Raw genomic sequence first — 57671 nt, forward strand, 5'->3', positions numbered from 1 at the left:
TTAGGCACGCCGCCAGCGTTCGTCCTGAGCCAGGATCAAACTCTCCATAATAGATTGTTTATCTTGTGCTCTAAAACTAATAATTGACGTTTACTTCATGTTTTGTTTAGTTTTCAAAGTTCAAATGGAGCGGGTGAAGAGAATCGAACTCTCGACCAGAGCTTGGAAGGCTCTTGTTTTACCACTAAACTACACCCGCAAATGGTCGGGAAGACAGGATTTGAACCTGCGACCCCCTGGTCCCAAACCAGGTGCTCTACCAAGCTGAGCCACTTCCCGAAATATGGCGCGCCCGAGAGGACTCGAACCCCTAACCTTTTGATCCGTAGTCAAACGCTCTATCCAATTGAGCTACGGGCGCATTTTTTATGATGTCGTGTTAGCGACTTTAATAGTATATAATACCTATCAATCACTGTCAACACTTTTTTTATTTTATTTTTTTGGTGCGGCCGAGAGGACTTGAACCTCCACAGGGTTGCCCCCACTAGGCCCTCAACCTAGCGCGTCTGCCATTCCGCCACGACCGCAAATAAGTTAAAAAGTGAGCCATGAAGGATTCGAACCTTCGACCCTCTGATTAAAAGTCAGATGCTCTACCTACTGAGCTAATGGCTCATGATTATAACAAATCACTTAACGATCTTAATAAGTTAACCTATTGGTTTAACTTATTAGGTTTAAAAAGCTAAATTAAAGACATCGAAATCTTTGTTAGCTAGATCAATTTGGAACGACATCTTCACTGATGCACTTAAAAATAATATGGCTGGGCTAGCTGGATTCGAACCAACGAATGACGGAGTCAAAGTCCGTTGCCTTACCGCTTGGCTATAGCCCAATGATGAATTGTTTCAACATAAAATATTATGTCCTGAAAAAAAGAAAATTACTACATTGAGTAGTAAATAATGGCGGTCCCGACCGGGATCGAACCGGCGATCTCCTGCGTGACAGGCAGGCATGTTAACCGCTACACCACGGGACCATTTGGTTGCGGGGACAGGATTTGAACCTGCGACCTTCGGGTTATGAGCCCGACGAGCTACCAGACTGCTCCACCCCGCGATAATGTGGATAACCATAAGTATGGATCCATGAACTATAATAGTAGACCTTCCCAATCTCAGGATGTTTTTGCAAGTAGCGGCTCGATTGGTATGCTGTAGCTAAGCTTCGTAGCATATTCGATCGTGCTCCACCCCGCGATAATGTGATATCCGTAAATTTGGATTCAATAACAATATTTAAATTTTATATGGTGGAGGATGACGGGCTCGAACCGCCGACCCCCTGCTTGTAAGGCAGGTGCTCTCCCAGCTGAGCTAATCCTCCACTATGGTGACCCGTACGGGATTCGAACCCGTGTTACCGCCGTGAAAGGGCGGTGTCTTAACCGCTTGACCAACGGGCCGTATGTATGGCAGAGAAGATGGGATTCGAACCCACGCACCGCGTTAGCGATCTACACCCTTAGCAGGGGCGCCCCTTGAGCCACTTGGGTACTTCTCTATAATGGCTCCGCAGGTAGGATTCGAACCTACGACCACTCGGTTAACAGCCGAGTGCTCTACCACTGAGCTACTGCGGAATACTTAAAGTGTGATGAATTAATATCTGGATTAAATATAATTTTTCGTTGCTACGCTGCTGGTCGCAGTCGGTTATTCTTGGGAGATTATTCTGTCTCCTTGCAAAGCTACATCGAAGTTGATTCGAGATGTTTACGCTTTACTGCGGAATAATCGTTGCGCTGTTCACCCTATTAATATGGTGTTTATCTCAGTTGAATCTTTAACCGGTTTAACCGGTGACAAGTAATAATATAACCCATTTGAATTATGGATGTCAACAGTTTTTATGATTCTTTTAGTGGGTTTGCACATTTGCCGCAAACATAGCGTTTTAGGTCTACTTTTCGTTTCCTTAAGTAGATTTGTCCGCAGTTTGTACAGATGTATTTATATTTAATTTCTTGCGTTTTTTTCTTCTTTTTCAATTTCACAAGAGGTTTACAGTATCTTGGAGCTCCCACTTTTTTCATTAATTCTTTAAAATCTTTATCTTCATGTTTATATCCTTTTTTCATTAAGTGAAGATGATAGTGACATAGTTCATGAAGAATAATACCTTTCAGCTCTTCTATTCCGTGTTCTTCTAGGTAAAGTTTATTTAATTCGATGTTATGAGTACTTAATAGATATCGTCCACCAGTAGTGCGAAGTCTTGAGTTAAAGGTTGCATTGTGAAGAAAGGGACGTTGAAATTTCTCGATTGATAGTTCTTCTACTAATTTTTGTAATTGGTTATTTTCCATATTAAATCACCTTTTCCTCTAAAAAAAGTACAACCTTAATTCTTTTGTACAATACACTTTTATCCGGTGTCTTGCATAAACTATTTGTACAAATGAGAGTTCCTGAAACTCTTTTACTACTTCATATTAATAATAAAAATGCGCTTAATAGATTTCTCTACAACGGAATAGAGATTGTTTTTTAATCGGACAATGGCGTTAGGTTATTAAAAGTAGTTAGGTCTAGTGATTTTATTCGCTCATTTAATCATCTGCCCTTCCATATAGAAAAGAAGGGCAGATATTTTTAAGGAGGAGACCTAAATGGTAATGCCTAATTGGTTTCAAGCTCAAATTCAGAAAGCTTTCTTAGAGAAAAATCGTCACCAAATAAAGATATTGAATCAATGCTGGTTTTATTACCAAAAATTTAGGCTTTGATTAAATCTTCTTGTGTGATTGGTAGCATAGAAAGAGCGACACGTTGTTTTTTCAGGTCAACATCCGAAATCCACACTTTGACAACTTGCCCAACAGACACTACATCTAATGGATGCTTTATAAAACTACTGCTCATTTTTGAAATGTGTACAAGTCCATCATTCTTTAATCCAATATCAACAAAAGCCCCAAAATCAACTACATTACGGATTGTTCCCTCTAGTTCCATTCCAACTTTCAAATCTTCTATTTGTAAAATGTCTTGTCTTAAAAGTGGCGCTGGTAATTCGTCACGCAAATCACGCTCTGGCTGGCGTAACGAACTAATAATATCGTGTAAAGTTAATTCGCCTATGTTTAATTCCGCAGCAGTAGAAGATAAATTCAGTTTAAATAGCTCTTCCGTTAAATCATTTGTACCGATATCATTTGATGTTCTCTTTAATGATTTTAGAAGCTTTTTAACTTGAGTATAGTTTTCCGGATGAATACTAGTACGATCTAGTGGTTCTTCACCACCAATAATTCGTAAAAATCCAATACACTGCTCATATGTTTTTGCTCCAAGTCGAGGAATGCTCTTTAATTCTTTACGGTCTTTTATCATCCCATTTTCTTCACGATACTTAACAATATTTTTTGCGACTACTTTAGATAGCCCTGATACATATTGTAAAAGAGAAACAGATGCTGTATTTACATTCACACCTACTTGGTTTACTGCTGTTTCGACTACAAACGTTAATGAGTTGTTCAAGCTTTTTTGTGAAACATCGTGTTGATATAATCCAACTCCAACTGATTTAGGATCAATTTTAACAAGTTCAGCGAGTGGGTCCTGTAATCGTCGCGCAATGGAAACCGCACTACGTTCTTCAACTTGTAGGTCAGGAAATTCTTCTCGTGCAATTTCTGACGCAGAATAAACACTAGCCCCAGCTTCATTTACAATGACATAATATATTTTCTTTTTCATTTGTTTTAATACACTTGAAACAAATGTTTCAGTTTCTCTTGATGCTGTTCCATTCCCAATTGCAATTGTTTCAATGTTAAATGACGTTAAGATGTTTTCAATTTTAGCAACTGCCTGTTCCCTTTTACGAGCCTGAATCTCTTCTTTTTCACCTTTAAATGGATGAGGGTAGATCACATCAATTTTTAGTAATTTTCCTGTTGGATCTACAACGCCCAGTTTACAACCAGTTCTGAAGGCAGGATCAACTCCAAGTACCACTTTTCCTTTTAAAGTAGGTTGTAGCAACAGTGAGCGAAGATTTTCAGAAAAAATTTTAATGGCTTGTTCATCTGCTTTATCTGTTAATTCATTTCGTATTTCACGTTCAATTGAAGGCTGAATTAGGCGTTTATATGCATCATCAATCACTTCTGTTATTACTTGATTTACAATTGATTGTTTACTGATCACTTGTTTGTTTAAATAGTGAAGAATATTTTCGATCGGCGGTTGGATTGATACTCGTAAAATTTCCTCCGACTCTCCACGATTCATTGCTAAAATACGGTGAGGGACAATTTTTAAAATTGGCTCCTCATAAGCGTAATACATCTCGTAGACTTTTTTCTCGTCTTTCTCTTCGTTTTTTACGCTTGTTTGGATCTTTCCTTGTTTTGCTGTATATTCCCGAATCCATTTACGGTAAGTTGCATCATCTGATACCCATTCCGCAATAATATCCTTCGCGCCATTAACAGCATCTTCTATTGAAGCAACTTCCTTTTCTTCGTTTATGTATTGTTTAGCTTCATTTTCTAGGCTGCCAGCTTCCGGAAATGACATAATCCATTCTGCTAATGGTTCAAGCCCTTTTTCTTTTGCTACGGTCGCCCTAGTACGACGCTTTTCTTTGTATGGACGATATAAATCTTCTATTTCTTGTAGCTTAGTAGCTGATTGGATACTGTTTTGAAGCTCTTCAGTTAATTTCCCTTTTTCAGCAATTAATCGAATAACTTCTTCTTTACGGTTATGTAAATTTATTTCATACTCATATTTTTCAAGAATATCGTTAATTTGAACTTCATCTAGATTTCCTGTTTTTTCTTTACGATAACGTGCGATAAAAGGAATTGTATTGCCTTCCTCTTTTAAAGCAATGACATTTTTCACTTGCTGAGAAGTTACATTTAATTCTTTTGCAATCATTTTTTCTAATTTTTCACTGTTCAAATGAATACACCCTTTCATTTTCAAGCTATCTAAAACTTAGGCTCTGTAAAAGTTTGTTGAAATTCGATAGTATTAATTATCAACAATAAACTTTAACAGAGCCAAAACTTAAAAAATAACCCTTTCAAAGCGAAAGGGTTATATCATCAAGTATGTGTAATTTTCAAGTTATGTAGGAAAAGCTGCTAAAAAGCAACTTTTTAAAAATCAACCAATCCTAGACTAATTTGAAGCGCTTCGTCTACTAGTTCCATCATCTCATCATCAAGATGTGTAATTTTATCGGTTAACCTTTGTTTGTCAATCGTACGAATCTGTTCTAGTAAAATAACGGAATCACGTTCAAATCCATACTTTTTCGCGTCAATTTCAACATGTGTTGGGAGTTTCGCTTTTTGGATTTGCGCTGTAATCGCAGCGACAATAACAGTAGGACTAAAACGGTTACCGATGTCATTTTGGATAACAAGAACTGGACGAACTCCACCTTGTTCAGAACCAACGACAGGGGAAAGATCTGCAAAATAAACGTCGCCACGTTTTACAATCAAGTGATTACCCCCCGCTTACTAAGCGCTCCACTTTCGAATCAGCTTCAGACTCAGCATAAAATGACTCAGAAGATATTAGCAAGTTTATTTTCGCCATTTCCATATAACCACGTCTCATTTGTTCACGGCTTTGACGTCGTTTACGATCTTTTAAGAACATCTTTGTCGCTTGATATATATATTCGTTACGATTTCCGTTCTCCTGCTTTACTAATCCATCAAGTTCGCTTACGACATGTTTAGGTAAACGGATTGTTATTTCAGTTGTTGCATTTGCTTCAGACAAGTCTCAGCACCTCCAGAATCAACTATTACCCGTATATCTCCCTTTCCATATAATATCATTAATTTTAGGGAATGGAAAGTAAGTTTTCTCTTCGTTTATCTTTTCCAAACACATACGTTTCATACAATTTATATACATTATCTTTGGAATTAGTCTTTTAAAAGGAAATTATTTACAGAAACGACTTTGTTGTCCTCGATAAATTTTCTTGGCACTCGGTGACTAACTAAGCAAGTCACTTCGTAGTTGATCGTGTTCATATGAGCAGCAACATCTTCCGCTGTTACAGTCTGATCACCTTGCGTACCAATTAAGGTTACCTTAGTTCCAACCGGATAATAATCAGGTAATTTAATCATGCATTGGTCCATACAAACTCTTCCTACGATTGGAGCTTTTTTCCCGTCGACTAATACATTAAAATCTTGCATATCACGTAGCCAACCATCTGCGTAACCAATCGGAATTGTCCCAATCCATTCATTTGCTTTCGTTGAATAGGTCGCACCATAACTTATAAATTTATTCGGTTCTAATTGCTTTACATGAGAAATTTTTGTATGCAGGGAAAGTGCCGGCTGAAGTGTAAAAGGAATTTCCTTCTTCATTTCAACTGACGGAGTTAACCCATAGATAACTATCCCCATTCGAACAGTATTAAATAATCCTTTTTCTAATATAGTCGCAGCACTATTAGAACAATGAATTAACGGAGGAACTCGATCTGATTCTTCTAACCAAGTTAACTTTTCTTTAAAGTTCGAAAGTTGTTCGCTAAAATACGCACGGTTTAACTCATCCGCTGTTGCAAAGTGTGTAAACACCCCTTCAAAAATAATATTAGGATGCTGGCTTAAAATTTTTTCAGCTTTTAACCATTCTTCTTTCGTACGTAGACCGATTCTTCCCATGCCTGTATCAAATTTCAAATGAATTGTAATCGATTCATTACTTTTTAAGTTTTTTGCAATTCCCTCTAACCAATCCACATTATATGCAGCAAGTGTTAAATTATGCTTGATTGCCATTGAAACGTCCGTTGGTCTAGATGCCCCAAGGACTAAAATAGGCGCCTCTATACCTGCATTGCGCAAATAGATGCCTTCATCAATAAATGCCACTAAAATTCTAGTTACACCAGCTTTTAATGCTGCTTCAGCAACTTCTGCATAACCATGTCCATATGCATTCGCTTTTAGTGCAACATAAACTTCTTTATATTTTGGATATTGAGCAAGAGTTTGCTTAATATTTGATTTGATTGCATCTAAATTAATCTCTGCCCAAGTATCTCGATAATACATATTAGTTTCCATTTTTACACTTCCTTTTAATTACAATCCAGTTAGTGAATAGTATGACTAAAATTATTTGCTTCATTGAAGGAAATGTCAAGTTCCTCCGTTTCCAATTAAAAGATTTTAACAAAGAAGAAGACGTGCTATAAAAGACACGTCAACATTTTATAATTAAAACATATTATTTAGTAGCCTTTTGTCCAACTGATTTCGCTACTTTTATTAACTCATCTTGAGTAAGATTTGTTGAAACGATTGTAAAATCAGTTCCTTTATATGACCAAGAAATGGACTTATTAGATAACGCGCCAACTGTAAATCCAAGGTCAACTGGTTCTCCACTTACATCCATCATCGTGCTCGTTTCAGATACGACTGATTTTTGCTCCACTATAGTAAATGACTTTTTACCTTTATACGAAAGGAAGACTTGAACACCGTCTTTTGTTTTTAAATCTTGTTGATCAACAAGTGATACACCATCCATTAAATAATTCGGATATTGAGTAACTAGGAAATTCGATTGACCATCAGCAACAGTTGGTACACCTATTCCCGCACTTGTCATGTTTTTCTTTACATCAAAGGCATCATTATCAAAATTCGCATTGTATTTTACTGATTTAAATTTAACATCCAACACAACATTTTTATCAGTATCTAATAATTTTACAGATTGTGGTGTTAAACCTTTTTTATTAAATGTGATCTCTTGAGTAGGCAACAACTGTTTATTTTGATAATTGGTTTTTGTTTCAAAGATATATCCATTATTTGTCGTTTTAAATGTTGCATCTTTATCTTGCATTAAATCCTTTACTAAAGATTCCGGCAAGTATGGTTGACTACTGTTAGATGGCCAATCACTTTGAAAACGATAACTCTTATTCAGTGCAGGTGTTAAAACGAATACCCCTTGATTGTTTCGCAAAATGATCTGATTTTGCTCACTTTTAGCATTTTTTAATTGTACACGATAAAAAGATGGTTTTTTATGCCAAATCTCTACTTTATACTCCTGCGGATCATTACCATTCTTTATCGTTAATGTTGCATCCGCTTTGTACCCAGACATTTTTACAATTTGATCATTCAATGACTGAACAACATCATCTTTGCTTTTCGTTCCACATGCTGTTAGTGAAAAGATCAACGTAACAACAAAAAGCATCGCTACAAGCTTTTTTTTCATTTCCCCCAGCTCCTTCTTCCCCATAATCTCAAAGAAGATTCCACATGCAATGGCAAGGAATAAATGTCTGCGTGTAGCTAAGATGTCCAAACCTATTTATTCATGCACGTTGCGCCCTTGCTTCTTCTCCTATCCTCACAAAAATATATGTGACCAAGCTCTAGAATATGCAGACTAGCTTTAATAACAAGTTTATTTATTAAAAAAATAAATAAAACAATCCCTCGATATTGCAAGGAATTGTTTTATTTCAGTTGGCTATTAACGAATTTCTTCAAAAACTACTTGAGCAGCAGCGTAATGCTCAGTATGTGTAATGGAGATATGTGCTATGTATGGAAAATCTACTTTTAGGATTGGCTTTCCTTTTTCATCATTCAAAATCTCGATGTCTTGAAAGCTAATTTCTTTTCCAATACCTGTACCAAACGCTTTTGAACAAGCTTCTTTTGCAGCAAACCGTCCAGCTAAAAATTCAACCTGTCTTTTTTTACTCAAAGAATGAAAAACAGTCATTTCATTTTCCGTAAGAATTCTATCTAAAAACTTAGGCTGCTTTTCAATCATTTCTTTTATACGTTGCATTTCTACTAAATCAATCCCAATACCAACAATCATTTCCCTCACCCTTTTTTAATTTCTAAGGTTTAAAATAAAAGCTACTCCCATTTATGATTTCAACAGAGGACTCCATTTTAAGGTCCTTCATTAATCTAAACAATGCATCGTCTTTTTTCTTCGCTTCAATCATACAATCAATTTGATCAACTGATCCATTTATTCCATTCAAAAATTCAAGAAATTGTTTCGTATCTATATAGTCAGCATGTGCACGTATATCCTTCTCATCCCTCTGACTAGAAATATGCATTTTCATTGGTAGATTAGAGTGTCTCCATGTTTTAACAGCTCTTTCCCAATTGGAAGTCCAGCTCTCATTTGTATGATGAACAAGATGGTGGTGATAATCAAAAACAACGGGCACATCTAACTTCTCACATACAAAAAGTGTTTCATCAAATGTAAATGTTGTATCATCATTCTCAAATAATAGCATTTTTTGGAGTGAAGTTGGAATAACTGAAAAATTTTCAATCAATTGCTCAAGTGCTTTTTCCTTGTCATTGTAGCCACCACCAACATGGAGAACACATCGGTGTTCAGGATTTTGTTTCATCAATTTTAAAAGTTGATAATGCATTCGTAAAGTTTTTAATGATGCTTTTAATAAATCTTTGTCTTCCGAATTAAGAATCACAAAATGGTCTGGATGAAAATCGACACGCATTTGATTTTTGTTTACAAAGTCCCCTATTACACCGAGAGATTGTTTCAAAGGGGGTAAGTAATCCCAATCGAGTAACTCTTCGTGATTGGCAAGCGGAATTAATTTAGAGCTTAAACGAAAAAATGAAATATCATATGCTTTATTGTGTTTTAACAAGCGCAAACAATTTTCTAAATTTGATAAAGATATACGCTCTAACTTTCGTAAAGCCGCATTTCGATCCTCTGTACGCTTAAATTGAGCAAATGTCATTGTTTGAGATGGTGAAGCATTCTGTAGATGAACGCTCATCGCTACATACCCTAGCCGTACCAGCATGTTATTTCCAACCCTTCACTTTTTTTCTTTAGTTTGCTTCAAGTCATTCAAACCACACGAATTTTTTTAAAAAACAACAAAGTGAAGGAAAAAGAAAAAGACACTGGTTTCCCAATGTCTTTCTATTATTAATTATTTACTTTCTTGAGTTCTGCGTTGTCCGCCACGGTTTCCATCACGATTTCCTTCGTTACGTTTGCCACGGTAGTTTCCGCCGCCACCGTTTCCACCACGATTATCGCGATCTCCACGACGACTATCTCCACCACGACGGCTATCTCCGCCACGACGGTTATCTCCACCACGACGGTTATCTCCACCACCACGTTTGTTTTCACCGCGACGGTATCCACCGCCACCGTTTCCACGAGAACGATCACGTTTTCCAACCATTGGAGGCTCATCTGTTAATCTAATTGGTGTTTCATTTGGTTCTTTAGTAAGCATTTTTAACGCTGCTGCTACAACTTTTACAGAATCATGTTCTTCAAGTAATTCTTCTGCGATACGTTTGTAGAACGTTAAGTTATCGTTTTCCATTGTTGACGTTAATTTTTCAGCAATAATGCGTTGTTGGCTTTCAATTGCTTCGTCAAGTGTTGGAGGTGTCATACGCTCCATACGGCGTTTAGTTGTACGCTCAATATTTTTCAATTGACCAAACTCACGTGGTGTGATGAATAGCATTGCAATACCTGATTTACCTGCACGTCCTGTACGTCCAATACGGTGAACGTAACTTTCTGGATCTTGAGGAATATCAAAGTTATAAACATGTGTAACACCTGAGATATCTAAACCACGAGCCGCTACGTCTGTTGCAACTAATACATCAATAGAACCTGATTTGAATTTATTTAAAACAGACATACGTTTTGCTTGTGTTAAATCTCCATGAATACCTTCAGCAGCATATCCACGTAAGTTTAAAGCTTCAGAAAGCTCATCAACACGACGTTTTGTACGACCAAATACGATTGCTAATTCTGGAGATTGTATATCTAATAAGCGAGTTAATACATCAAACTTATTTTTTTCTTGAACTTCTACGAAGTGTTGTTCAATATTAGGCATTGTCACTTCTTTTGCTTGCACTTTCACGATTTGTGGATTTGTCATAAATCTTTCTGCAATGCGACGAATAGGATCTGGCATTGTTGCTGAGAAAAGAAGTGTTTGTTTATTTTCTGGTACATCTTTTAAGATTGATTCAATATCTTCAATGAAGCCCATGTTTAGCATTTCATCCGCTTCATCAAGGACAACTGTGTGTACGCCATGAAGTTTAAGTGTACGACGGTTGATGTGGTCAAGAATACGACCTGGTGTCCCAACAATAATGTGAGGATTTTTCTTTAATGAACGCATTTGACGGCTAATATCTTGTCCACCATAGATTGGAAGGATTTTAACGCCTTTGTGCATTCCAATTTTGTGTAGCTCTTCACCTACTTGGATTGCTAATTCTCTTGTTGGAGCAATAACAATTCCTTGTACGTTTTCGCCTTTAATGTCAATTTTTTCAAGTAGTGGAATACCAAACGCTGCTGTTTTCCCTGTACCTGTTTGCGCTTGACCAATTACATCATGGCCTTGTTTTGCTAATGGGATTGTTTGTGCTTGAATTGGAGTTGCTTCTTCAAATCCTAATTTTTCAATTGAGAAAAGGATTTTACTGTCTAAACCTAGTTCTTGAAATGTTGTCAATGTGTTTTCTCCTTTGTTTCTATATAAGTTGAATCGATCTTTTAGACGAAAATTTGCACGAAAACAATTATCGTAACATACTACTTCAAAAATAAATTACGCTCATACAATCATTTTTTCCTATTTTTCGTAAAGGTTAAATGGAAAATGTTTCATTCAGCTTATATATCTATCTTTTATATTTTATATTTAATATGTGTAACTTTGTTTCGTAACTTATCATAGGAAGGTTCATTTTTAGTGGATATCAATGTTCCGTAGCAAAATAAAAAGGAAACAATATCTACTCATTATACTTATAAATAGAATAAAAAGCAAACCACCTATAGTTTAATCGTTGGATTTTTAATTCCCTTCCTTAAACGCTCAATTGTACCAACAATTCGCTTGTTTCTAGTTTCTTCACGCTTAGCACTTGTGATCCAATTTACATATTCTTTACGGTGTGTATACGCTAAATTTGTAAAGAATAGTTCACACTCTGAATTCTCTTTTAAGACTTTTTGTAAATCTTCTGGTACTTCTACTACTTTATTAGTAGTAACTTTTTTAACCGTTTTTGTTGCGGAAGACGTTCTTCGTGCCGGTTTTGTAAGCTCCGCCCCACGAAAACGCATCGCAGACCAAGTATCATCAATTGAAATTAGCGAAACTCCAACATAGCCTAATTTCTCTAACGTTTCCCATCCTTGGTCTCGTGTAATATCTGTTTTTATTTTCGAGCTCTTTTTCGGATAGCAAAGCCACAGCATTGTGCTGTCATTACTTACAGAAACAGCCGTCGGTGCAATTTTATTAACATCATCTTTCGAAAATAAAAATGCTTGAACAAAAGAATACTCTCCTTGGACTTCTGTATGCAGATTTTCACCAAGAGATTCCTTTGCTGATAATAGATATTCTTCAGGGGCATTTAAAATAAGTGTTTTCTCATCAACATTTAACTTAAGTTTTTTAATTAATGCCTGATCCATTTCCGTTTCTCCTCAAACCTATTTTTCTAAAATCGCATTTACAACTTCTTCTAATTTCATCCCACGTGAAGCCTTAACTACTATTAGATCATTTTCTTTTGCAGTTTGTAATAAATCTTGGATTAATTTTTCTTTATCTTGATATGATTTAACGCGTGATTCACTCATCGCTTTTTTTGCTACCGCTGCACCATTTGAAGCTAGTTCCCCATATGTGTAAAGATAATCAATTCCTTTTGATGCAACTTCACTACCAATTTCCTCATGAAAAGCTACTTCTTGATCACCAAGTTCAAGCATATCTCCAAACACTACAAACTTACGTGCAAATCCTTTTAAATCCGAAACTAGATCAATTGCTGCTTTCATTGAAGTTGGGCTCGCATTGTATGCATCATTTATTAAAGTTACACCATTTGGTGCTTTTAATAATTCCATACGCATCTTTGTCAGCTGTAAATTCTCTAATCCCTTTTCAATTTCAGCAGAAGTTAAACCAAATTTCATTGCAACACCAATAGCGGCTAATGTGTTACTGATATTATGTTTTCCTAAAACAGATAAAGTAAATGTTTTGTTCTCTATTTTATTAACCTCGAAAGTACTACCATTTTCTGTTAATTCAAAGGTTGTTGGGTACAGGTTGTTACTTTGATTAAACCCAAACGTTTCAATAGTTCCTTTAAAAGATATATCTTTTACCCCTTCAATTAACAATGGTTCATCCCCATTAATTAATAAAGTACCGTTTTCTTTTAAACCCTCTGCAATTTCAAGCTTAGCCTTTGCAATACCCGCACGAGATCCAAGCTCCATCATATGGGATTCACCAATATTTGTAATAATTGCTGCATCTGGATTTGCTATTTTCGTAAGTAATTCAATTTCACCAAAATTACTCATTCCCATTTCAAGTACAGCAACTTCTGTATCTTCGTCCATTGAAAGAACAGTTAATGGTAGACCAATATGATTATTATAGTTACCTTGCGTCTTATGTACTTTATATTTAGCTGAAAGGATACTAGTTAAAATATCTTTCGTTGAAGTTTTCCCATTACTCCCTGTAATACCAACTACTTTTCCGTTCCACTCTTTTAAATAGCTTTTCGCCAGTTGTTGTAGTCCTTCTAATGTATCTTCTACTAAAACAACAGGTACATTTGTAGGAACATCCTCATAACTTTTTGAGCATAAAATTGCTGCTGCACCATTTTCGATTGCTTGTGGTAAGAACTGGTGCGCATCAAATTTTTCTCCCTTTATTGGGATAAACAATTTACCTTGTAAATTTTCTCTTGAATCTGTTGATACACCATTTATTTCAACAGAATTTCCGATCAATGTACTTCCTGGAATCATATGAGCTATTTGTTCAACAGTACGATTAATCCCCATCATGACCACTCCAATCTCTATTCATTCTTTCCGTAGAAAAGACTGACCATTCGGTGCATGTGCACTTTTCTATTCGGTCAGCCTTGTTCATATGCTATTAAATATTGTATTTTATTTGTTGTTTTTGTTCGTAGCGCTCAATTGCAAGATCAATTAATTTTTCAATTAATGCTGGGTAAGTTAATCCTGTAGCTTGCCATAACTGAGGATACATACTAAATGGCGTGAAACCAGGCATTGTATTAACTTCATTAATTAATACGCCACCATCTTCTGTTACGAAGAAATCTGCACGAGTTAAACCAGATCCATCGATCGCTTTAAATGCTACTTCAGCATAGTGTTTAATTTTTTCATACACTTCTTCTTCAACTTGTGCAGGAATAATTAAGCCAGTTTCTCCACTTTCGTATTTCGCATTGTAATCATAGAATTCAACAGATGGTTTAATCTCCCCAACAACAGAACATGCAACTTTGTCGTTACCTAAAACACCTATTTCAATTTCTCTTCCAACGATATTTTCTTCAATAATAATTTTACGATCAAATTGGAAAGCTTCTTCAAATGCAGCAATTAATGATTCACGATTTTTCGCTTTACTAATCCCTACGCTTGAACCTAAGTTTGCAGGCTTAACGAAAACTGGATAGCCTAATTCTTTTTCAACAGCTTCGTAAGTTTTTTCTGGATTTTCTTTCCACTCTGTTTTTAAGAAATGAACATATTTCGCTTGTGGAATTCCAGCTTGAGCGAATAAGTTTTTCATAATTACTTTATCCATCCCAGCAGCAGATGCTAACACGCCATTTCCAGCGTAAGGAATGTTTAATAATTCTAGTAAGCCTTGTACTGTTCCATCTTCACCATTTGGTCCATGAAGTAATGGGAAAATAACGTCAATCGGCTCTGAAGATGGTTGCTGTGCAGATGCAGGTATAATAGATGAAGTTAATGCAACAGGAGCAATTTCTTGTACTGATTGATCATCTTGAGAAAATTTAAGCTGAGCAACGCTTTCTACCTTACCTTCAATTCTCTTACCTTGTAACCATTCACCTTGTTCAGATATATATATTGGATACACATCAAATTTCGAATGATCCAATGCAGAAATAACAGCAAAAGCTGTTTGTAATGATACTTTATGTTCTGCGGATTTACCGCCGTATAATAAACCTAACTTGATTTTCATGATGTTCCCCCTACTAACTAATTGCTGCTTCTATTGTACCACTTTCTTCAAAAGTGTATAAGCCTTAATGGGTAGAAACCTAATTTCTTTATAAACTATGCAGAAACAATTCAAGTGTGAAATGACCAAGGTCCGACATACTTTAGAATAACCTTTATAAAATGACAAAAAAAGAAGGTTGTTTTCGGATACATTGTTGCTATATTAGAATGCGTTAGTTGATTACAACTCCCAATACGATAAAAATGAACTTCGGTGCTATAAAAATTTTCGTTTAGGGGGTACTTTAAAATCTTAGCTTGTTAACGATGTGGTGCTACCCCAAATAAGAAAAAGAAAAACCTTTTTTAGGGGAAAAATCAAGATTACAACCAAATTTTTGCTAGTTGAGATACTCCTTTTATTATCTTTTCTTCACTTAAACTACCTAATCCAAGTTGAATATGCGGATATTGTGGTATATATTTCGAAAAATACTTCGAGCAAGGATAAACTGCAATTCCGTGTTTATATGCCCTTTCAATTAGCATTTTTTCACTCATTTTTGTTTTAACTTCAATAATAACGAAAATTCCGGAGCTACCACCTTTTATTTCAACATAATTCTTAAAGTGTTTTAGTAATTCCCTATTCAATAGATTCATTTTACGTTTATACAAAGCTTTCATCTTCCTTAAGTGTGAGTACCAATATCCTTCATTCATAAAGGTCGCCAGTGTTCTCTGATGAATAGATGAGGATGTTTGCTCAAGCAAAGGGAGTATCTTTTTATATTCACTTACTAGCCTCCTAGGTAAAACCATATAACTGACACGGATAGAAGGTAGTAGTGCCTTTGAAAAAGTTCCTAAATAAATCACCCTATCATTAGAATCTAAACTTTGAAGAGACGGTACAGGTTGATGGATATATCGAAATTCACTATCGTAATCATCCTCAATAATATATCCTTCCACCCTTTTCGCCCATTGAATTAACTTTAATCTTTCATTGACGGGGATAGTCACTCCAAATGGAAAGTGGTGAGTAGGAGTGACATATAAAAGTCTAGAAGGCGACTTTAAAAGGCGATCAACTTGGATGCCTTGTTCTTTTACCGGGATCGGATCAATAATAAATGACTGAAGAGCAAATAGTTCCCTTGCCACATCATATCCAGGGTCTTCTACTGCCAGATAATGATAGTCTTGCTTTAGCAACAGCGACAAAAGTAATAACAAGTGTTGTGTGCTACTGCCAATAATAATCTGTTCAGCAGAAGTATTAACCCCTCTTGATTGAAACAAGTAATCTGCTAGTACCTTCCTTAACTTAATATCGCCTTGTTTTTCTCCGTATGAAAACATGCTAGAGTCTTTAATGATTTTGTTTGTAAGCATCCTCCATTTTTTTATAGGGAAGTTCTCTTGGTCCACTGTCCCAATCTTAAAGTCAATAGTTTTCATGTCAGTTTGATTTCTTTCATGATGTTGTTCTCTAATGGGTTCATAATTAAGCGTCTCATCCGATATAGTGGCCTCTACAAAAAATCCCTTTTTGTTCTCACTTCGAATATATCCTTCCGATTGCAATTGTTCATAGGCTACCTGAGTTGTATTTCTGCTGACCTCTAATTGGATAGCAAGTTGTCTAATTGATGGCAACTTTGTATTCCTTTCTAATTTACCAGATAAAATCTGAGTACGTATGTATTGATAAACTTGTTGGTACATAGGAGAGTTACTTTTTCGATTGATATTAAATATTAGTTCATTCATCATTGAATTACCTCATCTGTCATTTGTGTTTATTGTAAACTGTACCTTTTAGAAATGACAGTGTAAATGAATAATGAATTTAGAAAAAATTTTGATCTGGGAGATATCTTATGACAATATTTATGTACATATTTTGTTTGATTGTATGGGGACTCAACTTTATTGCAGTAAAAATTCAAGGAACTCCTGTCAGCTTGGAATTATCCTTAACTTATCGTTTAGTTATGACAGCCTTTTTATTTTTGATTCTTGTTTGGTTCCTTCGACCAAAAGGGAGGCCAACAAGAAAAGATATCCCATTTGTAATAGTTTTTGGTGTATGTAACTTTACATTAAGCTACTTATGCCTTTATTACGCCACAATTTTGAGTTCTGCAGCAATCGTAACATTGGTTTTTTCATTAAAGGTGATTTTGACCCCGATTACTCTTCGTATTTTTTTAAAAGAAAAGTTACATTCACGCGTTTTGTTTGGGGGGATTTTGGGTGTATTAGGCGTGTGTATTCTCATCTATCCGAATTTGAACAACTTTCAAGGGTCCAACGACATAAAAGGAATTATGGTTGCAATCTTAGGTACACTTCTAACAGCAGTAGGTGACGCCAGCTCGGCACGAAATGCAAGTCACAAGGTGCATCCTATCTATGCAAATGCCATTGGATTTACAGTGGGCAGTATATTGATGGGAGTAATTGTATTATTCCAAGGACAAGAATTTATATTTCCAACATCGTTTTCATACTTATCTGTGTTGCTATATTTAACTCTGGTTGCTTCATTTGTAGCATGGTTATTCTATTTGAAGCTTGTAGAAAAAATTGGAGGAGCTCAAAGTGGCTATATGGTTGCACTTTTCCCGGTAATTGGAGGAATAGCTTCCGTTATAATTGGTGAGTCAGATCCATCATTGAATTTGTTTGCTGGTTGCTTTTCTAGCTGTATTGGCGCTGCCATCGCATTAGGGTTTGGAACTCGGAAGCAAAATGCGAAATCACCTCTAAAAAGAGCTAATTAAGAAGGTGATAAGTTGATCTCCACTCCAGGATGCTTGCTTTCCGCGGGTTAGGCGGTGAGCCTCCACGGCACTATCACGCCTCGGGGTCTCACCTGTCCCGCTGCTCCCACAGGAGTCTCGCACCTTCAGTTCCAATCAACTTCTTTCTCATAGGTTTACTTTACCAATCTTATAGAAAAGAACCTTTTTAAATTGCCATATCTTTTTCCTTTTCACGTAATGCCACTTTCGAATCAAGTGATCTGTATAAAATACCTGAAATCACAACACCCGCACCTAATATGATAAATAACCATAATCCTAATTCACGATCAAATAAAAAGCCGCCTAATATTGGTCCTAAAAACCCACCAATTGTCCATTTCATACTTCCCACTGCCATATAGGTAGCACGTAAATCTTCAGGAGCAATATTTGCAACAAAAGTCGTTTGAACAGGTGACATCACCATTTCTCCAAAAGTGTAATACGTATAAATGACTAATAAAATAATTAATCCTACTATTTTACTTAATCCGAAAGACACTAGTATATGAGGAGCAACGCCGATTGAAAGGATACCTAAACCAAACAATAACGTACCGTAATACATCGTTTTTCCAATTGGCTTATTTGATAAGTAACTAGAAATTGGGAATTGAAAAAGAACGACTAATATCCCATTAAAGGACATTAAAAAAGGAAATGGATTCCACTTTCCAAAGATTGAAGTCAACGTTTGTTTGAAATAGAGAGGTAACATCCCTTCAATTTGTGAAAATCCCATCGCAATAATGATGCCAGTTGCAATATAAAAGAATAATAGATGGTCTGTTGCAACTATACGAACAACTTTATTAAAAGGAATCTTTGTATCTACTTCTTTTTTGTCTTGCTTTACAGAAGGAAGTGTTTCTTTTAAATAAATTGCTTGCACAATACTATAAATACCTAAAATGATTGCAGCAATATAAAATAGAACATCCTTTGAAAGAAAGTAAATAGAGGTACCGATTAAAGGTCCAATAACTGCTCCTACATTATTACCGACACGTAATAAACCGTATGCTTCTGTTCGCTTTTCTGGCTCTGTTACATCAGCTACCATTGCTGACGCAGCAGGGCTAAAAAATGAATTGCTAACTCCAAGCAATACAGATAATACAAGAAACTCACCATACCCATCGACTAATGAAAAACAGAATAATATAATAGCCGATGCAATTGTTGAAAAAACCATCATTTTCTTTCTTCCATATATATCTGCTAATCTTCCACCAATCATTGAGCCAAATAATGAGGAAATTGGTGAAATAGCCATAATAAATCCTACTTTCAACATTGAATCTACTTTATTTTGTAGATATAAAGCAAAAAATGGCATAAGCATCATCATTGCACTATTCGTAACTGTTTCCCCAATCACACGAATCCATACATTTCGATCCATGCCAATTAATTTTTTAAATATACCCATCTACTGCTGCACCCCCTAGTTTGAAAAACATGTTTTTAATTATAACATGAATTACAAATTTTCAGAAAGTGATGAATATAACGACTTTTAAACCAATAAAAAAAGTTATCATCTTAGCCAGTCGACTAAAAGGATAACTTTTTACTTTTTATCTTTTCATTTATTTGAAGGCACCGAAAACATTAACCCTAGAAATAGGCCTAGAATAAATAATGTAGAGCATGTACCCATTATTGAAATACTTATTGTTAATAAAATGAAATTACCATGTAAAGCGCTTACAGAAAAACAAGATATAAAAAGAATAAGTCCAATTAAAAAGATAACACGTGATAATGTAGTGTATAAGGTAACGATTTTATGATCTGAAAAATTCATTGATATCCCTCCTTATAAATGTGTCTAAATTGTGAACAACCTTTGACAATTTCATTTTAGCATACCTAAAAATGATTTGTCATTATTTTTAGAAAATTTAGTTAAATATTTTTGTAACTTTTTATTTTATGTCTTTTTTCATATACATTGTTGCTATTTCAGTATGTGTAAGTTGGTTTCCACTCCAGGATGCTCGCTTTCCTAGGGGCGTGAGCTGAGCCTCCTCGTCGCTTACGCTCCTGTGGGGTCTCAGCCTTCCCGCATCTCCCACAGGAGTCGAGCACCCTTCCGTTCCAATCAACTTCTGTCTTTTAATTCAAAAACCTAAAAGCAACAATCTTTTAAAAAAGAGCCTATTTTATAAAAGATTTAACTACATTATTAATATTCATGAATTGTACCAAATAAAAAATGCCTGACAATCATCAGACATCTTCTTTCATACTCATTATTTTCTATTAAAGATTTGTTTATACCCTGAATAGCCTTCTTCATCCATTTTTTCATAAGGAACAAAGCGTAAAGCAGCTGAATTAATACAATAACGTAAACCGTTTTCTCCTGGACCATCATCAAACACATGCCCTAAATGTGAATCAGCTTCGGAGCTTCGTACTTCTATTCGAATCATTCCGTGGCTGTAATCTTTTTTCTCTTCAAGTTCTCCTTGAAGAATTGGTTTTGTAAAACTTGGCCAACCACAATGTGAATCAAACTTATCAAGTGAACTAAATAATGGAATACCTGAAACGATATCAACGTAAATTCCTTTTTCTTTATGATCCCAATATTCATTTTGAAATGGTGGCTCTGTTGCATCTTCTTGTGTAACAGCATATTGAAGCGGAGTTAATTTTTTCTTTAATTCCTTTTGATGTTCCTTCCAAGTATCCTTTAAAAACGTAGCACGACCTGAACCTTTTCGGTACATTTCATAGCGGATTGGATGTTTCTTATAGTAGCCCTGATGATACTCTTCTGCTTCATAAAATGGTTTAGCAGGTAGAATTTCAGTAACAATCGGTTTAGAAAAGACTCCACTCTTTTCTAATGCTTCTTTAGAAGCAATCGCCGCATTCTGTTGTTCGACTGTATGATAAAATATGGCTGTTTTGTATGAGCTACCTCTGTCATGAAACTGACCGCCTACATCTGTTGGATCAATTTGTCGCCAAAAGATATCTAGTAATTTTTCATAGGAAAAAACATCTGGATCAAATGTAATTTGAACCGCTTCGTAATGTCCTGTTGTGTCTGAACAAACCTCTTCATATGTTGGATTTTCAGTTGTTCCTCCTGTGTATCCTGACACAACCTTTATAATTCCTTCTTCCTTATCAAAAGGCTTTACCATGCACCAAAAACACCCACCAGCAAAAGTAGCTAATTCACTCTTCATCAACACACACTCCTTTTTCACTCTACTTAGTATTTACCATATATTTACGGATAAATGAACTAAATCGACTCTTTTTAACTTTTACTTGATGACTAGTGAATGTGTATGTACACTAATAAAGATACTTTTTTGGAAAGGTGGTTGGAAGACTTGTTAGAAGAGTTTAAAAAATTTGCTTTAAAAGGGAATGTTCTTGACTTAGCAGTCGGTGTGATCATGGGGGGAGCATTTGGTAAAATTGTATCCTCACTTGTTAGTGACATTATGATGCCAATACTCGGACTTCTATTAGGTGGAAAAGATTTCTCAAAATTATCTTACACCCATGGAAAAGCTACAATAGCATACGGAATGTTTATCCAATCAATTGTTGATTTCTTAATTATCTCAGTTTCAATTTTCATCTTCATCAAATTAATAAACAAATTAACCTCTTGGAAAAAAACAAAAGAAGAAGAAATTGAAGAAAAAGAAATTCAAGTACTAACGAAGCAAGAAGAATTACTTGTAGAAATTAGAGATTTATTGAAAGCACAAAAACAAAATGCATCTCAACCTGAATAGTATTCCATATAAAAAAACGATTGTCTCATAAAATTGGACAATCGTTTTTTACTGGAATCAAAAAAGAGTATAAATATTGTACACACTTCACAATACTTATACTCTATTAATTTAATTTATTTAGAAACGGCCATATCCTAAGAAGTGAGAACGAACAAATCCACTGCTTAAGCTAACTGTTCCAATTCCTTTACTTCCAGCATGAATCATTTGGTTTCCACCAATGTAAATTCCCATATGAGATGGACCACTAATATACGTATCTTTTAAGAATACTAGATCACCTGGTTCTGGTGAGCTAACTTTTGTTACTTGGTTCCAATAAGTAGCTACGTTTCCTCTTGCGATGCTGTGTCCTGTATGAGAGTACACATACCAAATGAATCCACTACAATCAAATCCACTTGGAGTAGTTCCACCAAATACATAAGGAACTCCTGTAAACTGCATTGCATAATCAACGATCGAATTCCCTGAAGCAACCGGACCAGTTGGTTGGCTACTATCAGAAGGAGAAGACGCATCCTGTAATTCTGCTAATCTTAATGATTCTTGCTCAAGACGTGTAGCATCTTCTTTTGCTGCTTGAAGTTCTGCAACAGCTTGTTTTAATTGGTTTGTTGCTTGATTCATAGCTTGTTGTTTTTCTTTTTGTGAATTAGCTAAGTCATTTTGTTTATTTACTAAATCTTGTTTTGCAGCAACTAATGTATCTTGTTTATCTTTAATTGATTGCTTTTCTTTTACTACTTCTGCTTGTTCTGTTTTTTGATCATCTATAATGTTTTGATCTGCTTGAAATAACGTATTGATTGAACTAATACGGCTAAAAAAGTCCATAATACTACTTGAATTAAATAGTACTTCAGTAACTAAATTTGAGCGAGGTTGTTCTTGCATCTTTTGTAAACGCTCTTTTATAATATTGTTTCTTTTCGTAATACGTCCTTGTAAATATGTAATACGATCATTTTTATCTTTAATCGTTTTTTCTGTTTTTGCAATTTCATCTTTCTTATCTGAAATTTGCTTTTCAGTATCATTAATTTGGTTATCTATGTTTTTTACTTGGTTACTTAAATCAGTTAATTGGTTTTGATATTTGTTAACTTCGGCTTGCTTCGTTTCTACTTTTTTACTTGCAGCATTAACCGAAGTGATTGGTGCCGAAGCCAGTAAAACGCCTGCTAAAGTTAGTGAAATAATTTTTTTACTAAACATGTGTAAGCCATTCTCCTCTCGCTTCTCTACTAATTTTTATATCATAAATTAGCGAAAGAGGTCGTATTTGTTACAGTAATGTAACACAAATGATAAGTTTGTCTTAAATTGTCGCAATACTATTACAATTTGACTACTTTTTTAATTTTAATATTGAAAATGTTATGCATATTTATCTAATCTCTAATCTGTTTATATAATTCAAATCGTTTTTACTTTACAATTAAATGAAAAGAAACGAAAAGTGTGGTGCTTCAAATTGTTTAAACTCTTATTAATCGAGGATGATTCATCTCTTTTTAATGAGATTAAGGATCGATTATTACAATGGTCTTACGAAGTTTATGGCATTTCTGATTTTAGTAAAGTAATTCAAGAATTTACTGAGATTAAGCCTGACCTCGTTGTTATTGATATCCAGCTTCCAAAATATGATGGTTTTCATTGGTGTCGTATGATTCGTTCTCATTCAAACGTACCGATTATTTTTTTATCTTCAAGGGATCACCCTTCTGACATGGTTATGTCTATGCAGCTTGGTGCTGATGATTTTGTACAAAAACCATTTCATTTTGATGTCCTAATTGCGAAAATACAAGCCACCCTTCGCCGAGTCTATAATTACAATACCGAAAAAATCACGTTTAAAACTTGGTGTAATGCTACTGTAGATTACGAGAAAAATACTGTAACAAATGATAGTGGATCAATTGAACTTTCAAAAAATGAAATATTTATATTGAAACTATTAATCCAGCAAAAAAATAAGATTGTTAGTCGCGATGAACTGATAAATAGATTATGGAATGATAAACGATTTATAAGTGATAATACACTAACAGTTAATGTGAATCGATTACGTAAAAAACTTGATGAAATTGAATTAGGACGATTTATTGAAACAAAAGTTGGTCAAGGATATATCGCTTTAGAAGAGGAAATCCAATGATTAAAAAATTTATTATTGAAAGACTTAGTTGGATACTATTTTTTCTACTTACTCAGGCTTTAATCTTATTTGTATCATTTATTGATTCGTCCATACCATTACAGTCACTCCTCTATATTGTCTTTTTATCGCTCTTAATGTTTATTTTTTTCTTAGCCGTTCGTTATGCTAAAGAAACAAAATTTTATACGAGTTTAGAAGAGCGTGAAGATAATCTTGATTTATCAGGTATCGCCAATCCAGATAGTCCATTTGAAAAAATAGTAGAAAATAGTATTTCCAACCAAACGATCTTATTGAGAAAAATTGCAACCGAAAACCAAACCGCGTTAGAGCAGGAAAAAGATGAGCTGTTATCGTGGATTCATGAAGTAAAGACTCCATTAACGGCTATGCACTTAATGATTGATCGAATAAACGATGAAAAATTGAAATCACATTTAATGTATGAATGGTTACGGATCCACTTTTTGCTAGATCAGCAATTACATCAAAAAAGAATACCTTTTATCGAAAATGATCTTTATATTGAAAGAATCCAACTTGAAGATGTTATTTATACTGAGATTAAGACACTACAATCGTGGTGTATACATAAAGGAATAGGCTTCGATATCGAACTTGAGGAATTTGAAGTATTTAGTGATGCTAAATGGCTTGCCTATATTATTAGACAACTATTAACAAATGCAGTTAAATACAGTACATCCTCAGATATAATGATTAGAAACTATCAAAAGAATGGACAAATAGTTCTTGAAATAGAAGACTTCGGTCGTGGCATACATTCAAAAGATTTGCCACGTATTTTCGATAAAGGCTTTACTTCAACAACAAAGCATCAAGACAATGCCTCAACTGGAATGGGATTATATTTAGCACAAAAAGCTGCACAGTCCCTACTCATAAAGATACAAGTACAATCAGAACTAGAAAAAGGAACAATTTTTACATTGATCTTACCAAAGCAAAATGAGTTTTTACACATCAGAAGCATGTGACAATATTGTCACATGCTTTTGTGAATTGTTCGGTTAATCGAAGGAAACGCATTTAGAAACCTTTTATACTAATTTTATAAATTAAGAAAAAGGAGTGTATAGGAATGAACATTCTAGAAGCAAACAAAATTCATAAGAGCTACGGAAATAAATTTAATAAACAAGAAGTGTTAAGAGGCATAGACATTAGCATTGTCAAAGGAGAATTCGTTAGTATTATGGGTGCTTCAGGATCTGGAAAAACCACTTTACTGAATGTACTCTCTTCTATTGATAAGATAAATAATGGAACTATTTCAATAGAAGGAAAAGATATTACAAGTTTGAAAGAAAAGCAATTAGCTGAATTCCGTAAAAACCACCTAGGATTTATTTTCCAAGAATATAACTTATTAGATACGTTGACTGTTAAAGAAAATATTCTTTTACCTTTATCTATTACGAAGACACCCTCTGTTGTAGCGAATCAAAAATTTGATGTAATTGCTAAAGAACTTGGTATTTACGAAATAAAAGATAAATATCCAAACGAGATTTCTGGAGGTCAAAAACAACGTACTTCTGCCGCTCGATCATTTATTCATGAGCCTAGTATTATTTTTGCAGATGAGCCAACTGGTGCACTTGATTCAAAATCTGCTTCTGATTTATTAAACAAGCTAAGTGACCTGAATAAGAAAAGAAATGCAACGATTGTAATGGTTACACATGATCCCGCTGCAGCCAGCTACTGTAATCGTGTCATCTTTATTAAAGATGGACAAATTTATTCCCAATTGCACAAAGGTGATGAAACGAGACAGAACTTCTTCAAGGATATTATGAAAACACAGGGAGTATTAGGTGGTGTTCAACATGAAGCTTAACCATTTGATCTTCCGAAATTTAAAAAAGAACTTAAAAAATTATTATCTTTATGTTTTTGCATTAATCTTTAGTGCTGCTTTGTATTTCTCGTTTGTCACTTTGCAATATGACCCTTCAATGAACGCAACAACGGGTTCAATTAAAGGAGCTGCTGCGGTTCGTGCAGCTTCGATCTTACTCGTTGCAATTGTTTCAATCTTCCTTCTCTATGCAAATACAATTTTTATTAAAAGGCGAAGCAAAGAAATTGGTTTATTTCAACTAATTGGGATGACAAAAAACAAGATTTTCCGAATACTAAGTACTGAAAATTTTATCCTCTATTTTGGTTCATTACTTTTTGGTATCTTAATAGGATTCGCTGTATCTAAGTTAATCATCATGATTTTATTTAAAATTACTGGAATAAATGCCATCGCCACTCTTCATTTTTCTAAGACGGCATTCGTCCAAACACTAATTGTATTTGCTGTTATCTATCTATTTATCATGCTAATGAATTACCTCTTTATTAAAAGACAGACAATATTATCTTTGTTTAGATTAGTATCAACTACAGAAGGCAAAATAAAAAGAATGTCAATATTTGAAATCGTCATCGGAATTGTTGGTATTCTATTAATCATTTTTGGTTATTATCTTTCATCGAAGTTATTTGAAGGCGATTTCACTTCGATTATGGAACTTTTTATCGCAATGACATCCATACTAGCTTCCGTTATCATTGGAACTTATTTATTCTATAAAAGTTCCGTTCGTTTCATTTTAAATATCATCCGAAAGAACAAAAATGGTTATTTAAATATAAATGATGTACTCTCTTTATCATCAATTATGTTTAGAATGAAATCAAATGCGTCACTATTAACGATCATTACTACGATTTCAGCACTAGCAATTGGCTTATTATCATTAAGTTATATTTCTTATTACTCAGCTGAAAAAACAGCTGAAAATCAGGTTCCCTCAAATTTTTCTATTACAAATAGTAAAGATGTAGAGACATTTAAAACAGCATTAGATAGAAACGATATAAAATATACTGAAAAACGCGTTGATATTATTCAGGTCGACACCAATATAAGCAACATCATTGACGCAAACTTTAACAGTTTCAATAAAAAATCAGATAAATTCCCTCTTGCAGTTGTAAGTGAAAAAGCCGTCAATAACCTGAACTTGTCATCAAACGAAACTATTTTTACTGGTTATAATGATTTGCTTCAGAAATTTATGACGATGAAGGATTCAGGTGAAATTAAATTAAAGAGTAAAAACAAAGCAATCAATCTAAGCTATCTAGGTCTTGATAAAAAATTTATCATACCTTCTCATTTTACCAGTGGTTTACCAACTGTTCTTGTAGATGATAAAGTATTTGAAAGCTTAAAAAAGGATCTTGACCAATCCATTCAAAAAGACTCAACAGTTTATTTCGGTATTAATATAATTGATAAAAATTCACTTAAAAAAGCAAATGACATTTTTATAGAAAACCATCTTAATGACCATGGTGCAAATGCTTCACGACTTAACCTGATTAATAATCAGAAAAAAACAATGGGACTGATTATGTTCATCGTTGGCTTTTTAGGATTAACATTTTTAATTACATCTGGTTGTATTTTATATTTCAAACAAATGGATGAAAGTGTTGATGAAAAGCCAAATTATACTATTTTAAGAAAGCTTGGATTTTCACGTAATGATTTATTAAAAGGAATCCGTTCTAAACAAATTTTTAATTTCGGTATTCCGCTAGTGATCGGCTTAATTCATAGTTATTTTGCGGTCCAATCAGGCTGGTTTTTATTCGGAGCAGAAGTTTGGACACCTATGATTATCGTTATGGTTTTATATGCAGTTCTCTATTCAATTTTCGGTGTACTGTCTGTTCTTTATTATAAAAAAGTGATTAAAGATGCACTTTAAAACTAGTAAAAGCTCTGGTTATTAAACTAGAGCTTTTTCATATACATTGTTTTTATTTTTGAATGCGTTAGTTGATTACAACTCCAGGATACTCGCTTTCCGCGTGGCGTGAGCTAGCCTCCTCGGCAAGCCTGCGGGGTCTCAGCCTTCCCGTTATTCCCACAGGAGTCTCGCACCTTCGCACGAATCAACTTCTGTCTTAAAATTAAAAATCTCAAAAAGCAGCAATCTTTTAGAAAAGATAAAAACCCTTCTATTTAATAGAAGAGTTTTCAACATAAACTACATCATTTCTTATTAAATCTTCATATGACTCTCTCTGAACAACTACCCTTGCTTCACCATTTTTCACAAATACTACAGCTGGTCTTCTAAGACGGTTATAATTATTAGCCATTGAGTATCCATAAGCTCCCGTACAAGATACAGCTAGAATATCTCCTTTTTGTACAAGTGGTAATTCACAATCCCAAATTAACATGTCTCCCGTTTCGCAGCATTTTCCAGCTATTGAAACGACTTCTGTTTCTTTACTTTCTACATGGTTCGCAATCATTGCCTCATACTTTGAACCGTATAAAGCAGGACGTATATTATCTGTCATTCCGCCATCAACGGATACATATTTACGAATAGAAGGAATATTTTTGGTTGCTCCGATTGTATAAAGCGTTGTACCCGCTTCTCCTACAATACTTCTACCTGGTTCAATCCAAATTTCAGGAAGTGGATATTTTTTCTCTTTGCATTCCCTTCTTATGATAGAAGAAATTGAATCAATCTGTTCAAAAATTGAGATTGGTTCATCCTCTTCTGTATAACGAATTCCGAACCCTCCACCAACATTTAGAATCCTAGCAGTAAAATTCAATTCTTTTCTTACTTCATTTAAAAATGTCATCAAAATACTGATTGCGTGAACAAATCCTACTGGCTCAAAAATTTGAGAGCCTATATGTGAATGAATACCAAGTAATGTTAAATTCGGAGATTGTAATGAAATCTCGATTGCTGTATTAGCTTGTTTCGATTGAATATCAAAACCAAATTTAGAATCTTCTTGCCCTGTCATCACATATTCATGTGTGTGTGCTTCAACACCTGGTGTAACACGTAATAATATATCTACCATCACGTCTCTTTCTTCTGCCAATTCTTGTAGAAGTGCTAATTCATAAAAATTATCAACTACAAAACAACCTATTTTTGCATCTAAAGCCATCTCAATTTCTTCAGCTGTTTTGTTATTACCATGAAAGTGGATTCGTTCTGCTGGAAAACCAGCTTGAATAGCTGTATAAAGCTCCCCACCAGAAACAACATCTAAACATAAGCCTTCACGATCAATTAATCGATATTGCTCTATACAAGCAAATGCTTTACTCGCATACGCTACTTGATATCGTAAACCTGTTTCTTTAAACGCATCTTGAAATTGTCTACATTTCGATTCGATTAAAGATTCATCATATATATATAAAGGTGTCCCAAACTGTTTAACAAGTTCAACAGTGTCACATCCACCAATTTCTAAATTACCTTGCTCATTGATTCGGCTAGTTCCATGAAGATACATATTATTAACCCCTTTTTTGTGAGTAATGTATCATACTTGCTACTCAATTCAGTGTATTAAAAAAAGACGCATGAAGTAATGTTCATGCGCCTATTTATTCCCAAAAAGATGGTTAAATAGCCAATCACATCTCTTCAATAGCACTTCACATAAACATGTGACAGTTCTACATTTCTTAAATGTAGCCCCAACAATAAACTTAGTGGAAGTTTATCATTTCGGCGGTATACCCTTTCCCATTTTTTCAGCAAACCCACTGTTCTCCAAAATGGTACTCTTTTACACCGCAACCTCTATGAAATTGAGACAATCGTATAATATTACTAATTTTATATCATATTTATACATTCATAGTCAATAATTATTCGTATGACATATTATAACAACAAATGAATGTTTTCTATTATTGATTTACATCTTTATATCTAGTAAAATAGAAAAGCAATAAATTTAACTTACTTATGTAATTGAAGAAATAAGGGTGAATTATGGGCAACTATCAAAAAATCCAAATTCCATTAAATATAAATATGAATTTTTCATTCCTCTGATACAATGTCAGAGGTTTTTTATTTTGTTGCACATGGACAACTTTCTTCACCTAAGTGGAAACTATTGATTGGGGGTAACTTCTTTGCAATCATCTAAAATTGCCGCATTATCTATTTTTAGTAATTCTTTTATTATTATCTTAAAACTGGGAGCAGGAATTTTCACAGGATCTGTTGCTGTCATTTCAGAAGCAATTCATTCTTCATTAGATTTAGTTGCTTCTGTCATTGCTTATTTTTCTGTAAAAATCTCAAATCGTCCGCCAGATAAAGACCATCCGTATGGTCATGGGAAATTTGAAAATATTTCAGGAACAATTGAGACTTTGCTTATTTTTATAGCTGGGATCTGGATAATTTGTGAATCCATCAATAAAATACTTCACCCCACGCCTATGAAACTTCCATTAATAGGTGTAATTGTCATGTTAATTGGTGCAGCTCTAAATTGGAAAATCGGAAAAATTGTGCAACGTGTTGGGAAAGAGTCTGGTTCTGTTGCGATGCAATCAAATGCTCTTCATCTTCTTACAGATGTTTACTCTTCAATTGGAGTAGGGATCAGTTTAGTGTTAGTAAGCTTAACAGGATGGGAAATATTAGATGCTTTAATAGGGATTGGAATTGCACTGTATCTAATGAAGGAATCTATTGAACTTGGACGGAAAGCATTTTCTCCTTTATTGGATGCAGGATTATCAGATGAGGAATTAGAAACGATTAAAGGTGTTCTTGCTAAGTTCAAAAACCAATACATCGAATATCATAACCTTCGAACAAGACGTTCAGGAGCAGAAGAACATGTTGATTTCCACCTCGTTTTACCATCAAGTACTAGTATAGAAGATGCTCATAATTTATGTAATGAAATCGAAAATGAATTATCAAATGCACTCTTTAATCCAAACATTCTGATTCACGTTGAACCAGAGGATGAGAAGATATTTGTAAAATAATCGTAAAGTTGCCCCATTCTTTATTTTGGGCAACTTTTTTTAAAAAGAAAGCATTGACTATAACGTAACGTGATATCTTACAGTTTATTTAGGAGGTGATGACATTATGGCGTATACAGTAAAAGAACTTGCAAAGCTGTCAGGAGTGACGACAAGAACCCTTCACTATTATGATGAAATCAATTTACTAAAACCAGCTTACCATAGCGAAAATGGTTACCGTTATTATGAAAAAGAACAACTCCTCCGGCTTCAGCAAATTATGTTCTACCGTGAACTTGATTTACCGCTCGCAATCATCCAAGAAATCCTATCAAATTCGAGCTTTAACCTTATTTCTGCACTTACATCACATAAACAAAATCTATCTAAGCAAGCAGAGCGATTACAAGAACTAATGAATACAATTGACCAAACGATCAAACATATAAAAGGAGAGAAAAAGATGAGTGATGAACAACTTTTTAACGGTTTTGATGAAGAAAAACAAAGACAATATGAAGAGGAAATAAAAGAAAAATACGGTGAAAAACTATTAAATGAAAGTAAAAAACGGACAAAAAATTGGAACAAAGATGACTATGCCACTGTTCAAAAACAATATGATGATATTCACAGAAATCTTGTTAAAGTAATGGATCACGGACACGATAGCTCAGAAGTACAATCGATCATCCAAAAACATTTCGAGGTAATTAACCAATTTTACACTCCTACGAAAGAAATGTATAAAGGGCTAGGACAAATGTATATTGAACATCCTGATTTTCGTAAGCTTTACGACAGTTATCATCCAGAATTAGCAAATTTCATGGCAAAAGCAATGGCTTATTATGCTGATAAAAATTTATAAGTTAGTAAATGAAAACAGTCAACCTCATTTAATTTGAGGTTGACTGTTTTCGAGAACTAAACTATTTCTCTATAATTTAAACTTACTAGTCATTTCTTTAAGAAGATTAGCCATCTCGGATAAGTTTTCGATTGATAACGTCATATTGTCTACCAATTCATTTTGCTCGACAGTTGACGAAACAGAATCATTTGTTTTAATAAGTGTCTCTTCAGCTATTTGAGACGTTTTATTCACTGAAGATGTAATTTCTTGTGTAGCAGCAGACATTTCCTCAGATGTTGCAGATACTTCCGCAATTTGTGAAGTAACATCTTGGACTGCTTTTAAAATCGTTTTAAATGCGACCCCGGTCTCTCCAACAAGACTTATCCCCTCTTTTACCTCTTCTCCGACAGAATTCATAGAATGGACTGCTTGATCTGTATCGTGTGTAATCTTCTCTACAATTGAACGAATGTTTTCTGCTGCAAGCTTAGATCTTTCTGATAATTTACGAATCTCAGTTGCGACAATCGCAAATCCTTTCCCCTCTTCACCCGCTCTAGCAGCTTCAATTCCTGCATTTAGTGATAAAAGATTAGTTTGCGCAGAAATTTCTTGTATCAAATTAAGAATATTAGAGATTTCAGTTGAATGACTCTTTAACGTTTCGATTAAACTCGCAGAATGAGCAACAGAATTAGCGATTGCTTCCATTTGTTCGATTGCACCGCTAACCTTTCTATTTCCTTGTTCAGATTCACTTAACGTTTTATTTGATAAGATTGATACATTAGTAGACGCCTCTGCGATTTGTCCAACACCTGCTGACATATCCTCAATTATTGTAACACTTTCTTTTAAGCTCGTATGTTGCGTAGTTGACCCATCAGAAATATGTTGCATCGATAAAGCGATTTTATCACTTGCCACCTTTGTTTGATTCGCTTTATTCAAAAGTCCAGATGTGCTATCAGCTAGCTCTAACGAACTTTCATTAATATGAGAAATCACTTTTCGAAGATCTTGAACTAATGTATTAAACGATTGAGCTAATATGCCAATTTCATCTTTTCGTTCGGTTTCAAACGTTAAAGACAGGTCACCAGCATCTACTAACTCTACATGTTTCTTTAATTTTACTAAAGGCGCAACTAGATATGCAGTAAATAGATAGATTACTAGAATACTTAGAAGAATTATTGCAACTGTGATGATAATAATCGTTATTTTATCTGATTGCATTTTTTTATAAACTGAATTCACATTAAAGTCAGCACCTACTATTCCTAGGAATTGCCCTGTTTTAGAATGAATCGGAATAAAAGTAGTAATCACTGCACCATATTCTTTAGTGTAACTAAATTCACCTAGTTGCTTCTTTCCAGTATCAAAAGCTTGTCTCATTAGAGGGAAATCGTTTGCATTTTCTTCAACTTGATTCATTGCGGAAGCATCCTTAGAATCCTTTGGAGCACCATCTACAACATAACGATACTCATTTCCTTTATCTGTCTTTTCTCTCTTCATTGTATAAAGATACTTCAACCCATTAGTTTCTTTAAGAATATTAAAATCTTCCCTTAATTTATAATAATAATCTGTTTCTGTATTTGCATTTAGAAGTTGTTCATATTTATCTACATCAATTAATTTAGAAGCTTCATAAGTAATTTTTTCTGCTTGTTTACTAACAGAATCTGTAATTAATTTCTTTGACATATCATACGAAATAAAGCCAATTAAACTACCCAATATTGTTACTAATGTTGCAAATAATAGTACCATTTTTACTTTTATGCTTTTTCTCATTACAGTAACTCTCCCACTTGTTGTGCTATTTATGCAAAACTAATAGTAGTATACTGATGCATACTACTTTAAACGTTCGATATGCGGGCAGAATCTTGATGTTTTACGTTTATTAATTTTTAAGTTTATGTACCTTCTAAACTTTACAATTATACTTTCGTTTGAGAAATCCCCTCCTTAACGGACATATAGTGATATCTTTTCTAAGGAAAAATCAGTTTGAATTTTTCAGTACCTCTGTATTAGAATCCATTAATTTATTTACTTTTTTAGCTATATAGAAATAACCAGCCGCCATAAATATTCCAAATACATAACCACCAATTGTAAATAAAATTGTACGTGAATAGTATGCTTTTGTTCCATATTGAACAAGTAACCACCATTGAATAGACGCAAATAATACGTCCTTCAGTGCCCAAAAAATAAATAAGTACTGAAAATACTTAAATATTTCTTTATGAAAAAACAATTTTTTACTCGTTTCTCTGTCATGTCCTTGTAAAGCCACAATATCTAAAGAAAAATAAAGAGTTAATGGCTTTTTTAACAGTATCAAAAATATAAACACCACAACTAATGCATAGTGATAATAAACATTGTATAGAATGAGATTGTATCCAGATCCGGATAATAAATCTACTGCCGTACTCACCGACATTGTTGAAATAATAAATAAGCCCGTCACATTAAATTGTTTTGTATACCAAAATCGAAAGATCGTATATAAAATCCCAGGAACTGTTGGAATAATCATAGCCCAGTATTCACCAACAATTGGTTTTAATAAACGGAATAATACAATCGGAAAAATTACATAAAGTACAATATCATATAAAATAATATTATTTTGTTTTTTCATTATATCGTCCTCAACTCTTTACTTTTAAATTGAATATAATTATCATAATATTTAAACTTATTATAAGCTAGTTTTTTTTTACTAATTTCTCAATTAATTGGAGGCCCGGTATGGAGTTATATATAAAAGAACTAAAAACAGAAGTTGATTGGAGTTTAGCTTATCCCGTAATGCACGAACTTCGAACACACTTATCTGAAAAGGAATATATCAACCTGATGCATGAAATGGCTGATGAAAACTATCAGCTTTTTGCACTAATCGACGACGAAAAAATTCAATCCTTGGCTGGAGTAACAATTCGAACAAATCTCTACGCATTAAAACATGTTTACGTGTATGATTTAGTCACTACTAAACATGCTAGATCAAAAGGGTATGGTGAAAAATTACTATCCTTTCTAGAAATTTGGGGACGTGAACAAGGTTGCACAAATATTGCTTTAGAATCAGGCGTTCAACGGACCGATGCCCATAGATTCTATGAGAAAAAATTAGGATTTGATCGAACTAGCTACTCTTTTCGAAAACGATTATAGTCACGAAACAATCAGGCTAGCTAATCTTGTTAAGAGCATAAACAAAAAAGAGGTAGTCTCTATAAATTACTAGAGACTACCCCTGTTCTTTGTTCCCTTTTCCCTGTTTTCTGTTCCCTTAAAACAATGTATGAGTTCCAGGTCCTGTCAAATAAAGTCCAATCGAAACAGCAATGATGAGTAAATTATATTCATACCCATTTGCTCCATTCCATAATCCGTTTTTCCAGTGAACTGTAAAGATTGCTACTAGCATGATGAAAATAATTAAAATGGCACATACTTTTGTATATACGCCAGCAGCAATTAGTAGTCCCCCTCCAAATTCACCAAGTCCTGTCAAAAACGCAAAAAACGCACCTGGTTTAATTCCAATTGATTCTAGCCATTTTCCAGTACCCTTGATACCGTGTCCTCCAAAAATTCCAAATAGCTTTTGAGCACCGTGTGCTGCTAAGATTAACCCTAAAACGAGACGAATGATTAATAATCCTTCATCCATTTCCTTAACACCACCTTTTCTCGATATTGAGATATCTAAAGCTATTAGTAAGATATGCCGATTAAACAGTAGATAGACCTTTTTAATCCACAAAATAAAGTGAAACTTCCTTCAGTTGGGTTTTTACTGTCCGCTAATGTAGGATAAATTTAATGTTTTGGTTTGCTGACCATTAGTAATAATTCCATATACTATTAGTAACTTTTCAAGAGGAGATGAAAACATGAAAAAATTCGCCCCACTGCTCATTATTGGTTTGTGGATCACACTATTTTCTGTCGCCTACCATTACCATTTAACTAATTTATCAATTGAAGAATGGAAAACTCTTTTAAAACATACATCCGTAAATATCCCCATCCTATTTGTGTTAGTCTTTTGCTTACGTATTATCCTTTTTATACCTAGTTCAGTCCTTATTGTTGTAGGAAGCTTTTTATTTTCACCGATCGAAGGCATTTGCCTCTCACTAATTGGGATGTTTTTAACAGAAACTTTTATTTATGCAATCAGTCGAACTGTTTTCCAAAACAAGGTGAATCAATTTATTCATAAAAAGTACCCTTCTCTTTATGAAAAGATACTAAACAATCGCTCTCGCTATTTATTTGGAGCAGTCGCTACACCGCTAGCACCAGCTGATGCAGCTTGCTTTGCTGCTGCTTCTACAAAGATGCCTTATTTTCACTATATAACGGTTGTCTTATTAGGTAATATTCCAATCGCTATTCTCTACACTTTTTATGGAAATTTATTAATTTCAAGCACATGGGTGACATTAGCACTCTCTATTTTATGTATCCTTGTTACTGGCATTCTTTTTGTGTTAAGGAAAAATAAAAAACAAGAAGAGGTTAAGAAGATTATCTCTCCTTAACCTCTTCAAATGCTTTTTGTATATTTTGAACTTCTTATCTTATAAAACGTAAGCTCCAGGGCCGATTAAAGCTACTCCAATTGCAACTGCCATTAACATTACGTTATATTCGATCCCATTTGAAGTAACCCAAAAACCATTAGCACCATGTACTTTCACAATTGCGACCAGCATAGTAAAGACGATTAATAGAGCACCCACCCAAGTATAAATACCTGCTGCAAATAATAATCCACCAACAACTTCACTTAATCCGGCCATTAAAGCCATAAAATATCCAGGTTTCATCCCGATTGACTCTAACCATTGTCCTGTACCTTTTAAACCATATCCGCCAAACCAGCCAAATAATTTTTGTGTACCATGTCCTGCAAATGTCATTCCTATTACTAAACGTATAATTAATAAACCTAAACTCATTATATTTTTCTCCTTTTTAGTTAAATTTATTTCGAAATTGAGATATTATCTCACATACATTATTTTTATGGTAAATCAATTAACATAAAGCGTGATGTTTGATTCGCTTTAATAACTAACTTCTCTTCTTCTGTTATTCTTGCATCATCTCTGCGTTCTAATAAAACGTCATTGACACTCACTTCCCCTTCGATCACGAATAGGTAAGTTCTGCGATTAACTGATTGAGAAAATTCTAGATTTTGACCTTCTTCTAAATCACTTAAATAAATCGATAAATCTTGATGAATAGTTGCTACATCTTGTTTGTTACTATTTTTTTGAACTACTGGAAGTAATTGATTAATCAATTGGTCTTTATTAAATGAAATACTTTCATAACTTGGTTTTAACCCATTCACCTCAGGTAAAAACCATAGTTGTAGTAAATTAACAGATCGCTCTAGTGACGGATTTATTTCAGAATGATAAATACCTGTACCTGCACTCATACGCTGCACTTGACCAAACTCAATGATTTCACTATGTCCTGCATTATCTTGATGTTCTAGCTGACCATCTAAAATAATCGTTACAATTTCCATCTCTTTATGAGGATGCATTCCGAAACCTTTGCCTGGAGCAACAATATCATCATTTAGCACTCTTAATGGCCCAAACATCATATTATTTGGATCATAATACTCTGCAAACGAAAAACTATGACGAGCATTTAACCAACCGTGATTTGCATTATAGCGATCATTATTTTTACGAATTAAAATCATTTCCTTTTCCTCCTTTTATCTCTAATTCGAGATATTATTTATAAAAAAATTTAATTAAATAGTTATTATGCTAACCGAATCAAAGGAAATAGCAGAAAATATTATCTTTAATTCAAGATAATTATAAATCCATCTTATTCAAAATGCAACAATTTGTTTACAAAAAAATGTCCCTTAATTTAACTACAAAATCCTCAAATTATTTATCCTATTTTCCAGGAAATGATTAAAATCGACAAATTATCTGTAACTCGTATTAGCAGGGAATAGGGAGAAGGGAACAAGGAACAGGTTCACTCCCCGCCCCGCGGAAAGCCAGTATCCTGGAGTTGTATCAACTAACGCATTCTAAAATATCAACAATATATACGAAAACAGACATTTTTTAAGTTAAATATTCAATTATTAAGCACAAATTGGACAATACAATTACTAATTACTACATGACCAACATAGTATAATAGAAAAAATCTTTTAACTGTATGGGAAAGGAGCATTAACATGTCCTTAGAAAAGGTCCTCTCTTCATTGTGCTATTTTAGTACGTTTTTCGCACCTTTTATCTTCCCGATTATTGTGTTCTTTGTCGTAAAAGAAAACGTCACAAAATACCATGCCAAAAGAGCTTTTCTCTCTCACCTTGCTCCATTTCTATCTATTCTACTGATTGTAGGTGCAGGCGCCATTAGTGCATGGTTAAATCACAATATAGAAACAAGTGGAGTAATAATCGTTACATGTTTTCTCTTAAGTGGTATCTTAAATCTGATCGTCTTAATATGGAATGTTGTTCAAGGAATTAAAATCTTAACGAATGAATGATTTAAAAAGCATAGTCGACTGACTGTGCTTTTTAAATGGAAATGACTATTAGATTAATTATAATTTCTAATTTTTATGTTGTAGAACCTTCTTCTTCATAAAAAGAAAGCTGTTTCGTAATCTTTGTTACTATTTAACAAGGAAGTTGATTTCCGCTTCAGGACGCTCGCTTTCCGTGGGGCGGGCGGTGAGCCCACAGGAGTCTCGCACCTTCCGCTCCAATCAACTTCTTTATCAAAAGTTAAAAATAATCAGTTAAACAACATTGTTGATACTCACGAGAATCCACTCCAAAAACAATATTGAAAAATATCATTGCCTTTCAAAAAAGAATTTATGAAAAAACATATTGTTTATTCAGAATTTATTTTGTATATTATTAATATATTTAGTTAATTGACTAAATAACTAAATATATTCTTCTCAATAGGGAACAATATGATCCATCTTAACAGCAGCTGAACATATTTAAATAAGTTAGTCAGATGATCTTTAAAAAGGGGAGAAACAAGATGAGTAATTCTTTAGCATTAATCGTTTTACCATTATTAATATTACAGCTCATTTTAGTCATTGTATCCATTATTGATTTAGTGAAAAGAGATGCGTCAACGATTAAAGGAGAAAATAAAATATTATGGGTTTTAATCATTGTATTTATTAATACGATTGGACCTATTTTATATTTAACAATCGGAAAAAAGAAGTAATGACACATTTAAAGGAGGTACTGGTCTAATGATTTCTTGTAAAAATTTAGTCAAAGAATTTAAATCTGTTCAAGCTTTAAAAAACGTAAACTTTAATATTGAAGGAAATGGTTGTTTTGGTTTTTTAGGTGGCAATGGTGCAGGTAAAACCACTACAATCAGGATTCTTACGGGATTAGCAATACCCACACGTGGTGAAGTAAAAGTATTAGGATATGACATTGTAAAAGACAAGGAAAAAATTCTTAAATCCATTAGCTATCTTCCTCAGCACCCTTCTTTTTATGACTATATGACTGGGGAAAAATGGATGCATTTTATTGGAGAACTTTATGGCTTTGACAAGCGTTTGATTAAAGAAAGAACAGAAGAACTATTAAAAAAATGTGGCATTTGGGATGCTCGAAATCGTCAAATTGGCGGTTATAGCGGTGGTATGAAGCAAAGACTTGGTTTAGCACAATCATTAATTAACAAGCCTAAATTGTTATTTCTTGATGAACCTGTATCAGCATTAGATCCAATCGGACGCCATGAAGTACTTACCTTGCTATTAGAGCTAAAAAAAGAAATGGTTATTTTTATGTCGAGCCATATACTTGAGGATGTAGAAAAAATTGCAGATGAAATCATAATTATTGATAAAGGAGAAATTATTCTTTCTTCAACAATAGAAGATTTGAAAGCAAGTTATACCCACCCAATCATTAGTTTTGAATTATTAGCACCAGTAGAAAACTTATCAAGTGTATTAAAGAATGAAAATTGGATCGTAAGCATTCAAGAAGTTTCAAATCACTATAAAATAAATGTAAAAGATATCGACATTGCCAAAATTCATTTACCAAAGGTCTTGCATAACGCTGGTGCGATCATTACGAACTATCAAATAGAGTCTTCATCATTAGAGGATATCTTTTTAAGGTTGGTGAATTAATATGTCTAATTATTTTTCTATGTTAAAAAAAGAAATCTATGAATTTATCAAAATGCATAAAATTTTAATTGTACCTATTTCCTTTATATTTCTAATGATTAGCCATCCAATTGGGATGAAACTTCTACCTAAAATAATAAAAAATGGGTTGCCGAAAGATACTGTTATTCATATCCCAATTCCTTCTGCTGCAGAAGTTTTATCAACCGTTTTTGGAAAATTTGAAAGTCTAGGTATCATCATCCTTATTCTGGTCTCAATGGGGACTATTGCTGGTGAAAGAGAAAAAGGTGTCGCTGCAATGGTTTTAACGAAACCAATCAATCGGATTACTTATTTTATTTCAAAATGGACTGCATACTCCCTTCTAACGATCTTGAGTTTTATCATTGGAATGATCGCAACAACTTTTTATACAGCGAATCTGTTTGATAAAAATCAGATTGATCTATCAAATGTTACATTAGCCATAGCACTATACATTCCTATTATTTTATTAGTTATTTCGATCTCGTTATTTTTTTCATCATTTATTAAAAGTTCTATTTTATCAGGCTTTTTATCATTTGTTGCTTATTTAATCATAATGAATACTCCACAATTTCTATTTACGAAGCATGATTCAATCTTTCCAAGTGATTTGGTCACAAATGCGAACGATCTGATCATCGGAAAATCGATTATCTTTATTACTCCACTTATTGTAGTCATCCTACTGAATTTACTTTTTGTCATATTGGGTGGTTATCTACTCAATAAACAAGAGATTTAATTTTAGGTGCATTGATTAATAAAAACCAGGACTCCTTATTAAAATCAGAAATCCTGGTTTTTAACTTACTTTAAAAATGGTGAGTCTTAAAAAAGAGAAATCCACTAATTAAGTATTGGGATTATCAAAATGTTCTTGGTGTTCTTCATGTTGTTCATCTTGCTTCTCTAATTTTACAGGCTTTTCTTCCTGAATTAGATTCTCTTGTTTGTCTAGTTTGTCTGGCATGTCCAACTTTTCTAGTCTATCTAACTTACCAGATATACTTTTCAATATAAGGTTCCTTTCATTTTGAACTTTTAAAAATTTTAAAAGAAACCAAATGAAAAATATAACCGGAGCTATATAACATAAAAAAGTTATAATCGGAAAAATAGCAAAAATAAAATTACCGTTCATTTATTTGCCTCCATTCATTTTGGATTGTTTATTAATCCCTTTGTAATATCAAGAATACTGACGATCAACAAATGCTCTTATGATGCACCCATTTTTATTTTTAGAAAAATATAGATTTTAATACATGAAAAAAATTATTTAATTACTCGTTTACAAACCGATGGTCGGTTGCAAACAATCTTTATCATGGCAATGATGCGCTCTTCTTCCATCCTCTCACCTCGTTTTACCTATCTACACTATACTTCGTTTAAAATAACCAATTTCTCACCAAAATATTTAAATTTTTCGAAATTTACGTCTGCAAAAATAAAAAAAGAACAAGATAGCCTTAACGCCTCTTGCTCTTCCATTTATATTAATTTCCTTTTATTTAGCATGATTCTTTAAAAACACCATGAATTCTTCTTTCCAATGATCTTTTTCACTTTTATAATAGCTTAATTGAAAACGGTCTAGAGAATACAGTTTCTGTTGAATAGCTAACTTATCCGACTTTTCAATTGCCGTGATTAATCCTTTTAAATCATCTGTTTTTGTTTTGTAAATAACTTGATCATCAATATAATAAACTACCTTCATTCTGTATTTCCTCTCCTCTCTTTGGAGTACTTATTTCTACAAAAACTAGCATTAACCTTCTTTATTACATCTAAAAGTTTATTACCCCTAGTTATTTGTCGATATTATTTAGTAGAAAACGATTATTTACATGCTGTCACGTTAATGATAGTCTTTTTTTAAAAAGTCTTATCTTTCTTGCCAAAATCAGTATAAGAAAAAATTAGTATATATTGACATAAAAAATTTAAGTGAAAAGAGTGATAGATGAATTGAAGGAAAAAGTAGGCGTTATCGATATTGGGTCTAATACCATTAGACTTGTGATTTATGAATATTCTTTTACAGGAAGACAGTTGAAGGAAGTTGAAAATTTTAAGGTAAGTGCAAGACTTCGAACCTTTTTGGATGAGCATCATGCCTTAAACAAAAAAGGAATCAGCTTATTACTAGATACACTTAAAAATTTCAGGATAATGATTCAACAATATAACGTGACAGATGTCTTCTGTGTAGCTACTGCAACGATTCGGCAGGCAAGTAATCAGGAAGACATCATACAGATTATTAAGGAAAAGACTGGTTTTACTACTACTTTATTAAGTGAGTACGAAGAATCCTATTATGGTTTTTTGGCCGTTATTCAGTCTATGGATATACAGGAAGGAATCACAATCGATATGGGAGGAGCAAGTACGGAAATTACGTATTTCCGCAATCGCAAACTAGTTCATTATCAAAGCCTCCCATTCGGTTCCCTATCGCTAAAACTTCAGTTTGTGAAAGGTGATATTCCTACCCACCTTGAAATCATGGAAATCGGGCAGTATATTCAGTCACAACTTGAAAACCTTCCTTGGTTAGTTAATAAACAAGTTCCAATTATTGCAATTGGAGGAAGTGCACGAAATGTTGTTCAGCTTCACCAAAGTTCTACCAACTATCCAATTGTAGGGATCCATCAATATGAGATGGCAGTATCCGAACTTCAAGAGGTTACGAACAAACTGACACTTTTATCATTTGATCAATTACAAAAGGTAGAAGGACTCTCGAAGGAACGTGCAGATACTATATTACCAGCTCTAGAGGCGTTTAAGGTGATCAGTGATATATCAAAGGCAACAAGCTTTGTGTTAAGTAGAAAGGGCCTAAGAGAAGGATTACTTTATAAAAAGAAGAATTTGGTTAATGGACAATTTACTCTTTTAGAGGATAGTATCCAAGAACTACTCCAAATGCTTCATATCGATTCGGAAAATGCAAAGCAAATTACTAAAATAGCTAACATGTTCTATGAACAAATAAAAAATACAGAAGGAATCGGTTCAGATTTTACTAAAGATGATCTCATATTCTTACAATATGGAGCCCCTCTTTTTCATCTTGGACAAAATGTAAATGAAGAATCAATTAGTCATCATACTTTTCATTTATTGGCTAATCAAACCATTCTCGGCTTATCTCATAAAGAACGTGTAAAATTAGCTCTTATTGCCTCCTATAGAGGAAAAGGAACATTACGTAAGTATATAGAACCCTTTAAAAACTGGTATACAAAAGACGAACAAAAGAAAATAGCCTTACTGGGAACTATATTAAAAGTATCTCAAAGCCTAAATACAACCAAACGCAATATTGTTAACAGCATAAAGATTACTGCTCATGATACGAATTGGGTAGTAGCGATACAATGTCAAGGTATCTACAAGCCAGAAGAATTTCAGATGGAAAAACAAAAAAAACATCTAGAAAAACTCTTGAAAGTCGCTATTATTCTTAATTTCACAGAACCTTACTAATACCTAAGACTACGATTTATAAGGTACGTGTTTCAGATAACTGGAATACGTACTTTTTTATTGTAGGATTGATATCTTATACTTCTTTTCACCTTAACAAAACTAAATTTTCAAACAATGCATAAACAAAATTTACAATAAATTTACAAAGGAATATATTTCCTTTTAACGCATTCATGTTATCGTAATATTGATTGAATTAATAATTATAAACTAATCGTCAAAGAGCATGGGAGATGTAACGTTTATGCAAACACCAACCACTGATAAACTAGCAATCAATTTAGATAACACATCCTTTTACAATAATAGAGAGTTAAGTTGGCTTTCTTTTAATCAAAGAGTACTAGAGGAAGCAATCGATAAACGTAATCCCCTATTAGAGCGGTATAAATTTTTAGCTATTTTCAGCTCTAACTTAGATGAATTTTTTATGGTACGGGTTGCTGGTTTACAGGATCAAGTCAAAGCTGGTTATAAAAAACATGAAAACAAAGCGGGTTTAACACCAAAAGAACAACTCACTAAAATCTCTCACATTACATGTGATCTTGTTAAAAAGCAAGATTATACTTACTTACATGAATTAACCCCTTTATTAGCCAAAGAGCGGGTAAAAATTATGCCCGTTTCAGAAATACATACGAATGATTTGTCTTTTTTAGAGACATATTTTGATGAACAGCTATTCCCTGTTCTTACCCCCATGGCTATTGATGCTTACCGTCCTTTTCCTATGTTGCTAAATAAATCATTAAATCTAGCAGTCGTGATAAAGGAAAAAGAAGGCAAAAAAGTAAGCGCATTCCCTTTCGATGGAAAATTAGCAATCGTACAAGTTCCCGCTGTGATCAATCGCTGTATTGAGCTACCTAGAGAAGACGGAACAAGAGCTTTTGTTCTTTTAGAACAAGTCATTGCATATTTTATTCATAAATTATTTAAAGGACATCATATAAAATCTGTCACTCCTTTTCGAATCACTCGAAATGCAGATTTAACCATTCATGAAGATGAAGCCGAAGACCTATTGCAGGAAATAGAAGAGGAACTTAAAAAACGCAAGTGGGGAGCAAGTGTCAGATTAGAAGTACAACATGATTGTAATGATGAGCAGTTAATTGAGTACCTAATAGATGAGCTAGAAATCCATAAGAAAGATGTTTATTTTGTTGAGTCACCTCTCGATTTAACGTTTCTTTTTTCATTTTGTAAAGGTATTCAATCGACACATGAACATTTAGCGCAGCCACCATTCATTCCAAAGCCTCCTCTCGATTTAGATAGAGGAGAAGATATTTTTACCACTGCCTTGAAGCAAGATATTTTACTTCATCATCCATACGAATCATTTGAACCGGTAATAAATTTTATTTCCAGTGCTGCTGATGATCCAGATGTTCTAGCAATTAAGCAAACTCTTTACAGGGTTAGTGGTGATTCACCTATCATTAAAAGCCTACAAAGAGCAGCTGAAAAAGGAAAACAAGTAACTGTCCTTGTCGAATTAAAAGCTCGCTTTGATGAAGAAAATAATGTTCAGTGGGCTAAAGAATTAGAACTAGCAGGTTGTCACGTCATATACGGTATAACACACTTAAAAACTCACAGTAAAATTACTCTGGTTGTACGCAGAAAACATGACCAAATTGAACGTTTTGTCCATCTTGGAACAGGAAACTACAATGATGCAACAGCTAAAATCTATACAGACATGGGATTGATTACGTCGAATCAAAAAATAGGAATCGACGCGACCAACTTTTTTAATTATCTAAGTGGACATACTGAAATGCCCGAGTATTACCATTTATCAGTATCACCGTTTGGAATAAGAGATAAATTATTAGAGTTGATTAATCAAGAAATTGCTTATCATAAACAATATGGAAATGGATATATCATTGCCAAAATGAACTCTTTATCAGACAAACAAATTATTTTAAAATTATATGAAGCCTCTAATGCAGGTGTGAAGATTGACTTAATTGTGAGAGGTATTTGTTGTTTACGTCCAGGCATAAAAGACGTCAGCGAAAATATTACCGTACGAAGCATTGTAGGTATGTTTTTAGAACACTCGAGAATCTATTATTTTCATCATAATGGAGAAGAGAAACTATATTTATCATCTGCTGACTTGATGACCCGAAACATGGTGAACCGCATTGAGATCCTATTCCCTATCCTCAATGCACAATTAATGCAACGTATTCAAAAATGGTTAAACGTAATGCTGAAAGATAATGTCAAAGCACGTATACAAGACTCTTCTGGCCAATATCAGTATGTAGATCGAGCTGAAGGGGAAATCGAAGTAAATAGTCAGGTCATGTTATCCGAAATGTTTAACCCTTCCATCAATACAACAGAAAAGAATGTACTCCATCTGTTTGATTTAAAAAATAAATTAGCTAAGTTAGGAAATTTCTCATTATCTAACTTATGGAAAAACATGAATCCTTGATGTTTCACTGAATCTTATTAATTTACTTTTTAGAGTGGCTTTGAAAGTCACTCTTTTCTCTTTGCTCTTTTTTATTTCTTATTAATCCACTCACTTATCAAAACAAAAAAAAAAAACGGATTTTGAAAAAAGTTTCTTCAAAAAACGCTCTTTCTATACAAGTATTAACGACCTATCGCTGCTTTTTCTAAGTTTAGAACTCGATAAACTTCTTCAAGCTTTTGAATTTCATAGGTTGGAAGAATGCCAGTATTATTTGGAATCATTTCAGGATTGAACCAACACGTGTCAATTCCCGCCATCTGTCCACCTTTAATATCCGCACTTAATGAATCCCCAATAATTAATGTATTTTCTACAGATAAATTAGGAATTCGTTCAAAAACATAATCAAAGTATTCCTTCATTGGCTTTTGATAACCAGTGTCTTCAGAAACAAAAATATCTTTAAATAATGGATATAAGCCTGAATCATGTAGGCGTTTATATTGAGTCTCAGAATCACCATTTGTAACAATATATAAGTCATATTGATTTTGTATATCTTTAATTAATTCAAGTGCCCCATTAATTAGCTGATGTCCCTCTTTTAAGTAGCTATGATAGGTTTTTTCTAATGAGATGCCATCAACCTCTAGACCATATTCTTTAAATAAAATTGAAAAGCGAGTATTCATTACTTCATCACGATCAATTTTCCCTTCCTCAAAAGCTGTCCAAAGACCTTGATTGATTGTTTTGTAACGAGTTTTGACTTCGGGTGTTAATGGAAAATTTTGACCCTCAAATAATCTGTGTAATGCTACCTTTTCTGACGCAGTAAAATCTAATAGTGTATTATCTATATCAAATAGTAAAGTTTTGTAGTTTTTCAACGTGATCTCTCCATATTCTACTTTTGTCTTTCTATAACATTATAATCATCAAATTCTTCTACGTCATCTTAGACACTTGATTCTGGCGTAAGCCGCCTATTTTAAATAGTAAAATACCACTAACTATAACTAGTACACCTATTAACTGTTTAGGAGTAAAAGGAACCTTCTCCAAACCTAACCAGCCCATGGAGTCCCATAATAAAGCAAACCCAAGCTGTGATGTGAAAACAATCGAGATGGCATACGTTGGACCAAGTAGCCTTATCCCGTTCACAATACAGGTTACCACTCCAACCCCAATTATACCGCTGAACCAGTACCATGGCTTCATATTTTGCAAGATAAATAGATGTTTCCCTTCAAAAAGTAGACCAAACATTAGTGAAGCTACAAATCCCATACCTAACACTAACGTCGTTGTTGCCCAAGATCCCGCTCGTTCATTCACTTTACTATTGAATATATTTTGCAAACCAACCAGCGATCCTGCGATAAATGCAAATAATAATCCTAGAATCATAATCTATACTCTCCCATCTGCTGATTTTTTTCTGATGGTGCGTTTTTTTATATCCTCAAGAATCCGCTACCTTTCAGCGGAATCAGTTATTCGTAAATATTATGACCTGCTATAGCTCTTAATCCTTCTCTATCCTTTACAAGAACGAACCCTTTCTGGCGCTTAATTAACCCTTCTTTACAGAACTGTAGAATTACCCGATTTAGATGCCTATAGCTAGTTCCAATTAAATTCGCTACATCCGTTAGACTGACTGTGTTTACCTGCCCTTTAAATTTAGTATCCGATTCATCAAAAGAAACAGATAACAGATAACTTGCCAAGCGTACTTCTACTGGATACATTAAGTTGAAGCTCATTGCGTAGGATTTAATTGTGAACTTTTGTGTAATGACATCTAGTAAGAAATGCAACAAAGGTAAATAATCTTTCCCGTACTTGTTCAACCATTTATAATGAACACCAATCAATAAAACCGGTGATACTGCTTCAACAGTATTAATCAAATCAATCCCTTGTACATATTCAATATCTCCAATTATCTCAAGCGGTGTCTTAAAAGAGACAATCAGTGTTTTTCCTTCCGCTGAAGTTATATACACTTTTAATTTCCCTTTCACAAGTACATACAAATAGTGCGAAGGTTCTCCTTGGGAACAGATGAGTTCTCCTTGATCAAAGCTATAGAGTGACAAATGTGGTAGTAATTGTTCATTAAATATGGATTCTATTTGATAATCATGTAAAAAACAATCCAATTGTTTACGATCTTTTAGCTCTTTCATTACCAGCTCCAGCCTTTCACCTATAACATTCTATATGAATGATCAATATCTTAAAATAATCACACCAACTATCATCATTCCGATACCGATGAACTGCGGGAGTTTCATCTGCTGTTTTTCCACACCAAACCATCCGTTACTATCAATTAAAAAGGTCAGAATCAGCTGGGCGATGAGTAAAGTTGATATAGTCAGTGTAACACCAATAGCCTGAATAGCAGTAACATTACTAAAAATAACGACAGCTCCAAATGCTCCTCCTAATAAATATAAAGGCTTCACTTGTTTAAACCTTTTCCATTTTCCATCTCGAACGAAGATCAAGATACATAAAGCCGTAATAAATCCGGTGAACTGTGTAATCGTCGCTGTTTGCCAAGTACCAATATCATGGCTAATTCTAGCATTAGCAACTCCTTGCAAAGTAATTAGTGCCCCACCTAAAAACGTAAATAATAGTCCTCTCATATCTCTCTCCCCAATCTTGATCTCTCTTTCATTAAAAGATAGTTCCAAGTCATTTGGGTAGGACATATGTCCTCAGCTTATCGAATTTTTTTAAAAATAAATAATCACCTCTAAGACAAAACTATCTTGAAAGGTGATTTTTACCAAACTTTAATTTAATATAAGTTTGGTAACATAAAATCTATTTATATAATTAATTTGTAGTACGATACATTCAAAAAATTTTTAGCAAAAAACAACAAAACATAAAGAGGCTCACATTATGATCCGATTCAATTATTTTACATATGCTCTAATGAATACAATTACATTTCTACCTTATTTTCTTTTTATCATTATCGGAAATTCTTACCATACAATCTTGAATGGTTGGTTTCCTCTTATTATCTTTTATACCTTTAAGTATACGGGCCCTTTTCTCATCAATTCGTTTCAAACAAAAATAAAGGCTCGAGAATTATTGTTAACTTTTATAGCAATAGCAACGGTTGGAGCTTTTTGCGGAGTTTTAGCGCCACTTTCACCTATGTGGATTGAACTGGCTGCCGTTCTCATGGGGACTGCAACGGGCATCTTACTTCCTCTCTATACTACTATTCAGTTTCATGAAAAGTCTTTTTATGGGAGGAAAATGAAAGGAGCACACTTTTTATTCGCATTATTAACTGCGCTTATTATCGTTCCATTAGTTTTGTTTACAGCTCATTCTCATTATTCAAATTTGGCTTTTTTAATTTGTGGAATCGCACTTTCAATTTGTTTTATTTCGTTGAGACAGATGCCACAATACGAAATAGCTGTAAATCCAATTTATAATTTTAGGGTAAAATCCTTTATTATTTTTATAATATTTACGGCTCTTATTTTCATCATTAAAGCTACTCGAAAAACTGATTTACAAATTTTTATAGTACTTCTCTTAATCGGATCTCTTACAGTATTAGCAATACTAACCTTAATGATGAAAAAATTCAAAGTTCGGTTTCATTTACCAAAATACATTCACTTTTTTGCATTTATTCAAGGGATGACAGCTAACTTTTTCTTACTTTACGGAACATTTTATGCTCTATCCCAAAAAAGCAATCATTTCGTGACCTATGGTATTTATCTACCATATGGACTTGGAATTATCTTCTCTTTATTTTTAGGAGGAAAAATTGTTAAGAAGTTCAATCGTATTCATCCTTTATCCGTAATAAGTGTTGGATCTTTCTGTGGCCTATTATTAACTTTAATTCCATGGACAATACCAATCGGTGGTTTTTTCATCGGCTTTTTCAGCTCTTTACAAACTAGAACGTTGAATCGTTTAGCTTACGCTGCTTCAGAATCCTATAAAGATTCAAGCCTATTATTGCGCAATCGCTGGTCGAAATTAGGTAGGATGATCAATCAAACTATTTTAGCTCTACTCATCTTGTTAAGCAGTTACTTAAGTCATATTCCATTCAATCAAGTTTTTTTAATCGTTACAGGAAAGAGTAGCCAGTATAAAGATCTGATGTTTACTAATCTACTCATTACTGGGTTTATTATTGTTGTTAGTATTGGAATTTTGTTTTCATATGGGAATTGGAGAATGAAAGATAAAACTGGATATTAATCCCCTTCATCGTTAAAAGAAAAAGAGCCACAAACAACAACATAAATTTGGTTGTTACTTGTGGTTCTTCTTTTATTTAGCTTTAATAAAATTGTATTTATTTACTATATAAAATCCCCAAGTATTCTAATGCCCACACTTATTCCCTGACATATTATGGTAAGCTATTATCAATACGACGGCTTTACATTGATATCTGAAAATATTTCAACCGCTGAACTAGTACCAACCCTAGATGCGCCTGCATTAACCATTGCTTCTATATCATTCAGATCACGGACACCTCCTGAGGCCTTAACTCCAATGGTTGCCCCCACCGTTTCTCTCATTAAAGCAACATCTTTAAGGGTTGCTCCATTTAATGAAAAACCTGTTGAAGTCTTAACATAGAATGCTCCCGCTTTTACTGACAATTTACAAGCCATTTTTATTTCTTCGTTCGTTAATAAACATGCTTCTATAATAACTTTGACTAAAGCTTTTCCTTTTGCAGCATCCACAACAGCTCGGATATCTTTTTCAACAAGCTCATAGTTTTGATCCTTTAAGGCACCTATATTAATCACTGTATCTACTTCTGTTGCCCCATTTTCAATCGCATTTTTTGTTTCAAATGCTTTTGTATCAGGAGTATTGGCACCTAATGGAAATCCTATTACTGTACATACATTGACATCAGATTTGCTTAAGAGTTCCGCAGATAATTTTACCCATGTAGGATTTACGCATACTGAAGCGAATCCGTATTCCATTGCCTCATTACATAACTTAATTATCCCTGCTTTATCAGTTTTGGGTGTAAGCAATGTATGGTCAATTAGTTTTGTATAGTCCAACTCTTTCGCCACCTTTTAGAATATGATTTTGTTCTTTTATTACATGAATTGTTTTTAGTTCAGCATCTTCTGCACCTTGAACTGGAAGACCAGCTTCAATATTTATTCTCGTATACATTACATTTTCTTCAGTAATCTTTTCACCAGGTATAAAGATAGGGATTCCTGGTGGATATACCATAACAAACTCAGCGATTATTCTACCAACAGACTGTTCAAATGGAATCACTTCCGTTTCAGCGTAAAAAGCATCACGTGGAGTAAGCTCTAGTGATGGAATTTCAGGTAATAATACGGAACTATCTATCCTTTTATCTGCAAAAATTTTATTCTCATTAGAAAGTTCTGTTAAAGCTTGTACAAGTGTTCCTAAATCCTCTTGTGAGTCACCAGCTGTCACAATACAAAGTATGTTATATAGGTCCGATAACTCGATTTCGATATTAAATCTATTTCGAAGCCATTTTTCGGCTTTATATCCCGTAATACCTAGCCCTTTTACTGATATTAGAAGCTTTGTTGGATCCATTGCCACCGCAGCACTTGATTCCAAAATTTCACTCCCCATACAATAAAGATGTAGAATTTTGTTAATTTGCTCTCGTGTTTTTTCCGCTTTTCGAATGGTATCCTCAAGTAATGTTTGACCTTTAGTAGCTAACGATTTTCTAGCAACATCTAATGAAGCAAGCAATAAATAAGAGGTGGATGTTGTTGTCAGCATACTTAAAATCGATTGTACCCGCTTAGGAGAAACAAGATCTCCGCGCAAGTTTAATATAGAACTTTGAGTAAGGGAGCCCCCTAATTTATGCACACTTGTTGCAGCCATGTCAGCTCCTGCCTCCATAGCAGAAAGTGGCAGTTCTTTATGAAAATGAATATGAGCGCCATGTGCCTCGTCTACAAGTACAGGAATATCTCGAGAATGGGCGATGTTCACTATTCTTTTCAAGTCACCAGAAATACCGTAATAAGTTGGATTGATCACGAGAACTGCTCTCGTATCTGGATGTAGTGTTAATGCTTTTTCAATAGAATCTGGCGTTATACCATGAGAAATACCAAACTTTGAATCTACCTCTGGATGAATGAAAATAGGAACAGCACCTGAAAAAACGATCGCACTCATAATCGATTTATGAACATTTCGAGGCACTAAAATTTTATCTCCAGGTCCGCAAACCGACATAATCATAGCCATAATTGCACCGCTCGTCCCCTGTACAGAGAAAAAAGTATAATCCGCACCAAATGCTTTAGCAGCTAATTCTTGAGCCTGTTGAATAATCCCTTTTGGTAGATGCAAATCATCTAAGGGACCGATATTTATTAAATCAATCGAAAGAGCATTTTCACCAATAAACTCTTTAAATTCCGGATCCATCCCTTTCCCTTTTTTGTGTCCGGGGATATGAAATTGTATTGGATTATTTTCTGCATGTTTTTTTAAAGCTGTAAATAATGGAGTGTTGAATTGAGAATACAATTTATCACACACCCTTTCTCATCTCACAAGATGAAGTTAATCATTGTGAAATAGACGATTAAACCTATTCATGTGAAGGATAATTGTGAATCATTTCACACGAAAAGATACTCATTATTTAACGTTATGAATCACTGGATCAATTCCACAACTTCATTATAAGGATTTTAAAAAATTTAAGACCATCCATTTATGTACTTTTTTCACCATCCATTAACTTTGTTGCTATTTAAGAATTCGTTAGTTGATTACAACTCCAGGATACTCGCTTTCCATGGGGCGTGAGCTGAGCCTCCTCAGCAAGCCTGCGGGGTCTCAGCCTTCCCGCTATTCCCATAGGAGTCTCGCACCTTCCGCCCGAATCAACTTCTTATCCTTTAACTTTTAAAAACAACAATCTTTATAACCAATAAACAAAAAAAGAACCATGATAGATAATCATGATCCTATTTTAGAAGTACGATTTTCAGAAGCACTTAATTTAAATAGAATTCAGTGCCTCTGAAAATCGTTTTATCCCTTCATCGATTGATTTCTCATCTTCTCTTGCAAAGGTAAAACGAACATATCCCTTTTTAGATCCCATCGTTGAACCAGGTGCAAAGATGACTCCTCTTTTGATGGATTCTTCTAATAATTGGGCTTCATTAACTTCTTTCTTTAACTTGCACCATATATGAATTCCTCCTTGAGGAATAGTGAATTCAACTTGATCTTTTAAATAGAAGTGGAGACTTTTGACGATCTGATCTCTTCGTTTTTCTAGCTGTTTGACTAATTTTTTGATATGTAAATGGAAATTTTCAGTTTCTAAAAAGTCATTTGCAATCCATTGTGTAAAACCTGCATGACCAAAATCAATTTGTTGTTTTGCATCCGATAATCTCCCTATAACTGGTTTTGGACCAATAATCCAGCCAATTCGTAATCCAGAAGCAACAATCTTTGATAATGAACTGATATATAAAACATTTCCATGTACATCCATTGATTTTAATGTTGAGACCTCTTCACCAGTAAATGACGTTAAACTATATGGATCGTCTTCAATAACAGGGATACCGTATTCAGAAGATATATCCAAAATGGCCTTACGTCTTTCCATACTGAGAAAAGCCCCAGTTGGATTTTGAAAGGATGGATTTAAGAATATCATTCTAATTCTATGTTTTTTATGTAATTCCAGTAAATCATCTGGATTTACTCCATGATCATCTACTGGTAATAAAAATGGTTTAATCCCTGCCGATTTAAAAATTGGAAGATTGTATGCATATGATGGGTCCTCTATCGCTACGGAATCCCCTGGCTTTAGCAAACATTGAACGACTAAGTATAAGGCTTGTTGTGCACCTGATGTGATTAAGATGGATGATGAATCCGTATCAATTTTTCGAAACTGTTTAACATGTTTTGCGATGGTTTTTCTCAGTATCTCGTAGCCCTGAGGATGATCATATCCTAAGCTTCCAATAAATGATCTAGTCGACGTAATTTCTCTTAATGATTTCATTGGCAAAAGATCTTCTGACAGTTCTCCGCTTGCTAAATTAATTACCTTATGTTCTACCGTTTTTTTACGAATTTTCTGGTTCACCGGTAAATTCGGTAAAAAAGATCCAGCTTCAATGTACCTGTTCCAACTCGGAATACGCTTCTTCGTAATTCCCCAAATATCTTTACTGATAGTGGTTCCGCTACCTCTATTTCTTTCAATAAGTCCATTTGATTCCAGTTCATCATATGCAGCAACAACCGTACTTCTATTTAAGTTAAATTCCTTAGCTAAATGCCTTTCAGAAGGTAGTGGTTTATCAGGCGGAAATGTACCATCTACTATGCCATCTTCAATAAATTCAGCAAGTTGCTTATAAATAGCTTTTTTTCCTTTACGATCTGGTCTCCAATCCATCTTCTACCTTCCTTACTATTTAGAATTGTATTTTACTCGAATTAGGTCATTCTTAATTTCCTATTTCAAACTGTTATAAAGATCTCTTCTAGCTTTAAATTATCTAAATATTATACACGATATTGAATAGTATACCTCATCCACTTTAGTAAAAATTTGACCATCCACTTTTGAAAACAACTTAATTTATAGCAAAAATAGATCATTACTCGGTCAGCTTAAACCGAGAATTCCCAATGAATGGAAGAAGATTTACAAATCATATTTCAGTCCCAAATTAGGTAAATTAAGAATTTTTTCCATTGTGAACACTTTGTGACACTTATCTCATATTATTGACTTTCAATTTTTCTGGCTCTAATATTGGAACCAATTGTGAATCAGATATAATCATTATTTACGTTATGAAACTCTCAAACCCAAAAGAAGGGAGTTTCTTTATGAAAAAAAATTGGGCTAAATTAACAATCTTTTTCTCTACTATCGCTATGTTAACAGGATGCAAACCACTAATGGTTTTAGATCCTAAAGGGCCCCAAGCTCAAACTCAAGCCAAGGATATCATGCTATCCATTTCAATCATGGCTTTTATTGTATTAGTTGTTTTTGTCATGCTAGCTTATATGTTAGTAAAATACCGAGCGTCTAAACAAAGTAAAGATTACAAACCTCCTTACATTAAGGGAAGTGCAGTTGTTGAATCTATTTGCGTCGGGATTCCAGTTTTGATCATTGCTTTTCTTTCAATTGTTTCAGTTCAAAGTAACAATAAAGTTGAGTCAGTACCAAAAGGATATGAGCAGAAAAAACCATTAATCATTTATGCTACATCCTCTGACTGGAAATGGCATTTTAGCTATCCCGAAGAAAATATTGAGACAGTTAACTATCTTTATATCCCAACAGTTCGACCACTTGAATTTAAACTTTATTCCGACGGACCCATCACAAGTTTCTGGATTCCACAACTAGGCGGACAGAAATACGCAATGTCAGACATGGTTACTACATTAAACTTAGTTGCTGACGTGCCAGGTGAATACATGGGCCGAAATGCAAACTTCAGTGGTAAAGGATTTGCTGAAAATACTTTCAATGTTAAAGCAATGCCTGAAAGTAATTTTGATAAATGGGTAAAAGATGTTAAAAAAACTGCTAAACCTCTTACAAAAGAAAAATTTACTAAATTATTAGAACCAGGTCATCTTGGACAATTAACTTTCATAGGAACTCATTTAAAATACCTACCACCTAAAACAGGAGAAAATGGTGGGCATAACCATAGTTCAAGTGATATCCAAAAGAATTCTAAAGAAGAACTTACTGACCACATGAATCACTAAGTTTCTCAAAATTAGAAGATTACTAATAATTTAGAAGCTTATTTCTGAAAGGAGTAACGTAAAAATGAAATTCTTTGATAGATTTGCCATTCCTCACCCAAATATAGCAATTTATGCATCCATGATCGCGATTGGTCTTACAGTAATCGCAATCGTTGCAGGCTTAACGTATTTTAAAAAATGGGGCTATTTATGGCGTGAATGGTTAACAACCGTTGATCATAAACGAATCGGTATTATGTATTTATTATCTGCCTTATTAATGTTATTCCGTGGTGGCGTAGATGCGATTATGATGCGTGCCCAAACCGCTGTACCTGATAACACACTTCTTAGTGCAGATCATTATAATGAAGTTTTCACTACTCACGGGATTGTTATGATTATCTTTATGGCTATGCCGTTTATCTATGCGCTTATGAACTTCGTCGTTCCATTACAAATTGGAGCACGTGACGTAGCGTTCCCACGTTTAAACGCTTTAAGTTTCTGGTTATTCTTTATGGGTGCAATGTTATTCAACATATCTTTCGTTATAGGAGGTTCTCCTGATGCGGGATGGACTTCGTATTTCCCACTTGCAGGGAACAAATTAAGTGAATCTGTCGGAACAAACTATTATATGATCGCCCTTCAGATCGCTGGACTTGGTACATTATTGTCCGGAATCAACTTCATCACTACCATCCTTAAAATGAGAGCACCTGGCATAACATTAATGAAAATGCCAATTTTCACTTGGTCTGCCTTAACTGCTAATGCGATTGTTGTTTTTGCTTTTCCTGTCTTAACAGTCGCACTTTTAATGGGAACCATGGACCGACTATTTGGAACAAATTTCTTTACTACGACAAATGGTGGGATGGATATGCTTTGGGCAAACTTATTCTGGGTTTGGGGTCATCCTGAGGTTTATATCTTAATTTTACCTGCATTTGGCGTTTATAGTGAGATCATCTCAACCTTTGCACGTCGTAACTTGTACGGTTATAAATCGATGGTTGCCTCAATGGTCATCATCTCGTTTCTTTCGTTTTTAGTATGGACACACCATTTCTTTACAATGGGTCAAGGAGCATTAACGAACAGTATATTCTCGATTACGACGATGGCAATTGCTATTCCAACAGGAATCAAGATATTCAACTGGATATTGACTCTTTGGAGAGGAAAAATTGAATTTACCGTTCCAATGTTATATTCAGTAGGCTTTATACCAATTTTCACAATTGGTGGAGTTACTGGAGTTATGCTTGGAATGTCCGCTGCTGACTACCAGTACCACAATACGATGTTTTTAGTAGCTCATTTCCACTACACAATTATTCCTGGCGTTGTATTTGCAATGATTGCTGGGCTTACTTACTGGTGGCCAAAAATGTTCGGCTTCATGCTGAACGAAAGAATCGGGAAATGGGCATTCTGGTTTATCGCAATCAGCTTTAACGTAACATTTTTCCCAATGTTCTTTGCTGGTTTAAACGGTCAGGCACGCCGAATGTACACATACTCTGCGTCTACAGGATTTGGACCTTTGAATCTGTTGTCATTTATCGGAGCACTTGGCCTTGCAGTAGGCTTTGTATTGCTTGTTTATAACATTTATTATAGTTTCCGTTACTCATCTCGAAATATTAGTTCAGATCCTTGGGATGCACGTTCTCTTGAATGGGCTACACATAACCCAGTACCAGCGTATAACTTTGCGATTATTCCAGAAGCAGATTCTATTGAAGCATTTTGGGATGCTAAGCAAAAGGGGTCTTCATTATTCAAAGGTAAATATAAGAAGATCCATATGCCAAATAACAGTGGTGTCCCATTTATCATGAGTTGTCTCATCTTTGCATGGGGATTTTCATTCATATTCAGTATGTGGATTCCTGTCATCATTACTACACTCGGAATTTTTGTCTGTATGGCTCATCGTTCATTCGAGATTGATCATGGACATTACATTTCCATTGAAGAAATTGAAGAAACAGAAAAAGA

At 34.1% G+C, this 57671-nt stretch carries 52 protein-coding genes, 12 tRNA genes and 1 riboswitch (1 of these 65 running past the window's edge); of the genes, 20 read left to right on the forward strand and 44 right to left on the reverse strand.

Annotated elements, in window-relative coordinates; genetic code table 11:
* Positions 1-125 precede the first annotated feature (125 nt).
* The 13 genes from J5Y03_RS18270 to J5Y03_RS18330 form a co-directional block, all read right to left on the reverse strand.
* A tRNA-Gly gene (locus J5Y03_RS18270) sits at positions 126-199 on the reverse strand.
* Positions 200-202: 3 nt separating this feature from the next.
* Positions 203-279: transfer RNA gene (locus J5Y03_RS18275), tRNA-Pro, on the reverse strand.
* A gap of 5 nt (positions 280-284) precedes the next feature.
* Positions 285-361 (reverse strand) — tRNA-Arg (locus tag J5Y03_RS18280).
* 83 nt (positions 362-444) lie between these two features.
* Positions 445-530 (reverse strand) — tRNA-Leu (locus J5Y03_RS18285).
* Between the two features lie 15 nt (positions 531-545).
* Positions 546-618: transfer RNA gene (locus J5Y03_RS18290), tRNA-Lys, on the reverse strand.
* Between the two features lie 148 nt (positions 619-766).
* Positions 767-841 (reverse strand) — tRNA-Gln (locus J5Y03_RS18295).
* A 71-nt stretch (positions 842-912) separates the two neighbouring features.
* Positions 913-988, reverse strand: a tRNA-Asp gene (locus tag J5Y03_RS18300).
* A 3-nt stretch (positions 989-991) separates the two neighbouring features.
* Positions 992-1068, reverse strand: a tRNA-Met gene (locus J5Y03_RS18305).
* A gap of 191 nt (positions 1069-1259) precedes the next feature.
* Positions 1260-1335, reverse strand: a tRNA-Val gene (locus tag J5Y03_RS18310).
* 4 nt (positions 1336-1339) lie between these two features.
* A tRNA-Glu gene (locus tag J5Y03_RS18315) sits at positions 1340-1414 on the reverse strand.
* A 7-nt stretch (positions 1415-1421) separates the two neighbouring features.
* Positions 1422-1512 (reverse strand) — tRNA-Ser (locus J5Y03_RS18320).
* 4 nt (positions 1513-1516) lie between these two features.
* Positions 1517-1591, reverse strand: a tRNA-Asn gene (locus tag J5Y03_RS18325).
* A 267-nt stretch (positions 1592-1858) separates the two neighbouring features.
* Positions 1859-2317 (reverse strand): SprT family protein, encoded by a 459-nt coding sequence (locus J5Y03_RS18330; protein WP_209407446.1) that lies wholly within the window; start codon positions 2315-2317, stop codon positions 1859-1861.
* A 309-nt stretch (positions 2318-2626) separates the two neighbouring features.
* Here J5Y03_RS18330 and cmpA point away from each other — a divergent pair, with 309 nt between their 5' ends.
* Positions 2627-2737 carry a cortex morphogenetic protein CmpA gene (cmpA, locus tag J5Y03_RS18335; RefSeq protein ID WP_209407501.1) on the forward strand — a complete coding sequence of 37 codons (111 nt, stop codon included), beginning with the start codon at positions 2627-2629 and terminating at the stop codon, positions 2735-2737.
* On the opposite strand, the gene J5Y03_RS18340 is transcribed toward cmpA, so the two are convergent.
* The 12 genes from J5Y03_RS18340 to pdxR (J5Y03_RS18395) all read right to left on the reverse strand — a co-directional run bounded on the left by J5Y03_RS18340 (position 2727) and on the right by pdxR (J5Y03_RS18395) (position 16892).
* Positions 2727-4904 (reverse strand): Tex family protein, encoded by a 2178-nt coding sequence (locus tag J5Y03_RS18340; protein WP_407648465.1) that lies wholly within the window; start codon positions 4902-4904, stop codon positions 2727-2729. The two genes, cmpA and J5Y03_RS18340, sit on opposite strands and share 11 nt — an antisense overlap.
* Before the next feature lie 224 nt (positions 4905-5128).
* Positions 5129-5479, reverse strand: a complete 351-nt coding sequence (ndoA, locus tag J5Y03_RS18345; RefSeq protein WP_209407448.1) for a type II toxin-antitoxin system endoribonuclease NdoA — start codon at positions 5477-5479, stop codon at positions 5129-5131.
* 4 nt (positions 5480-5483) lie between these two features.
* Positions 5484-5765, reverse strand: a complete 282-nt coding sequence (locus J5Y03_RS18350; protein ID WP_209407449.1) for a CopG family ribbon-helix-helix protein — start codon at positions 5763-5765, stop codon at positions 5484-5486.
* Between the two features lie 149 nt (positions 5766-5914).
* Positions 5915-7081 (reverse strand): alanine racemase, encoded by a 1167-nt coding sequence (gene alr / locus J5Y03_RS18355; protein ID WP_245208966.1) that lies wholly within the window; start codon positions 7079-7081, stop codon positions 5915-5917.
* Positions 7082-7244: 163 nt separating this feature from the next.
* Positions 7245-8255, reverse strand: coding sequence for a LolA family protein (locus J5Y03_RS18360; RefSeq protein WP_209407450.1), 1011 nt, complete (start codon positions 8253-8255; stop codon positions 7245-7247).
* 261 nt (positions 8256-8516) lie between these two features.
* Positions 8517-8873 carry a holo-ACP synthase gene (gene acpS, locus J5Y03_RS18365; RefSeq protein WP_209407451.1) on the reverse strand — a complete coding sequence of 119 codons (357 nt, stop codon included), beginning with the start codon at positions 8871-8873 and terminating at the stop codon, positions 8517-8519.
* Positions 8874-8895: 22 nt separating this feature from the next.
* Positions 8896-9861, reverse strand: a complete 966-nt coding sequence (gene uvsE / locus J5Y03_RS18370) for a UV DNA damage repair endonuclease UvsE (protein WP_209407452.1) — start codon at positions 9859-9861, stop codon at positions 8896-8898.
* A 132-nt stretch (positions 9862-9993) separates the two neighbouring features.
* The gene (locus J5Y03_RS18375) at positions 9994-11568 is read right to left on the reverse strand and encodes a DEAD/DEAH box helicase (protein WP_209407453.1); all 1575 of its coding nucleotides are present in this window, start codon (positions 11566-11568) and stop codon (positions 9994-9996) included.
* 323 nt (positions 11569-11891) lie between these two features.
* Positions 11892-12542, reverse strand: a complete 651-nt coding sequence (locus J5Y03_RS18380; protein ID WP_209407454.1) for a YdeI/OmpD-associated family protein — start codon at positions 12540-12542, stop codon at positions 11892-11894.
* Between the two features lie 18 nt (positions 12543-12560).
* Complete coding sequence (locus J5Y03_RS18385; RefSeq protein ID WP_209407455.1) at positions 12561-13940, reverse strand: UDP-N-acetylmuramoyl-tripeptide--D-alanyl-D-alanine ligase; 1380 nt, start codon at positions 13938-13940, stop codon at positions 12561-12563.
* A 97-nt stretch (positions 13941-14037) separates the two neighbouring features.
* Entirely contained in the window at positions 14038-15138 is a 1101-nt protein-coding gene (locus J5Y03_RS18390) for a D-alanine--D-alanine ligase (protein WP_209407503.1), read from the reverse strand.
* A gap of 362 nt (positions 15139-15500) precedes the next feature.
* Positions 15501-16892 carry a MocR-like pyridoxine biosynthesis transcription factor PdxR gene (pdxR, locus tag J5Y03_RS18395; RefSeq protein WP_209407504.1) on the reverse strand — a complete coding sequence of 464 codons (1392 nt, stop codon included), beginning with the start codon at positions 16890-16892 and terminating at the stop codon, positions 15501-15503.
* 110 nt (positions 16893-17002) lie between these two features.
* On the opposite strand from pdxR (J5Y03_RS18395), the gene J5Y03_RS18400 reads away from it, so the two are divergent.
* On the forward strand, positions 17003-17908 hold the full coding sequence (locus J5Y03_RS18400) for a DMT family transporter (protein WP_209407456.1): 906 nt from the start codon (positions 17003-17005) through the stop codon (positions 17906-17908).
* Between the two features lie 187 nt (positions 17909-18095).
* On the opposite strand, the gene J5Y03_RS18405 is transcribed toward J5Y03_RS18400, so the two are convergent.
* The 3 genes from J5Y03_RS18405 to msrA form a co-directional block, all read right to left on the reverse strand.
* A complete protein-coding gene (locus tag J5Y03_RS18405) occupies positions 18096-19364 on the reverse strand; it encodes an MDR family MFS transporter (RefSeq protein WP_245208968.1) in 1269 nt (422 codons plus the stop codon).
* Positions 19365-19520: 156 nt separating this feature from the next.
* A complete protein-coding gene (locus J5Y03_RS18410; protein WP_209407457.1) occupies positions 19521-19742 on the reverse strand; it encodes a hypothetical protein in 222 nt (73 codons plus the stop codon).
* Positions 19743-20190: 448 nt separating this feature from the next.
* A complete protein-coding gene (msrA, locus tag J5Y03_RS18415) occupies positions 20191-21141 on the reverse strand; it encodes a peptide-methionine (S)-S-oxide reductase MsrA (RefSeq protein WP_209407458.1) in 951 nt (316 codons plus the stop codon).
* 150 nt (positions 21142-21291) lie between these two features.
* Between msrA and mscL the strand changes: the two genes are divergently transcribed.
* Positions 21292-21705, forward strand: a complete 414-nt coding sequence (gene mscL, locus J5Y03_RS18420; RefSeq protein WP_209407459.1) for a large conductance mechanosensitive channel protein MscL — start codon at positions 21292-21294, stop codon at positions 21703-21705.
* A gap of 120 nt (positions 21706-21825) precedes the next feature.
* Here the strand turns inward: mscL and J5Y03_RS18425 are convergent, their stop codons facing one another.
* Positions 21826-22926 (reverse strand): C40 family peptidase, encoded by a 1101-nt coding sequence (locus J5Y03_RS18425; RefSeq protein ID WP_209407460.1) that lies wholly within the window; start codon positions 22924-22926, stop codon positions 21826-21828.
* 259 nt (positions 22927-23185) lie between these two features.
* Here J5Y03_RS18425 and J5Y03_RS18430 point away from each other — a divergent pair, with 259 nt between their 5' ends.
* The 4 genes from J5Y03_RS18430 to J5Y03_RS18445 all read left to right on the forward strand — a co-directional run bounded on the left by J5Y03_RS18430 (position 23186) and on the right by J5Y03_RS18445 (position 27675).
* On the forward strand, positions 23186-23875 hold the full coding sequence (locus tag J5Y03_RS18430; protein WP_209407461.1) for a response regulator transcription factor: 690 nt from the start codon (positions 23186-23188) through the stop codon (positions 23873-23875).
* Complete coding sequence (locus J5Y03_RS18435; RefSeq protein WP_209407462.1) at positions 23872-24876, forward strand: sensor histidine kinase; 1005 nt, start codon at positions 23872-23874, stop codon at positions 24874-24876. The genes J5Y03_RS18430 and J5Y03_RS18435 overlap by 4 nt, the downstream gene beginning before the upstream one ends.
* Positions 24877-24980: 104 nt before the next feature.
* Complete coding sequence (locus tag J5Y03_RS18440) at positions 24981-25742, forward strand: ABC transporter ATP-binding protein (RefSeq protein ID WP_209407463.1); 762 nt, start codon at positions 24981-24983, stop codon at positions 25740-25742.
* On the forward strand, positions 25732-27675 hold the full coding sequence (locus tag J5Y03_RS18445) for an FtsX-like permease family protein (protein WP_209407464.1): 1944 nt from the start codon (positions 25732-25734) through the stop codon (positions 27673-27675). The genes J5Y03_RS18440 and J5Y03_RS18445 overlap by 11 nt, the downstream gene beginning before the upstream one ends.
* 253 nt (positions 27676-27928) lie before the next feature.
* Here the strand turns inward: J5Y03_RS18445 and lysA are convergent, their stop codons facing one another.
* Positions 27929-29251, reverse strand: coding sequence for a diaminopimelate decarboxylase (gene lysA, locus J5Y03_RS18450; RefSeq protein WP_209407465.1), 1323 nt, complete (start codon positions 29249-29251; stop codon positions 27929-27931).
* A 130-nt stretch (positions 29252-29381) separates the two neighbouring features.
* A riboswitch (Lysine riboswitch) is annotated at positions 29382-29555 on the reverse strand.
* A 330-nt stretch (positions 29556-29885) separates the two neighbouring features.
* Between lysA and J5Y03_RS18455 the strand changes: the two genes are divergently transcribed.
* Both J5Y03_RS18455 and J5Y03_RS18460 read left to right on the forward strand, forming a co-directional pair.
* Positions 29886-30758 carry a cation diffusion facilitator family transporter gene (locus J5Y03_RS18455; RefSeq protein ID WP_209407466.1) on the forward strand — a complete coding sequence of 291 codons (873 nt, stop codon included), beginning with the start codon at positions 29886-29888 and terminating at the stop codon, positions 30756-30758.
* 106 nt (positions 30759-30864) lie between these two features.
* Entirely contained in the window at positions 30865-31611 is a 747-nt protein-coding gene (locus J5Y03_RS18460; RefSeq protein WP_209407467.1) for a MerR family transcriptional regulator, read from the forward strand.
* A 69-nt stretch (positions 31612-31680) separates the two neighbouring features.
* On the opposite strand, the gene J5Y03_RS18465 is transcribed toward J5Y03_RS18460, so the two are convergent.
* Both J5Y03_RS18465 and J5Y03_RS18470 read right to left on the reverse strand, forming a co-directional pair.
* Positions 31681-33405, reverse strand: a complete 1725-nt coding sequence (locus J5Y03_RS18465; protein WP_209407468.1) for a methyl-accepting chemotaxis protein — start codon at positions 33403-33405, stop codon at positions 31681-31683.
* Between the two features lie 214 nt (positions 33406-33619).
* Positions 33620-34267 (reverse strand): VC0807 family protein, encoded by a 648-nt coding sequence (locus tag J5Y03_RS18470; protein WP_209407469.1) that lies wholly within the window; start codon positions 34265-34267, stop codon positions 33620-33622.
* 110 nt (positions 34268-34377) lie between these two features.
* Between J5Y03_RS18470 and J5Y03_RS18475 the strand changes: the two genes are divergently transcribed.
* On the forward strand, positions 34378-34806 hold the full coding sequence (locus tag J5Y03_RS18475; RefSeq protein ID WP_209407470.1) for a GNAT family N-acetyltransferase: 429 nt from the start codon (positions 34378-34380) through the stop codon (positions 34804-34806).
* A 118-nt stretch (positions 34807-34924) separates the two neighbouring features.
* On the opposite strand, the gene J5Y03_RS18480 is transcribed toward J5Y03_RS18475, so the two are convergent.
* Complete coding sequence (locus J5Y03_RS18480; RefSeq protein WP_209407471.1) at positions 34925-35308, reverse strand: DoxX family protein; 384 nt, start codon at positions 35306-35308, stop codon at positions 34925-34927.
* A 223-nt stretch (positions 35309-35531) separates the two neighbouring features.
* Here J5Y03_RS18480 and J5Y03_RS18485 point away from each other — a divergent pair, with 223 nt between their 5' ends.
* A complete protein-coding gene (locus J5Y03_RS18485) occupies positions 35532-36185 on the forward strand; it encodes a TVP38/TMEM64 family protein (protein WP_209407472.1) in 654 nt (217 codons plus the stop codon).
* Positions 36186-36224: 39 nt separating this feature from the next.
* On the opposite strand, the gene J5Y03_RS18490 is transcribed toward J5Y03_RS18485, so the two are convergent.
* The gene (locus tag J5Y03_RS18490) at positions 36225-36608 is read right to left on the reverse strand and encodes a DoxX family protein (protein WP_209407506.1); all 384 of its coding nucleotides are present in this window, start codon (positions 36606-36608) and stop codon (positions 36225-36227) included.
* A gap of 62 nt (positions 36609-36670) precedes the next feature.
* Entirely contained in the window at positions 36671-37372 is a 702-nt protein-coding gene (locus J5Y03_RS18495; protein ID WP_209407473.1) for a pirin family protein, read from the reverse strand.
* A 501-nt stretch (positions 37373-37873) separates the two neighbouring features.
* On the opposite strand from J5Y03_RS18495, the gene J5Y03_RS18500 reads away from it, so the two are divergent.
* From J5Y03_RS18500 to J5Y03_RS18515, 4 genes are all read left to right on the forward strand, one after another.
* A complete protein-coding gene (locus J5Y03_RS18500; protein WP_209407474.1) occupies positions 37874-38194 on the forward strand; it encodes a DUF4870 domain-containing protein in 321 nt (106 codons plus the stop codon).
* 512 nt (positions 38195-38706) lie between these two features.
* Entirely contained in the window at positions 38707-38904 is a 198-nt protein-coding gene (locus J5Y03_RS18505; RefSeq protein WP_209407475.1) for a PLD nuclease N-terminal domain-containing protein, read from the forward strand.
* Between the two features lie 28 nt (positions 38905-38932).
* Positions 38933-39841 carry an ABC transporter ATP-binding protein gene (locus J5Y03_RS18510; RefSeq protein WP_209407476.1) on the forward strand — a complete coding sequence of 303 codons (909 nt, stop codon included), beginning with the start codon at positions 38933-38935 and terminating at the stop codon, positions 39839-39841.
* 1 nt (position 39842) lies between these two features.
* Entirely contained in the window at positions 39843-40613 is a 771-nt protein-coding gene (locus tag J5Y03_RS18515) for an ABC transporter permease (protein WP_209407477.1), read from the forward strand.
* 108 nt (positions 40614-40721) lie between these two features.
* Here the strand turns inward: J5Y03_RS18515 and J5Y03_RS18520 are convergent, their stop codons facing one another.
* Both J5Y03_RS18520 and J5Y03_RS18525 read right to left on the reverse strand, forming a co-directional pair.
* A complete protein-coding gene (locus tag J5Y03_RS18520) occupies positions 40722-41012 on the reverse strand; it encodes a hypothetical protein (protein WP_209407509.1) in 291 nt (96 codons plus the stop codon).
* Positions 41013-41381: 369 nt separating this feature from the next.
* Positions 41382-41594, reverse strand: coding sequence for a hypothetical protein (locus tag J5Y03_RS18525; RefSeq protein WP_209407478.1), 213 nt, complete (start codon positions 41592-41594; stop codon positions 41382-41384).
* Between the two features lie 251 nt (positions 41595-41845).
* Here J5Y03_RS18525 and J5Y03_RS18530 point away from each other — a divergent pair, with 251 nt between their 5' ends.
* Together J5Y03_RS18530 and J5Y03_RS18535 are read left to right on the forward strand one after the other, a co-directional pair.
* Complete coding sequence (locus tag J5Y03_RS18530) at positions 41846-43375, forward strand: Ppx/GppA family phosphatase (protein ID WP_209407479.1); 1530 nt, start codon at positions 41846-41848, stop codon at positions 43373-43375.
* A gap of 247 nt (positions 43376-43622) precedes the next feature.
* A complete protein-coding gene (locus J5Y03_RS18535) occupies positions 43623-45842 on the forward strand; it encodes an RNA degradosome polyphosphate kinase (protein WP_209407480.1) in 2220 nt (739 codons plus the stop codon).
* A 164-nt stretch (positions 45843-46006) separates the two neighbouring features.
* On the opposite strand, the gene J5Y03_RS18540 is transcribed toward J5Y03_RS18535, so the two are convergent.
* The 4 genes from J5Y03_RS18540 to J5Y03_RS18555 all read right to left on the reverse strand — a co-directional run bounded on the left by J5Y03_RS18540 (position 46007) and on the right by J5Y03_RS18555 (position 48493).
* Positions 46007-46717, reverse strand: a complete 711-nt coding sequence (locus J5Y03_RS18540; protein WP_209407481.1) for a YjjG family noncanonical pyrimidine nucleotidase — start codon at positions 46715-46717, stop codon at positions 46007-46009.
* A gap of 58 nt (positions 46718-46775) precedes the next feature.
* Positions 46776-47240 carry a DMT family transporter gene (locus J5Y03_RS18545; RefSeq protein ID WP_209407482.1) on the reverse strand — a complete coding sequence of 155 codons (465 nt, stop codon included), beginning with the start codon at positions 47238-47240 and terminating at the stop codon, positions 46776-46778.
* A gap of 86 nt (positions 47241-47326) precedes the next feature.
* The gene (locus J5Y03_RS18550) at positions 47327-48025 is read right to left on the reverse strand and encodes a Crp/Fnr family transcriptional regulator (protein ID WP_209407483.1); all 699 of its coding nucleotides are present in this window, start codon (positions 48023-48025) and stop codon (positions 47327-47329) included.
* Positions 48026-48067: 42 nt separating this feature from the next.
* On the reverse strand, positions 48068-48493 hold the full coding sequence (locus J5Y03_RS18555) for a DMT family transporter (RefSeq protein ID WP_209407484.1): 426 nt from the start codon (positions 48491-48493) through the stop codon (positions 48068-48070).
* A gap of 262 nt (positions 48494-48755) precedes the next feature.
* Between J5Y03_RS18555 and J5Y03_RS18560 the strand changes: the two genes are divergently transcribed.
* Positions 48756-50099, forward strand: coding sequence for a hypothetical protein (locus tag J5Y03_RS18560; RefSeq protein WP_209407485.1), 1344 nt, complete (start codon positions 48756-48758; stop codon positions 50097-50099).
* 170 nt (positions 50100-50269) lie between these two features.
* Here the strand turns inward: J5Y03_RS18560 and deoC are convergent, their stop codons facing one another.
* The 3 genes from deoC to pdxR (J5Y03_RS18575) all read right to left on the reverse strand — a co-directional run bounded on the left by deoC (position 50270) and on the right by pdxR (J5Y03_RS18575) (position 54336).
* Positions 50270-50935 (reverse strand): deoxyribose-phosphate aldolase, encoded by a 666-nt coding sequence (gene deoC / locus J5Y03_RS18565; protein WP_209407486.1) that lies wholly within the window; start codon positions 50933-50935, stop codon positions 50270-50272.
* Entirely contained in the window at positions 50913-52424 is a 1512-nt protein-coding gene (locus J5Y03_RS18570) for an aminotransferase class I/II-fold pyridoxal phosphate-dependent enzyme (RefSeq protein WP_209407487.1), read from the reverse strand. The genes deoC and J5Y03_RS18570 overlap by 23 nt, the downstream gene beginning before the upstream one ends.
* Before the next feature lie 481 nt (positions 52425-52905).
* Complete coding sequence (pdxR, locus tag J5Y03_RS18575; protein WP_209407488.1) at positions 52906-54336, reverse strand: MocR-like pyridoxine biosynthesis transcription factor PdxR; 1431 nt, start codon at positions 54334-54336, stop codon at positions 52906-52908.
* 440 nt (positions 54337-54776) lie between these two features.
* Between pdxR (J5Y03_RS18575) and qoxA the strand changes: the two genes are divergently transcribed.
* Entirely contained in the window at positions 54777-55679 is a 903-nt protein-coding gene (gene qoxA, locus J5Y03_RS18580) for a cytochrome aa3 quinol oxidase subunit II (RefSeq protein ID WP_209407489.1), read from the forward strand.
* Positions 55680-55743: 64 nt separating this feature from the next.
* Positions 55744-57671 carry the 5' portion of a cytochrome aa3 quinol oxidase subunit I gene (gene qoxB, locus J5Y03_RS18585; protein ID WP_209407490.1) on the forward strand. It continues 16 nt past the right edge of the window, so 1928 of the gene's 1944 nt are visible here — the first part of the coding sequence; its start codon is at positions 55744-55746; its stop codon lies beyond the right edge, outside the window.

Origin of the sequence: Gottfriedia endophytica (genome assembly GCF_017814275.1) — a bacterium.
GTDB lineage: Bacteria > Bacillota > Bacilli > Bacillales > Bacillaceae_G > Gottfriedia > Gottfriedia endophytica.

Bases quoted from the DNA above. Each gene is read 5' to 3' on its own strand.
- J5Y03_RS18330 (WP_209407446.1), bottom strand. From the start codon at position 2,317: ATGGAAAATAACCAATTACAAAAATTAGTAGAAGAACTATCAATCGAG.
- cmpA (WP_209407501.1), top strand. From the start codon at position 2,627: ATGCCTAATTGGTTTCAAGCTCAAATTCAGAAAGCTTTCTTAGAGAAA.
- J5Y03_RS18340 (WP_407648465.1), bottom strand. From the start codon at position 4,904: ATGATTGCAAAAGAATTAAATGTAACTTCTCAGCAAGTGAAAAATGTC.
- alr (WP_245208966.1), bottom strand. From the start codon at position 7,081: ATGGAAACTAATATGTATTATCGAGATACTTGGGCAGAGATTAATTTA.
- J5Y03_RS18360 (WP_209407450.1), bottom strand. From the start codon at position 8,255: ATGAAAAAAAAGCTTGTAGCGATGCTTTTTGTTGTTACGTTGATCTTT.
- acpS (WP_209407451.1), bottom strand. From the start codon at position 8,873: ATGATTGTTGGTATTGGGATTGATTTAGTAGAAATGCAACGTATAAAA.
- uvsE (WP_209407452.1), bottom strand. From the start codon at position 9,861: ATGCTGGTACGGCTAGGGTATGTAGCGATGAGCGTTCATCTACAGAAT.
- J5Y03_RS18380 (WP_209407454.1), bottom strand. From the start codon at position 12,542: ATGGATCAGGCATTAATTAAAAAACTTAAGTTAAATGTTGATGAGAAA.
- J5Y03_RS18385 (WP_209407455.1), bottom strand. From the start codon at position 13,940: ATGGGGATTAATCGTACTGTTGAACAAATAGCTCATATGATTCCAGGA.
- pdxR (WP_209407504.1), bottom strand. From the start codon at position 16,892: ATGAATGAACTAATATTTAATATCAATCGAAAAAGTAACTCTCCTATG.
- J5Y03_RS18400 (WP_209407456.1), top strand. From the start codon at position 17,003: ATGACAATATTTATGTACATATTTTGTTTGATTGTATGGGGACTCAAC.
- J5Y03_RS18405 (WP_245208968.1), bottom strand. From the start codon at position 19,364: ATGGGTATATTTAAAAAATTAATTGGCATGGATCGAAATGTATGGATT.
- J5Y03_RS18410 (WP_209407457.1), bottom strand. From the start codon at position 19,742: ATGAATTTTTCAGATCATAAAATCGTTACCTTATACACTACATTATCA.
- msrA (WP_209407458.1), bottom strand. From the start codon at position 21,141: ATGAAGAGTGAATTAGCTACTTTTGCTGGTGGGTGTTTTTGGTGCATG.
- J5Y03_RS18425 (WP_209407460.1), bottom strand. From the start codon at position 22,926: ATGTTTAGTAAAAAAATTATTTCACTAACTTTAGCAGGCGTTTTACTG.
- J5Y03_RS18435 (WP_209407462.1), top strand. From the start codon at position 23,872: ATGATTAAAAAATTTATTATTGAAAGACTTAGTTGGATACTATTTTTT.
- J5Y03_RS18440 (WP_209407463.1), top strand. From the start codon at position 24,981: ATGAACATTCTAGAAGCAAACAAAATTCATAAGAGCTACGGAAATAAA.
- J5Y03_RS18445 (WP_209407464.1), top strand. From the start codon at position 25,732: ATGAAGCTTAACCATTTGATCTTCCGAAATTTAAAAAAGAACTTAAAA.
- lysA (WP_209407465.1), bottom strand. From the start codon at position 29,251: ATGTATCTTCATGGAACTAGCCGAATCAATGAGCAAGGTAATTTAGAA.
- J5Y03_RS18460 (WP_209407467.1), top strand. From the start codon at position 30,865: ATGGCGTATACAGTAAAAGAACTTGCAAAGCTGTCAGGAGTGACGACA.
- J5Y03_RS18465 (WP_209407468.1), bottom strand. From the start codon at position 33,405: ATGAGAAAAAGCATAAAAGTAAAAATGGTACTATTATTTGCAACATTA.
- J5Y03_RS18470 (WP_209407469.1), bottom strand. From the start codon at position 34,267: ATGAAAAAACAAAATAATATTATTTTATATGATATTGTACTTTATGTA.
- J5Y03_RS18475 (WP_209407470.1), top strand. From the start codon at position 34,378: ATGGAGTTATATATAAAAGAACTAAAAACAGAAGTTGATTGGAGTTTA.
- J5Y03_RS18480 (WP_209407471.1), bottom strand. From the start codon at position 35,308: ATGGATGAAGGATTATTAATCATTCGTCTCGTTTTAGGGTTAATCTTA.
- J5Y03_RS18485 (WP_209407472.1), top strand. From the start codon at position 35,532: ATGAAAAAATTCGCCCCACTGCTCATTATTGGTTTGTGGATCACACTA.
- J5Y03_RS18495 (WP_209407473.1), bottom strand. From the start codon at position 37,372: ATGATTTTAATTCGTAAAAATAATGATCGCTATAATGCAAATCACGGT.
- J5Y03_RS18500 (WP_209407474.1), top strand. From the start codon at position 37,874: ATGTCCTTAGAAAAGGTCCTCTCTTCATTGTGCTATTTTAGTACGTTT.
- J5Y03_RS18505 (WP_209407475.1), top strand. From the start codon at position 38,707: ATGAGTAATTCTTTAGCATTAATCGTTTTACCATTATTAATATTACAG.
- J5Y03_RS18510 (WP_209407476.1), top strand. From the start codon at position 38,933: ATGATTTCTTGTAAAAATTTAGTCAAAGAATTTAAATCTGTTCAAGCT.
- J5Y03_RS18515 (WP_209407477.1), top strand. From the start codon at position 39,843: ATGTCTAATTATTTTTCTATGTTAAAAAAAGAAATCTATGAATTTATC.
- J5Y03_RS18520 (WP_209407509.1), bottom strand. From the start codon at position 41,012: ATGAACGGTAATTTTATTTTTGCTATTTTTCCGATTATAACTTTTTTA.
- J5Y03_RS18525 (WP_209407478.1), bottom strand. From the start codon at position 41,594: ATGAAGGTAGTTTATTATATTGATGATCAAGTTATTTACAAAACAAAA.
- J5Y03_RS18535 (WP_209407480.1), top strand. From the start codon at position 43,623: ATGCAAACACCAACCACTGATAAACTAGCAATCAATTTAGATAACACA.
- J5Y03_RS18545 (WP_209407482.1), bottom strand. From the start codon at position 47,240: ATGATTCTAGGATTATTATTTGCATTTATCGCAGGATCGCTGGTTGGT.
- J5Y03_RS18550 (WP_209407483.1), bottom strand. From the start codon at position 48,025: ATGAAAGAGCTAAAAGATCGTAAACAATTGGATTGTTTTTTACATGAT.
- J5Y03_RS18555 (WP_209407484.1), bottom strand. From the start codon at position 48,493: ATGAGAGGACTATTATTTACGTTTTTAGGTGGGGCACTAATTACTTTG.
- J5Y03_RS18560 (WP_209407485.1), top strand. From the start codon at position 48,756: ATGATCCGATTCAATTATTTTACATATGCTCTAATGAATACAATTACA.
- pdxR (WP_209407488.1), bottom strand. From the start codon at position 54,336: ATGGATTGGAGACCAGATCGTAAAGGAAAAAAAGCTATTTATAAGCAA.
- qoxA (WP_209407489.1), top strand. From the start codon at position 54,777: ATGAAAAAAAATTGGGCTAAATTAACAATCTTTTTCTCTACTATCGCT.